Origin of the sequence: Legionella maioricensis, from assembly GCF_023618015.1 — a bacterium.
Lineage (GTDB): Bacteria > Pseudomonadota > Gammaproteobacteria > Legionellales > Legionellaceae > Legionella > Legionella maioricensis.
Genome location: NZ_JAJKBJ010000001.1, coordinates 461,371 through 509,898, shown reverse-complemented (window position 1 = coordinate 509,898; position 48,528 = coordinate 461,371). Strand labels below are relative to the sequence as shown.

Genomic DNA, 48,528 nt, shown 5'->3' with positions numbered 1-48,528 from the left:
GTAAGTGAATTAATTCAAATTGCGCACGATAGCTGGATGCATCGTAGGATTCACGGTTTTGGATGTAACGCGCAATGTCGCTTCGGACTTGGTCTTGATTCATCGGCGTATGCTTGTTGGCTACCGCATCCACTGTTAGTACCCCATTATCATAATGGTGTACTAACAGCGGTATTAAGGTTTGGTACTGAGATAATACGGCCACCACGATTAATGCCATGACATTCAAGCTCATCGAGGCTAGAAAAGCGACTTGATAACGCTTACGCGATTGCTCTATTCGTCCAAACGTATCATCAGCCCAGGATCTTGCGTGGTTAAAATAGCGTGTTAACGATGGGTGTTGGTTCATGAAGCACCTCTTCTTAAGTTTTTATGGAGTTGTTTGAATAAATGGGTAGCTGCATTTTTTGTATGCTGCCCGCCGCGAGCAAGTGAGGAAGCGCTTGAACCCAATCCTTTACTCGTGTTACTCATGGTCTTTTGGGTAAGGCGACCTGTGCTTAGACTACCGGCGATGAATCCTCCGACCATCGCAGCACCAGAGGAAGTACATACCGAGCCGCCAATACTTTTACCTATATTGACCGCTTGAAGAATACCCATCACACACAGGCAGGCCACAATGAAAATAGGTATCCAAATGGCTGCGGTTACCGGATTATCATTACTTGTAAACGATGAAGTGACCCAATGCAGTAAGTGAATGCAGAGGCCAACCACACTGGACACAAGGATAAGTACAAAGGAAAAACCGGCCAGTACTCCAAGCCAGCGTTCAAAAAAGGATTTAGTTTGTTCAAAGAGGGTGAATAAAATGAACAATGGTGCGGTACACAAAAGAACCGCCAACATAAGTTTTGCAATAATAATTTCAATAAAGGCCAAGCCAACCGTCAAACTCCCTGATAGAAACACCATCATTCCGGCAAAGTAGGGTGTGAGTTTCCTTAAAGAGCCTGCTTCAAATAAATCGCAACCTAGCATTGATATTTCATCAAGGACATTTTGCAGCCCTTGGTTGATGGAGTTCCCTAAGCCGTGTTTATGTAGGGCAAGCATCAGTTTGGTTGCAATCGTTTCACTGCCGCCAATGAATAAATCGCAGACATGAGATGAAAAAAAACTCCAATTCATAGCGAACAAGTAAATTAATCCTACTCGAATGCAGAAGCGAAGCAGTTCATGCTGGGGCTGCTCAATTAGGCCGCGTGTTATAGCATATCCTTTGAGCACGATGTAGAGCACAATCATAGAGGCCAAAGGGGCTTGCAGTATAGACGACACCGCACTATAGCCATCAAAAACAAACGTACGGGTTATTGCATCCAGTTCACTGGCTAATTGAATCATGAAGTTATTGTACGTTGTGGTACTCATGATTTGTTCTCACTTAGGATGTGTGGTTCATGAGTGGCTGCATATTCGGCATAATCCTCAGCGAGCGATGCAAATACACTGGAATCAGTGACATCTTTTACGCTTAAATGTTCAAAGCCTGTATGCTGTTCTTTAGCAAAGGAAACCATCTCTTTATACAAAGCGTCACAAGATATCTCAGGGCTAGTCTTACCATCCATGCACTCCAAATAGGCATAACCATAAGAATCTTTTTGTGTCGGAATATGAAGGCGTTTTTCAGAATTAGCTGATGCATTCAGCAAAAATCTGAACGTGTCTTGCTTGGAATGAGTTGTTAATGGGTTTTGATGATGACAAGCGCATAAAGCAATAATTCCTAATAACACCACGCTACTTTTCAGTAAATTCTTCATTATTTACCCTCCTGTAAAGGTGCTTCATTAATAGGATATTGCGGGCAATAACGGCCAAATTGAGCACAAGGAGCATCTAAATCAGGTGGTGTTGACGAACAGCCAGTCAGCAGACCTAGAAGCAACACACTAAAAATCCATTTCATAGTCATCATTCCTCCTTATTTATTGGGTAATCGGTTAAAACGCGCGATCTCAGCTCTATCTTGGAGATCTGCCAAGCTGTCTTGTGCTACTTGTTGGCTCATCAATGTTTGCAGGCGTAAGCTCATGAGTTGAATAAAACCAATTTCAGTTAACAGTCGGGAATTTAAATCAATAGCGCCTTTGGTATTGGATGAGTGCTCAATCTGTTTGGAAAGCTTATGAAGCGCTTCCATGTGTTTATTGATTTCGTTGTAGCTTTCTGTGGTTTGCACTAAGACCGCACGATTGACGGCTTTATCTTCCTTAAAACGTGCTGCTTGAGCAGGGGAGGTATTGGTCTTAAAGCTCGTCTCATCTAGGGCAGGGTGGTTTTTTTCATAAGCTGCAACCAATTCTTTATATCGAGAAGAATTACCGCCAGATAGATTTTGTAATGCATCCTGCCACGTGCTGACCGGCGATTGCCAACTTTGTAAGCTATCTAAACCGTTATTAAGATCACCAAAACCATAATGTCCTGAATTCATGGACTTGAGTTGATTTAAGTTCTCCACTTGGGCTTGAGTACTTTCGTAGGTATCACGCAAGATGCGGTATTGTTCTTGCAGTTCATTGAGTTGCTTTAATGAAAGTGCAATCATTTGTGCATCTTCTACCCCTAATAAATCGGCGTGGCTTATCGGTGATAATGCTAAGAGCATTGAGAATAAGAGGGCTTTTTTATTCATAGGCACTCCGTTCAAAAAAAGAGGGCAACCATGCTTGGGGTTCTGTGCCTAACTCCTTCATTAATTCATCAAGCAATGTCACTGAACGGGTGTTTCCTGAAAGCACTCGAATGAAGTCACTTAATTCACTTAAATCAAGACGACATAACATGGATTCATGTTCTTGCTTGTAAAGAAATAGTCGGGACTCTGGTGTGCTTTCTTTGATTGCTTCAAATTCGGATTCAGTCAGTTTTAATGCATCAATGTAGGTTTCTTTTTCCGCACGAGGATTCGGAAATACAATCAAGGTTGCCAAGTTATCTAATACGATATGCCGAATAGGCGAGTTGATAATGCTTTGTGGCGATTGGGTATCAAAAATAAAATGCCCGTTCTTTTTCCGAATAGTGGGCAACCACTCACGCAGCGTTTTCTCCCAAAAAGGAGAGGCGAGTAACTGCCATGCTTCAGCCAGTACAAACGAGGTGAGCCGACCATCAAGGCATTGGCGCATACGGTGTAATAAATACAAGTACACAGGTGTTGCGATTAATTGCGGGGTGCTATCCATGAGGAAGGTGACATCAAAGCCAACCTTATCAAACTCAAGATTTAAGGCATCGGACTCATTATCAAATAACCAGTGATACTCTCCATCAATTCGTGCGGTGTCTTGTTTCAGCCAACGCTTAAGGTGTGACCAACGAGGGAAATCAACAGGTAAGTATTGACTGACAATGCTTAATGTTCTGTATTCGGGAGCTAATTGCTCGTATGCATAGTCAATGCACTCATTAATCGTTTCACCAATGTGGCTTGGAATCATTTGTTCATGCTCTTCTAAAAGTAGGGTGGCGAACCATGACTTTAAAAAGGATCGATTCTCCGGCGTATCGGGTAGCTGTAATGGATTCATCGATACAGGATTCGATGGCGCGATTTTAAGGTAGCGGCTGTTCCCTGAGGCTAAGATGTAAATCTTGGAGGATTCATCCCTATCCAGAAAAAAGCTGCGACCACCAAAACGCCCCATTTGGGCATCTAAAAAATTAACCAGCGTTGTTTTGCCTGCATTGTTACCGCCAAAGACTGCCGCATGGCCTTTAGATGGATTGGTGCGTGAACCCCGCGCATGATAATTAAAATACACCGGTGTTTTCGATGGAGATTCAAGCAGGGTGACTGCACTGCCTAAAAAGTTGTCATGGGAATAGCCTGATTGGGTATTGTGAAGCGAACAAAACCCTGCAAAGTTTTCCGAGGTAATGAGTGATGCTCGAGCAATAAAATGGGGGTTGCACGGAATTTGGCTCCAAAAGGCAGGCTCTTGGCCTAAGGTTTCTTTCACAACCACAATGCCACTGCTGGCATAACGCTTGGTTGCTTCTAGTATTAAGTCGTCTAAGTGTTCTTTATTGGGTGCAAGAAGCATTAAGGTATGATGATGGGCGCCTAATAATAGGGTTTCACTGGCAATACCATCTTCTAATTCAGTTAATGCATTCATTTGGCTGAGTGCTTTGTCTTCGGCATTAATTAACTTGGAACGCTTTTTAGTAATTTTATCTAAGGCACTATCACGTCCAATTGGGGCAAACGTATGGGTGGAAATAAATTCACAATCTAGGGACAGTAAATTATCTAATAAAATGCTCACCGTATCGGTAGGGTATTTCTTTAAGGATAATAGCGCGCCAAAGGTACACTCACTTAGGGTATTACCTTGAAATTGTACGTACTCGCCAAACAACAGTTGGTAACGGCTTAAATATTGTCCGAGATGGCCTTCTGGATAGATCGCCTCTTTCTTAAATGCACTGGAAATGGTATTGGCTATTGGTGGATTATACTGTGGTTGTTGATAGGGGAGCGTTTGACCCGCATTGACCACCAAGCTCAGAAACTCTAATAGCTCGCTAAACCCTTTATCTTTATCCTTATCACCCAAACGGTGTGCTCCGAATGAGGATAAATTAGCTTGTAATTGACTCACTGCATTACTGAGGGTGGCACCATCTTTTTCTCGCTGGATGTGTTTGAGTTCAGAACTGACATGACCAATGCCTTTCAACCATTCAATCCACGAGCCTGTTTTACTTGAGTCATCCCCTTTTAATACCACGGTGAGATACAAGGTATTTTCATAGGTTTTGTTATGGGCAAAGCGTTGGTGGTAGCGTTGATTGAGTGCTTGAGCAAACTCGGATTTAAAATCACCCTTGAGTACACGCGATGCTTTATGTCTGTGGGTCGTGACATAGACGATAAAACGTGAGTCCAAACCGACTAGCGCTTGATGTAGTAAAAAGAGTTGGTGATTTAATATTTCTGTCTCTGCCACCTCAAAAGAAATCCCCTCTACCCGTAATACCGAGCCAATTAAACCGGATTGAGACTCAAAAATACTGGGTGAATTTAAATGGGTGACAGGGAAATTATCTGAAACCTTGGCTTCAAGTGTTACGGGTTTTACTATCTTAAAACGGTTCATAAGCGCGCACCTTCCAAAGAGTTTTATTTGGGGCGTGAGGCAATAAATAGCATTTGGCACAAATCGTAAAAAAATGAATGTCGTAGCGACACACCAACCAGCCAAAAACGTGAAGGGGTATAAAAATAAGACCGTACAGTGGAGATAGGCCTATAAATGCGCACATCGAAACCATCAAGTTTAGGATGTGGTATTCAAAGGTTACCCCTAGCGTCATTGCGGGTCTTGTTAATGCATTAAAAAGAGGACTACTTTTTAGAGTGTTCATGCGCCCCTCCTAGCCAATAAAAGTGTTGTACAAGGTAGAACCACCAAAAATGATGCCCAGACCCACAAGAATCATTGAGAAGTATTCTTTGGGAAACTTTTGTCGATACAAACATAAGTAACCCGCTACTATGATGCATAGAATCCCGATAGAGCGAGCAAGCCCTCCTTGCAAATAACGGACGGTTCTATCGATAATGCTTTCAATGCTCTTTGCATGTGTTGTTGCAGGAAGAAGTGAACAAATCATCGTCCAATATGCTAGCGATACTTTGTTTTGCACCTTTTGAAGTTTGTTCATCGTGTACCCCTTGTTAAAGAAGCTAATTTTTCTTGCGCCAAATTTTGAGAAAAGACCTCTTCTCGGGCGATATCAATGTGTAGAGGGGCATCGATACCAATGCTAATGACATCATCTTCTATTTTGATTACCTTCATCTGAATGCGCCCTTTATCCATAAAAATCTGCTGTCCTGCCTTTCTGGTTAATACCAACATGTTGCTCTCCTTTTTTAGGCTAAAAGTTCCATACAGCGTTTGACGTTCTTGTTGACTATGTCTTCCTGCGCTCGGGTATGAACAGGAACTGTTCGAAACTCCTTTCGTTTCTTTATTTGCTTACAAAAGCCAATCATTTGCGGTAATGATGGAGGCATCTCATATTGCTCCCGGCATCCGATGATGGCTTCATGCAGTACCACTTCAGAAAACTCCACTAAACCATCAAGCCATTCTTTCTTAGCAAATTTCAAAAACTGTTCATCCTTAAATTGGCTTCGCCAAATATGCCCATAGAAGGCTGCAAATTTTGAGAACAATAAATCAATCCGCTTTTGTTCCTTACTGGTATCGCTGGAATGAGATGACATTGTCTGCTCTTGATTCTTCTTCATCACAGGGAGGGCAGAACATGTCTGCTCCGGTGTTATTTGTCCTAGTATTTTTTTCATGCTTTGCATGAGGTTTCTCCTGTAATGCGTCCATAAATAATTCATCCTCCCAACTGCGTTTGCTTAACCAGTTTGCTGGATATTTCCAAGGTGGCACCCATGTGCCTTGTGCTTTAAGTTGGTTTCTGTGTTGAAGTTGCTGCTGTAAGGCATGCATGAGTTGCTGAAATAGCTCGGTATTAGGATTTAGCTGTTCAAATGCAGCTTGAGCATTGCTCTTGGATTTCTTCTCGGGATACAAAGACCAAAATTGTTCGAATTGCGCTAATAAATAAATATAATAATTATCTTTATATAGAGGTATGGCGGCTTTTGAAGGGTTCGCTATGTCGCTTTTCTCAACTTCAATCCTTGATAAGCCAGTGTTTAATTGATCTGTAACGGGTGGCTTTATGGTGGTTTTCTGTGGCGGGTTTATGGTGGCTTTATTTTGGGCAGAATAACCCCTCGTTGCTAATTCACATTTTAAAATTAAGTGCATATCTTCTGAGTGGACAACAATTGCACCAGCGCGTACCAAACCAGCAATGGCACGGCGAACCTGATCACGAGAAAAGCTTTGGCTTTTTATACCGGGACGAGGCTCAATGTAGAGTTGCTCAGAAATTGATTGATGACTAATACGTCTTTTAACACCTACTAGCCCTGTTTTAACGTCCATATATGGTCGTATCCCTCTAAAATAAGTAAGCTGCTGGATGTGAGGTAACCCACATAATGCGGCCAATTCATTTTGGTTAATTATGAAATCCAACATCCCGGCACTTCTCCATATGCAACGTCCAAAACCAATAAACTCTTTTTGAGTAAAATTACTCGAAATGAGCAATTAAGATTTAAAGTTAACACACATTGAGAATGAGTCAATATCTGTTATCATATTTTTAAGAATATTTTTTGTATGCCAACTGAATGAGTATTAAAGAGAAAATTGGATTAAGGATTAAACAAGAGCGCAAGAGCAAAAATCTCACTATGAAGGCGCTTGCTGAGCTAACAGATAACTTAAATATTTCTCGAATAAATAATTATGAGAGGGGAGAGCGAACTCCCGGACCAGAGGAAATTAAGCAGCTAGCAAAGGTTTTAGAAGTTTCTCCTTCATTTTTAATGTGTCTCTCTGATGATCGACAAGGGAGTTTTAAAACCCCCGGCTTAGGTGGTCTATTACCTATACTAGATTATAAAAGTGCTTGTGATCCTGCTTTAGCAATCGAAAGAATAAAAGATGAGTCTTATTCTGAAAAAATAGATTTAATTCCAATTAGTTCTACAGTTCAAAAACGCATAGGGAAAAACGCTTTTGCGCTTGCAGTTATAGATGAAAGTATGATTCCCGAGTTTAAATTTGATGATATTTTAATCGTTGATCCTGATACTCAGCCGAATCCCGGAGATTTTATTATTGTCAGATTAGAAAATGAGTCTGAGGCTATTATTCGTAAATTTAAACAGTTATCAGCATCCAAAGAAAAACCCGAGTTTGAATTGATTGCAATCAATAATGATTGGCCGGATGTTAAAATTTCAAAAGAATTTAAAGAAATTTTTATTGGTTCAGTTATTTCATTATTTAGAACAATTAAGAGGTAATTCGAGCTTTAGTATATAACTTAGATTTCCGGAAATTATAGTGATATCATCCTTTGCGTGTAAGGAAATATGTGAACTGACGTATCAGTGTATTTTGTAATTTAATGGAAAAAAAATGAATAAAAAAACTATTTTAGCTTTGTTTCTTTCTTCACTAACATCAGTTAGCAATGCGGCTTTATTTGATGTGCCGCTTGCAAAGAAATGCTATTTAATTTATGAGCGATTGATTGTTATTGGGGATACGCAAATTTTAGATAAATGTAGGGAAAAATTGCAATATGCTACATTCCAAACGGAGGAGGCTGCTTTAGCAATAGCTAATGATCAGTATTCTGCTATATATAATATTGATTATGCAATTCAAGCCTTAAGACATGCTCAAGTCTATAGTTGTGAGAAGGAAGATGAAATTGTTGAAGTAGAGAAAAATTTAACATCTATTAAAAATCAACTCGAATAATTTTTCAAATAAGAATAAGCTAGATTTAGCTTATTCTTATTTTCCTGTAATTGTTTGAAATTGCTTCCCTGCATTTTCAACCCTGCTTGATGCGAAATGTTTGTCAGCATCATCTTTCTCAAAATGGGAGCCTAAATTTGAATGAATGAATAGTTTATTCTCTAAAGTAATTTCGGTAATGCTCCATGGTAGAAACCCCAGCCGCTCACACCAAATTCCCTCTCTTTCACACATCACTAAAATTGAAGAGCTATTTTCCCCCTTTGCTACCTTTCGTACTATTAATTTGGGGGAATCATCGTTATAGGCAAATACCGCCCCAATTTTTAAATTCTTGAAATACGTTTCAAATGAATTTTTTCCAATTTCTTGAGGGCAAGATGGAAAATAATAATTAGCACTCCATCCTAACTGCATACAGTTTTTTGTAGAAGCCATTTCCATACGATTAAAATCAGGCATTTTAATATCTATCATTTCTTATCCTTTTCTTTTAGGGTTGAAAACTACAATGTAACGGGATATAAACATCAAATACGTTACATATTCAAGAGGGGATTTAAGTGGAAAAAGCGTTACATGACTATTTTTGTATTAATACAGGTGAGGGACTCGAGTTTTACGGAGCTAAAGAATCCTCTTTTTTAGTAGAAGCAGCAAATTTTCATATTGAAAGAGTGAATGGAAAGGATTGCCCAAATACCCTGCCTCAACTTGATGCTATCATTTATGAGTGCATGGAGGAGTATTATAAAAATGGCCTTACTGATAATTTAGTAAATAAACTAAATGAAATTCTTTGGAATGTAAGAATTCAATTCCTTGTAGGAAATAGAGAAAATAAACTCTCTGCCATTCATGTTGCTTACATGCCCAAGAATCCCTCTCCCTTAGTTTTCGGAGCTTACATGTTCTCCAATGTAACCTCGCTTGGTGGGCTTCAAGGGTTGAAAAGGTGCTGTAACAAAGATTGCCTTAAGTTTTTTATAGGTCGCTCAAATGCCAAATGGTGCTCAAGCTCTTGTGGTTCTAAATATAGGGTAAACAAAATGCGGAAAAGCAAGAAAGCAGCTTGTTCTGAATTATTTCTTTAAATTATATGGGGATTCCTGTTGAAAAATATAATCAACACTGTCTTATGAATGATAAAAAATATCACTCATATGCCTAAATCTTTATGGCTAATTCTGAAAGTCAGAAGCCTTAACTCTATAGTAAGCTCAATAGGATTGTCTCTTATTTTTCCAAGTGACCTGAAAATGAACTACAATTATTGAACAACTCTTGTTAATTATGGATAGAAAATGAGAGACTTTATTACTAATAATAATTTAGCAATAGTTTCAGCAACTTATAAACAGGAAGATAAGGGATGGACAAAAAGTTATTTTCTTTTAGACCAACTTGCACATATAGAGAAAGATAAATTTGCTTTTCTGATACCTAACTTTTCTAGCAGCGAAATTAGTCTTCAAGGGGCTTTAACTTGGGGGGATTCTGGGTTTAACTTTTTAATAAAATCCACTCTTGTTAACTCGGCCATACCTATCATTAAGGTGAAAGAACATTCTAATATTGATCATCTTCAAATGGATATTTTGCACGATATTATTGGAGTGATTTTAAAATTAGCCAATCATAAAATAACAACGGATAAAAATTTACATCCTAAGGAAATAGCTTCTTTTAGAGCTCCAACTCTAGCAGCCTATAAACGCCATACAAAATACACATCAAAACAACAAGAAAATATCGAAAGGCATATAGAGAACAAAGTATTTGATAGGAAGTTTGGCGAAATATTAATATCGAATTTAGATAAAGGGTTAAGATGTAGGGGTTAATCTAAAAAACCTACTATATTCTTATGTAATTGCATCCTAATTTTTTCATTTCGAGGAATACTTAAAATTTGCTTGCCAAGCCCACAAGAGCAGGCATCACTTTTTATACCAATGTAATTTTTGGCTACAAAAGGGACAATGTTAGTTAACTCTCTAGTGCAGTCGCAATATAATGGTAAAGAGGTTTCCAGACTAGGATATATTTTAAACCATCTTCTTAAACTTATTTTTGGTATCCACATATATTAATGATAAAAATAAAAAAGACATATTGTATATAATTAATTCACAAAGGTAAATGGAAAAATGTCTTTCTGATGATATTTGGGGTTTTATTAATTAAAGGCAATTGAGCCAAAAATTGAGGGATTATCAGCTATTATTCTATAGAATTGGATACCGTTAATTCTAATTGAATTTTTAGACTAATTAATTGGTCTTAATTTTGTAGGTTTCTGAATCAAATAGTAATATCCATTTGCAGTCTATACTTTCAAAATGGATTAAAAGGAAATGACAATCTGATGAGCAGACATAATTATTATAGAAGGCGATCTGTATCGAATGATTTCGAATATTATTCAGATATGCGAGTCTCTGTGCGTGCGGAAAAATATAAAAACTTTCAATTTACATCAGTTTTCAAACCTATGTTTTGCGAAAAGCATGCTTTGATTGGAGAAGGGCAGATTTACTTTAATGATTTACTATGCTTGTTATCTATTCCAAGCAGAATAGAATGTCCTTTCAACTGGAAGGAAGTGTTAAAAATTAGGCAATTTGAAGCTGTTCCACCTAAGATCGAAGGTTTGTTGACTGAGCCATTAAAACCTGAAGAGCCTGTCGAACCATATTACGATGATATAGCGTCAGGAATGTTGAAGATTTTCTCAAAACCTTCTTATATTAAACCCGATATCAAAATTCGATTTCTAAGAGATAGAAGTCCGAAGTTGGCCACAATATTTGAGAGCCTTTTCATATATGTTGGAAAAATTTGGCACAATCTAACATTATATGTGTGGCAGTGGCGATATAATATCGTTGAGAGACGAAAAAGAAGTAGTAAATACTATAAATCCTATGAGTTAAGCATGGATGCATACAATCAAAATTTGGCCAACTATAATAGAGCTCACTCTCACTGGATAGTTAAACGCACTCAGAGTGAGAAGATGCTCAAAGAGGCGTTATCGATTTGGTCAAATGAAAAGGACTCATTTGATCAATCTGCAATAACTGAAAATGAACAATTAATAAAGCTAAAGACTGGATATGAAAGCGGAGATAAAGCTGCTATAGAAAAATTCGTACAAATGATCCTTTTACAATCGCCATATCCTGATACATTTCCTCGACATTTTGAAACTAATTATGAGCCAGATTCAAAAATTATAATTATTGATTTTCAACTTCCCGATTTTGAAAGATATGAAATTCTGGAAGAGACAAAGCAATTTAAATTAAAACCCGTATCGAAAATTAAACGAAAATCAATCGTTGAATTCTCGCTACCAGCTATCGCCATTCGCACTTTATATGAGGTTGCGATAACAGATGAAATTAACGCGATTTCATCAATTGTTTTTAATGGTTGGGTTAATTTTATTGATAAGACGAATGGTCATGAAAGGTATGAGTGTATTTTATCCGTTCATGCAACTGTTGATAAGATTAAGAAACTTATAATTACCAATTTAGATCCCAAAGAATGCTTTAAGTCATTTAAAGGTGTGATAGCAAAAAATATTTTAGAATATATTCCAGTTGCACCAATTTTAGTAATAAATAAAAATGATAATCGTCTCATTGAGGGTAGAGAAATTATGGTGGGATTATCACCAGATCATAATTTAGCAGCAATGGATTGGAATGATTTTGAGCATCTAATTCGTGAGCTTTTTGAGAAAGAATTCTCTAAACATGGTGCGGAAGTAAGAATCACTCATGCAAGTCATGATCGGGGGGTCGATGCAATAATTTACGACCCAGATCCTATTAGAGGTGGTAAGTTTATCATTCAAGCCAAAAGATATACCAAGCTAGTTGATGTTTCTGCAGTGCGCGATCTATATGGTGCTATACAAAATGAAAGTGCAAATCGGGGGATTCTTGTTACAACGAGCCATTATGGTCCAGATGCTTATGAATTTGCAAAAGATAAAAATATTACATTATTAACAGGAGAAAACCTTTTGCATCTTTTAGAAAAGCATGGATACAAATTCAAAATTGATATTAAAGAAGCAAGAAAGATTTTGAATCTAAAATAATCTAATGAGAGCATCATTCATTTAATTACCAATAAAAATATAAAGCCAATCCATCATTTTTGAAGACACGGTTTCGGATAAATATTCTTTGTCATTGAGTACCTGATTTAAACAGAAGGGCGTGACCTCTAGTAACTCAGAGAGTTCTTTTAGATCATATTTGCTATAGGTTAATAAAAATTCCAAAATAATTTTTTGGGCAGATTTGTTGCAATTGAAACGAATATCAAACTCTGATTCCCAAACTTCTGCTAGACATCCCATGTCATAAACTCCAAAGCTTATTCATCCATAAAAGTGAAATATTAGTTAAGCACAGTGAGTCAGAGAATAAAATTATGTTTTTTTCTTGGAAAATGATAGGGGTAAAATGTAATTTTGTTTTAATCCTAAGCATAGGTAAAAAATTATTTCTATTGATGAAGTAATTCAGGGGATGCAGAATCATTCTTATCTGACGCTTCATTCATGAATAAACGTAATTTTCCTGCAATTAAATACAAGAATAGTGCGCCTGCTAATGCCCATACTGCTAACTCATTAAATACGTAATAATAATCTGAATTACTTAACAAAGGATTTGATGATTCAGATTTAATCATTGAGTTGGAAAAATAATGGGATAAGGATGCAGATACACCAGAAACAAGCATCCAGCTTCCCATTAGAAGTCCTTGTAAATGGCTTGGAGCTATACGCCCAATCATTGCATAGCCCACAGGGCCTATAAATAATTCCGCTATTGCTTGTGTTACAAAATGCAAAACAATCCAGTTAAAAGCGGTATAACCGGTTTCATTAGCAAAATGAATTCCACAGGATAAAGAAATGAAGGACACTGTTAGGAGAAAAAATGCCCAAATAAACTGGGTAGAAACAGAAAACGTGTAACCTTTGTTCTGTAGTTTGCTAATTAATAAAGCGAGTAATGGGCTGCCAATAATAATAACAAATGAGTTAATATTTAGAATCCATTGTGTAGGAATATCAAATCCTAAAAGTTGTTTATCGACATTATTCTTAATAAACAAAGTAACACCCATTGGACCCGTATAATAAATCATCCAAAACACAGTGGATGTAATAGTTAAAATTAAAAAGGCCGTAATTTTTTGTCTGTTTGCGAGTATTTTTTGATTGTTTCTGATAAATAAAATAACGAAGAACATTAGCATACTAATCGTTATCACTAGACCATTACTAAAATCAGGTAACTTAAAGCAAATGTTCAAAACAGGTATAAGAAGTACTATAAATAAAACTCCTCCAATACCCTTTATTCTTTGTTTTTGCGCAGAGTTTAATGCTAGGTTGGTATTTATGTCATTGATGTTTTTCCAGCAATAGGTAACTAATAATGTGGTAATTATGTTAGTTGCTATGCAAGCGTAGAAAATTTCTTCGTAGTGATTTGAGGCATCATAAAAGCCACTACAAATAAAACCAGCCCAAAAGCCTATATTCATAGTCGAATAGCTTATAAAAAAAGCTTTATCTCGTCTTGGATCGGAAGATGAAAAACGTTGGGTGAGAATCGTGTTATAACAAGTTGTATTTAATCCGCAACCAATTAAAAACAAACTTAAGCCGAGGTAAAGTGAGGTAGTTTCTGGAAACACTAAGCATAGTATGCCGAAGGTTTGCAAAATAGTAGTTAATAGGAATAGAAACCGGTTACTTAACCAATTGCCACCGATTAGTCCACCAAATAGATGCAACACAAAATTAAATGCTAAAAATAAACCTACTATGCTGTTAGATAAGTGGTTTGATAAACCTAGCTGGTTAGTGATATATAAAGACAATGAAGAATAAAGCACTGCAAATGAGAATGTGGAAAACATTTGTATTAAATAAAGAAACATTATCCCTTTAGGCATTCTTTGCTCTACAGTACTCATTTGACCTCCTATCCGTGAGCCGTGACTCTAACATTAGAATTAGTTAAGATTAAGTGTTTTTTTAATTTTTGATGTAATACTGTTCACGAGTGGAACAAGTTGTCGGGTGTTTATGGAATGAACAAGATAGAAAGAACTTCATGGGACGAGATAAAGCAGGCTGTTTTTGCAGTAAACCCTGCACTGTATGAAGTGATTGAAAAAATCTCACCAAATAAAAATATCCCCTTTTTTCTAGCTCACTATTCCTTTGGTTCTCATTTTGGTATTAAAAATCATGCCTATTTGCCTACTCCAGAGGGAACTTTAGAAAAAATTGATAGTAAGCATACCGCCAACGAGCTATTCGAGCACTTAGGATATGGGAAAAATAGCCTGCCGTTAGGTATGATTTTAAACAAATTTTGTGAGTGGCATCACTTCGGTTCTGATGATCATATTTTTCCTGACTGTGTTCAAGGGCCTGGAGCCATATTCAACATGCAGGTGGTATTTGATGAAGATCAAACGGTAGATAATAATGTTTTGTCCGTCTCATCAGGAGCCTTGTCATCATTCTTATTACCTAATATAGGTTGTACAAGAAGGCACTCTCGCATTCAAAAATATTTTAATGTGAATGTACCCGCACCTAAATCGCCTTATGAACATCATCTGATTTTTAAAGAAATTTTGCAGGATAAAACACTCCGTTCTGATTGGAGTAGTCAAATTTTATATTTCTCTCAAGAGTTTATTAATGAAGTTAAAACGAATGATAATTGGTTGAAATTAAAGCTTTATTTCTCTGAATCCTTAAGAAAAAAATTAACTCAAAATGCCTATGATGCATCTTGCAATGAGCTATTTTTGAGAGCCAAAAAAATTAATAGATTCAGACCTACACCATTCATTATAGATACAGCTAAATACATATATAACATTTGTATGGGTTCTGGTATTGGAGTAAAACCAGCAATAGATGATCAATATTTTCCTGTCACAGCCATACAAAAAATATATGATGAGTGTTACCAGTTAGAGCATACGCCAACAGTAATGGTGCCTGCTCCTTTGTTTGAAAAGAATGATAGTGTTTATTATCCCTTGCAATGCCCATTTTCTAAAATTAATACATTTAAAACAAATCAGAGTAATAGCACAATAAATGAGTTGGAAACTTTAAGAAACGTTCTTCTTGCCTATCAAGAAGAGTTTATCGGTGTAGATGGGGATGCTTATGGAAGCCCTCTGTATCATATGAGTAAACAAATAAAGTTTAACTTCTATCATTATAAAGCAACGGGTAGTGGTGTTATTAGTAATTCTGCTAGTTTATTGAATACTGATAAACGATTTTCTTTTATGTTTGATAATTCAAATAAAAGTTTTGCTAGTGATGCCAAATTATTTAGGGGCTGCGTGAGTCTCAGTAGATAATTTAAAATTGTCTAAATCAATCTCTAGGAGCTCGATGTATTTTGTGCTCAGTTTTGTGGTAGGAGAGGGGGGAATATAAAGCGAGGAGATAGGGTTTATTTCCACCTCCTCTAAACTAGATAATTTGAGCCATTCAATTCTAGGTTTTTGAGTTGGATAGAGGGCTGCTTCATATAAGCAAATTTGTTGTTCGTTTGAATAATAATTACTAAGATAGTCCTTCAACACATTTAGCTTTATTGTTTTTTGTCTATTAAACATTCCTAGATTTGCAATTTGCCATAGGATTGCATGGGATTGGATGTCTAATTTACGCTCATAAATTAGTAGCTCAGTAGCATCAATGCTAAAACATCCTTGCGCTCCGGGATCTATTTGTAAATCTGAAAACAAGCAATCCATAGACGATATGGCGGGTAATACGATGGCATTGCCTTTTTCTGCTTGGATTATTTTAACCGCTTGTAAAGCCGATTCGGCGAAAACTGTGGGGTGCCCGTAAAAGACAACGCAGAGATTAGTATATTGATAATAACTTCTAACTATTTCTGACGTTATATTAGTGTAAGCGTCTATTCGCTTGGTTGAATTAAAATAAATTGGTTCCAATGATTCCGCACTTTTCGACTCTCTTACAATCCATTGTTTTAATAGTTCTTCATTAACCAAATACAGTACTTTATCTGAGTTTTGAATGATTCTTTTAGTTTCTTCAGTCAAGTGTGCTACAGACTTGATACCGGAACCAACAACAATCAATTTATGCATTTTGATTATTGAATGAGTGCAATTTTATTTGCGTGGGGCTGTTCGATTTGAGTAACTTCAGGGGTTATCTCCAGTGCTGTAGATTCATTTTCAATTAAAAATTCAATACCGATCAATGCTTCTAAGTCATTAAGTAAGTTCATCCTATCACCTTAATTTAATAGATTTTAGCGATCATTGTATAAACAAATGGAATAAAGGTATAGCGAGATTTATAGATCTTTAAAAACTCTAAAAAGGAATTGCGTCGAAAAACTCGTTATGTTTAAATAATTACTCGAATCGAGTAATTTGTAAATCTAAGGACAGTAATGAACGAATTCATGAATGGACAACTAAGTAATTCTCCAGTCTCTCACTTCAATACAATGAATATTGATCAAGCCTCAAGATTTCTAGGTGCTCATAAAGAAACAATCCGCCGATTAGCAGCAGAGGGAACATTGCCTGCTGTTAAAATTGGCCGTGGTTGGTGTTTTATTGAACAGGATCTTGTTTTGTATATGCGTTCTCAGTATTCTGCACGTGTTACATCGCAAGGCGCTACAAAACGGAGTAAGCAACAATGGCGCTTTACAAAAGAAATGAAACTTGGTGGGTTAGCTTCACACACAAGGGACAAAGAATACAACGAAGCACTGGGACTGAGAACAAAGTAGCAGCTCAAGAATATCATGATAAATTGAAGGCTGAATTATGGGGTATGGAAAGATTAGCCCATAAACCAGTTTATTCTTGGCAAGATGCTGTAGTGCGATGGTTGCAAGAAAATAGTGCTAAAAGAAGTATTGAAACAGATAAGTTTCATTTGCGTTGGTTAGATAAGCATTTAGCAAACTTGAGTTTAAATGAAATTAATCGTGATATTCTCGAAGATGTAGCGCTACAGAAGGAAACAGAGGACGTTACTTTAACTACTGTTAATCGAGTAATGGAAGTGGTTCGCGCAATTCTTACAAAAGCCCACAAGGAGTGGGAGTGGATTGATAAAGTTCCTGCTATTCGTATGCGGCAGGTTGAGAAAAATAGAATTCGCTGGTTAATTCCAGATGAGGCTAATCGATTACTTAATGAATTGCCCTCACATCTTCGAGATATGGCTGCTTTTTCATTAGCAACTGGATTACGCGCTGGTAATGTAACCGGGCTTAAATGGTCTAATCTCGACTTAAACAAGCGACATGCTTGGATACATCCTGATGAAGCTAAAACTAAGAAAGCTATTCCAGTGCCTTTAAATGATGATGCAATAGCTATTTTAGTAAGTCGGCAGGGTATTCATAAAGAATTTGTTTTTACCTATAAAAATAATCAAATTCAGAAATGTAGTACTCGTGCTTGGAGCAAAGCCTTGGAAAGAGCAGGGATTGAAAATTTTAGATGGCATGATCTGAGGCATACTTGGGCTAGTTGGCATGTTCAAAATGGCACTAGCTTACAAGAGCTTCAACAGTTGGGTGGATGGTCTAGTTTTGATATGGTATTGCGTTATGCTCACCTTTCAGGCGATCATTTAAGTAATGCTGCAAACAGAATCAGCAGTTTGGGAGTGGGTACAGGTAGTAAGGCTTAGGTTTCAAGGATGTAGTAAAAAGTGTTACAAATTTGCTACATCTACTTTCTTGAAATTGGAAAAATGAACGTAAGTATTTGATTAAATGGTGCGCTCGGAGGGACTCGAACCCCCGACACCTTGGTTCGAAGCCTGATACTCAATAATATAAAACATTATAAATCAACAGCTTACGATGCATCAAATCATCGAATTCCTGCCTAGAACTGCCACAAACACACTACAAACGGCCATAGTTACGGCACGTTTTCGTCACTGTTGTGTCAGGCAGCGCTAGGCAGTCCCAATCAATATTTCCCTGTGTGACACATAGCCACATTAGAATCTTGTGTCGATTATTAGTATTTTGATTAGACTGACTCTGAGTGGTATAATCACTTATTACCTGAATTAATAAAAATACAAAACGCGTATTTGAATTTGAGAGTGGTTGCGCTATAATATGAATTAACCATGCCCGTCACGCCTCTCAACGATGCGCACCACGACGGGTTATTTTTTTATGGTTGAAAAGAGTTACACGAAACCTGCACTTACTGTTAGTCAACAGCTAGAGTTTTTAATTTCTCAGGGTTTGCATATTGAGGATCAAAAACATGCTGTTCGTGCATTAGAAACAGTAAGCTATTATCGCTTATCATCCTATCTTTTGCCTTTTAAGCAATCGCACAACGCAAATAGCCCTCGCCAATTTAAAGAAAACGCCACATTTGAACAAGTTTGGCAGCTTTATCAATTTGACAGAGAGTTAAGGTTACTTGTTGCTGATGCAATTGAAAAAATAGAGGTGGCATTTCGAGCGGCATTAACCAATGTGACAAGTATCCGATTTAATCCTTTTTGGTATGTAGAGCGAAATCACTTTAAGGCTAAAGCTGGTGCAAATAAAGAAAGAGATTTTTTTGATGATTATCTAAAAACAATTAAAACGATTAGTACCAATAAGCAGGAACTATTTATTCAACATTATCATAAAAATTATGATAAGCCATATTTTCCACCAATTTGGATGATGGTTGAGGCACTCTCCTTTGGTGTCTGTTCTAAGATGTTTAATAATATCCAGTCGAAAGATGTGCGTAATGAAATTGCTTCTTTTTTAGGTCAGCATACAACTGTAATTGAATCCTGGATAAAAAGTTTAACCTATACAAGGAACCTATGTGCTCATCATTCAAGATTATGGAATAGATGGCTCGTTATTCCTCCGCTAATTCCTAAGAATGCTCCTATTAAAACCCATATTGATGGTAACTATCGTTTTCAATTAATCGCTTTTGTCATAGATCAATTATTAGAAAAAATTGCACCTGAATCTAATTGGAAAATAAAGCTCTTTGAGCTATTTGAAAGAAATGAGCAGTTTCCAGGAGTCGAAATGGGATTTATAAATAATTGGCGAGATGACCCAATATGGTCAGTGTAAATTAAAGACCGACATTGACTCAAACCAGTTGATTAGTGATATTAAAATCGAAGCCATTGCTCTAGAAGGAGTAGTTCTAAACGATCCATCTTGGCTTGTGTGACGATTACCTGATGAGAGAGACAATCGTCTTCAATCTTGATTATAAAGGGTTTTAATTCATGTCCAGCCTTTTAAGGTATTTAAAATCATCATTGGAAGTCTTGGTAGTGTTTTTTGGTTGTCCTTCGAACTGATTCTTGAATGATTCGAATGGTTTGATAACAGTACAAGCATGCCCATCATTTTATTGGTGAATAGTCTGACCTTCAACAATAAAAGGCTGATAGCCGTAGCCATAAAAGAGGGATTTCAATTCTTTATTGCTCATTCGGCCAAAAAGGGTTGGGCCAGAGATTTTGTATCCATTTAGGTGAAGAATAGGAAGAACGGCACCATTAGTCGCAGGATCAATGAATTTATTCAAATGCCAGGCTGTGGCTGTTGGTCCTGTTTCAGCTTCACCGTCGCCAATAATACAAGCGACAATAAGATTAGGATTATCAGGTGCAGCACCATAAGCTGTAGCGAGTGAATAACCCAATTCACCTCCTTCCAAAATAACACCAGGAGTTCCAGGGTTACTATGGCTTGGAAAACCATAAGGCCAGCAAAAATTTTTAATAAGGTAAGCTATTCCTTGTTCGGTATGTGTTGCTTCTGGATAGTATTTTTTTAGAGTCCCCTCAATAAAAAGATTGGCTTGTAGTGCTGCATAACCATGACCTGGACCAAGCACAAAAGGATGGATGATTTGTGTTTTTTAATAAGATAATTAAGATGAGCATAGATGAAATTAATGCCTGGGCAAGTACCCCAGTGACCCAATAAGCGTGGTTTGATGTCTGCAAAGGTAAGTGGTTGTTCCAGTAAGCAATTGTTCATTAAATAAATTTGCGCGGCAGAGAGGTAATTGGCCGCTCGCATATACTGTTTTATGGATTCAATGGCGTCCTCCATCTTATCTCCTTAAGTCTTAAATAAATCATCCATTGCTTCAATCATCAAATCCGTTACATCAATTGCATTCGAGGCATGCGCAATGGTATTGCAGGTGATGATTTGCTTGACTCCTGATTTTTGTAAGTCCTCATAGGCGTTTCCTGCAAACAGCGCATGTACTCCAATACAAATAGGAGGCTTCATATGGAGTGCTTTTAAATGATTGACCGTTTTAATCAGGGTGGCTGCGGTTGAAATAATATCATCGACTAAGATGGGTGTATGGTTTTGATATAAGTCAATTTGTGGAATGGATATTTCAACGAGATTATCGCCTTTTCTTTGTTTTTCCAGAATTAAAAAGGGTGCTTTAATTCTTTGAGCAATATCTGAAACCCATTGCGCGCTTTCAGCATCGGGTCCAATAAGCAATGCATCAGGTACATTAGCTTTAATCCAAGCTGCAATGGGCTTCGTTGCATGCAGTGCAATTGCTGGGATGGAATAAATATCATTTAAAGCATGCCAACGATGAAGATGAGGGTCAATGGTCATCAGCCCATCAAAATAATTCGAAATCAATGTTGCAAAATAATGAGAGGTAATACTGTCTCCGGGTTGAAAGCGTTTATCCTGGCGCATATAAACAAGATAAGGTGCGATGAGACCTATTTTCTTTGCTCCTAATTCTTTGGCTGTTTCAGCAGCGAAGAGAAGAGGCAGTATTTTGCTATTGGGATGGGTTAAATCAGCAATCATGATGACGTCTTTGTCGTTCACTGAAGATTTGATGTTAATCACGGTTTCATCGTCGGGAAATTGGTGCAGTGTGATATTGCCCATGTCATACCCCAGTTGCTGCTGCATTGCCTTGGCAAAATGGTCGCTGTCAAACAGGGAAAAGAGGATTGGTGTTGGCTTCATGTGGATTCCTCAATATGGATAACAGGATGCCCTTGTTGATGAAACGCCAAGGCATAATCAAGCTCACCTTGAGTTTCTGCATGAACAATGAGTAAGGGTTGGCCTTTTTCTACCTCCGTGTTTAAAGGCGCTAAGAGTTCAACTCCCGCTGCTTTTGATTTGGGTGCCCCGGCTAGTTTTGCAAGACGGGCAATTAAGCGATTATCAATGCTCATAACCTTGCCTGTTTGTGTGGATTCAATGGTTTGGGTGTACGGTGCAGAAGGAATATTAAAAAATCCACCTTGGGCTTGGCAAATTGCTTCGAATTTTGTTAATGCTTTTCCGCTATTCAATAGGGATTCTGCCAGTTGTTTGCCCGTACCGGATACAACTTCGGGAGAAAATTCGAGTAGGTGTCCTGCCAGGGTTAAGGCACGGTCTCGTAAATCTTGAGGTGCTGAGGGGTGACAAGAAAGCACAGAAAATACATCCCTTGCTTCAAGAGCAGGCCCGATGCCACGACCAACGGGTTGGGTTCCATCTGTAAAAACACTATTGAGTTGGATGGAAAATTCTTTGGCGATACGCTCTAAGGTATTTTTTAACGCTGTTGCTTGTTCCATCGTCCTTACTTTTGCAGTAGGACCAATGGGAATGTCAATGACAATGTGGGTTGAACCTGCGGCAATTTTTTTAGAGAGAATGGAAGCCACCATTTGTCCTTCGCTGTCTAAATCGATGGAACGTTCAATGCGAATGAGTAAATCATCCGCAGGGCTTAAAGCAACGGCACCACCCCAAGCAATGCACCCATGTTCTTGCTCCACTACTTTTTGCATGGTTTTGATGTCTAAATTAACGGGCGCAAAAACCTCCATGGTGTCGGCTGTTCCTGCGGGTGAGGTTATGGCTCTGGAGGAGGTTTTAGGCATCATGAGTCCAAAGGCTGCAACTATAGGAACTACAATTAAGGTAGTGCGATTGCCGGGTAAGCCACCAACACAGTGCTTATCCACAATAAACGGTGAGGGCCAGTGCAATTTCTTTCCGGTTTGCACCATGGCATTCGTTAAATCAAGGATTTCATTGGTGTTCAATCGACTTCCCGCACTTCCTGCAAGAAACATAGCAATCTGAACATCGGAGAGTTGTCCTGTCACGACATCAGCCACAATGTGGTTAATTTCTTCTGTTTTTAATTCATTCCCATAAAGTTTGGAGCGAATAGAGCTTAATGAGTCAAGTGGCTTTGGGTGGGCAATAGAAATTTTATCGCCTATCTTTGCTGAGAGCAAATCCCAAGCATAGCTCGAGAGGCTTGCTTCGCCGGGTTTGAGTAAATTGGATGTCACCTCAGTGGTATTGATGGTGGCGATGATGGTTTGGTTATTGAGTGTGACTTCTACGCGGGCCTCGGCCACAAACCCTTCTGAGCGACAGATGTGACAGTCTTCGCGCATGTAAATAATCGCCATTTTTGACGAGTTAATCCCTATATGGGTGAGTGTTAATGCTGCATGAGTGGTGTTCACGTGAGCGTCTCGGTTTGTTGGTAGTGAGGAACCACACAGGTCCAGCCAAATTGCTGTTCTATTTTCGCCTTTAATGAAGTTGCCGCTTGGGGTTCGCCATGGGTAATAAAAACTTTTTTAGGCGGTTTACGAAAATGGCTTAACCAGTGCAGGAGCTCTTCATAATCTGCATGGGCCGAGAGGTTACTTAAGGATTCAACCTGTGCTTTAACAGGAACCATCTGCCCGTGTATTTTAATTTCCGTCTCACCTTGAATCATACGGGCACCACGCGTTCCACCTGCTTGGTAGCCGGCAAAAAGGATGGTGTTCTCATGGTGAGGGGCATAGGCTTTTAAATGAAATAAAATACGACCTCCTGTTGCCATGCCGCTGGCCGAAATGATGATTTTGGGAAATTGATTGCTATCGAGTTGTTTGGATTCCTCAGGGGTCCTGATGTAGGTTGCCGTGTTACACAGGTTTTTACATTCCTGTTCCGACAGACGGTGGTCTTCTTGATGGTGACACAGAATATGGGTTGCATTGATGGCCATGGGGCTATCGAGATATACAGGAATATCCGGGATGGATTGCTCTTGTTTTAATAGTGCGATGTAATGGAGTATGCTTTGGGCGCGCGCCACGGCAAAGGCTGGAATAATGATGGAACCCCCTCGTCGCACGGTTTTATTAATGATGTTTTTTAAAAGCTCTGTAGGAGGAGTCTTGTCGTGGAGGCGATTCCCATAGGTTGATTCAATCACCAGATAATCAATGTCTTCAATGAGGCTTGGCGCTTGCATGACACAATCATGAGGCCTTCCCATGTCGCCAGTAAATAAAAGGGACGTATTATGGTTCTTCATGCGAACAAAGGATGAGCCAATAATATGACCCGCACGGATGAATTGAACCTCCATGTCTTTAAAAGGATCAAAAAAGGTATTGTAGAGTTTGGTTCGGAATTGTTTTAACGCCGTTTCTGCATCCTGGATTGTATAAAGAGGTAGGGCCGGATGATGTTTGGAATAGCCGTACTTGTTGGCATTTTTGGCCTCTTCTTCTTGCAAATGACCACTATCGGGTAAAAGGATGGCACATAAATCTTTGGTACCGGGTGTGCAGTAAATAGGACCAGAGAAGCCATTTTTTACTAATAAGGGTAAATAACCGGAGTGATCGATGTGTGCATGAGTAAGAAGTACTGCATTAATGGATGAGGGGTTAATAGGTAGTGGCGCCCAATTGCGAAGGCGAAGCTCCTTATACCCTTGAAATAACCCAGAATCCACTAAGATTTTATTATGGTCTGCCTCAACTAAGTACTTAGAGCCCGTTACGGTTTCTGTGGCGCCTAGGAACGTTAATTTCATCATGATGAGTCCTTTTTTATTGAGTATAGTGCAAGTTACAAGCGCATGCTGGATAAACTATTATCGAAACAAAGGGTTATTCATTATACCCCCCAGGGTATGACTTGACAGAGATTGGGTGAAGCGATACATAATGGGAACTATTTAGAATTCTTAATAGTGCATCCATTCACTCAATCGGCCATATGATTCATGCTTGGATACTCCTGTTTAGCGAATGTTTCGGTGGGAATTATTAAAGGATATTAAGCTATGCCAGACCATTCCTCACATACCAAAGAGCGTTCTCGCATCAACCGTGCTGTGGGCCAGCTGCAAGGGATTAAGCGCATGATTGAAAAAGAACAGTATTGCGTTGATATTCTGTCTCAGTTACGTGCTGTTCGTAATGCCATTAAATCCATAGAGCTTAGTGTACTCAAAACCCATATCATGGGGTGCATTGCCGATGGTTTTTGCAGTCAGGATGAAGCACGCAAGGTGGAACGCATCCACGAAATCATGGAACTACTCAAAAAATACGAATAGGTGAACTATGCCACACGAACAGGATAATGCAAAACCCACTGAAGGCGCAAAGAAGCATACGGGGTGTCATTCCAAGCAAGACACGCATCAAGGAAAGCCTGCTGCTTCCAAAGAAGGTGAAGCGGTGATGTACACATGTCCTATGCACCCAGAGATTCGTCAATCTCATCCGGGAAACTGCCCAATTTGCGGCATGACCCTAGAGCCAGTTACTGCGACAATCATGGAGGAGGTTAGTCCTGAATATCGAGATATGCGCCGTCGTTTTTGGGTCTCCCTCATTTTGACACTGCCCGTTTTTATTCTAGAAATGAGTGGGCATGGAAGAATATCTCACCTCTCTACAAGCCAATCCACGTGGATGCAGATGGTGCTGGCAACTCCTGTTGTTTTGTGGGGAGGTTGGCCTTTCTTTGAGAGGGCATTTCAATCGCTAAAGACGCGTCTGAACATGTTTACCTTGATTGCCATGGGTATCGGTGTAGCTTGGGTTTACAGCTTAGTGGCCACCTTATTCCCACAACTATTCCCAGCAGTCTTTCGTAAAGAAGGCGTGGTGGCCGTTTACTTTGAAGCAGCCGCAGTGATTACTACTTTGGTTTTGTTAGGACAAGTGTTGGAGCTCAAAGCGCGCGAACAAACGGGTAGTGCAATTCGTGCCTTACTGAAACTAGCCCCTGAGAGTGCACATCGTTTGAGGGAAGACGGCAGCGAAGAGGAAGTATCACTTGATGCAGTCCATGAAGGGGATTTGCTGCGCGTACGGCCTGGTGAGAAAATACCTGTTGATGGTGAAGTACACGAAGGTCATAGTCATGTAGATGAATCGATGGTTACTGGTGAACCTATGCCTGTAGCTAAGGATGTGGGTAGCAAAGTCATTGGTGCGACTATAAATCAGACCGGTAGTTTTGTCATGAAAGCCTTGCATATTGGCAGTGACACGATGCTGGCACGCATTGTACAGATGGTGAGTGAGGCACAACGAAGTCGTGCCCCAATCCAGCGTTTGGCAGATACCGTGTCTTCCTGGTTTGTGCCTATTGTTATTTTGATTGCAGTGGCGTCCTTTAGTGTCTGGGTACTCTATGGCCCGCAACCCGCATTCAGCTACGGTCTCATTGCGGCAGTTTCGGTGCTTATTATTGCCTGTCCTTGTGCCTTAGGCCTTGCCACACCGATGTCGATTATGGTCGGAGTTGGACTTGGTGCGAGAAATGGAGTACTGATAAAAAATGCAGAAGCGCTGGAGCACATGGAGAAAGTTAATACTTTAGTGGTTGATAAAACGGGTACATTAACTGAAGGACATCCAAAGCTGACACAAATTATCACGGCCGATGAGTTTGAAGAAGATGAGGCATTGGCTTGGGCTGCGGCATTAGAAAGCAACAGTGAGCATCCGCTGGCCAATGCCATTGTGGCTGCAGCAAAAGAGAAAAAGCTGACTTTATCTCATGTTTCAGAGTTTAATGCGCCGACGGGCAAAGGGGTGACAGGAATAATCGAGGGACGTTCCATTGGCATCGGTAATACCAAGTTGATGCAAGAGCTTGGTGTTCACAGTAATCTGTTAGTGGCAAAAGCCGATAAACTACGGGCCGAAGGGGCTACGGTGATGTTCATGGCGGTGGACGGTAAAGCGGCTGCGATTTTGGCTGTCGAAGACCCGATTAAAGCCACAACACCCGATGCCATTCGTGAACTTCAGGAGGATGGAATTGAAATTTTTATGCTGACTGGGGACAGTAAAAAAACCGGTGAAGCAGTTGCCGCTAAATTGGGCATAAAGCACGTGATGGCTGAAGTCATGCCTGAAGATAAAAGTCGTATTGTGGGTGAATTGAAGGCTAAAGGTCGTATTGTTGCTATGGCAGGAGACGGGGTCAATGATGCGCCAGCACTTGCCAAAGCCGACATTGGTATTGCCATGGGAACGGGCACGGATGTGGCGATAGAAAGTGCAGGGGTTACCTTATTGCGTGGTGATTTAAATGGCATTTTAAAGGCCAGGCGTTTATCGCAAGCGACGATGCGCAATATCCGCCAAAATCTGTTTTTTGCATTTATTTACAATGCACTAGGTGTGCCCATTGCTGCAGGGGTCTTATATCCTATGACTGGGATGCTTTTAAGCCCAATTATTGCTGCTGCTGCCATGTCATTGAGCTCGGTATCCGTCATTGGGAATGCGCTTCGCCTACGGTGGTTACACGTATGAACTATTCTTGGGGTTATCAACGCATACCGGCCTGTTCCTTACCCCTAAAAAGAATTTTTTTAGGGCAAGCGAAGCATTTAATCAGGGTGAATGAGCGTTGTTTACTCATTTTAATACTTGTGTTTTGCTCTTTTGTTGTGAGCGCTCAGCCTGCTGTAAGCCTTAAGGAATTAACCCAACTGGCTATAGACCATAACAAAGATTTAAGGGCAGCGCGTTTCAATGTCTCTATTGCCGCGGGTCGATTAGTGCAAGCAGGGCTTTGGTCAAACCCCAATTTTAATGTGTCGAATAACGACGACAGACTGTTTAATAATGAAGGCGAATATTCTCGAAGCGCGGCCTTTACCCAAGCGTTTCCTATTTCTGGGCGTATTGCCAAACAAAAAACGGTAGCCCGTATTGATGTAGAACGCGCCAGGGCTGAAATTCGAGAAGCGGAACGTCAGTTAAGCGCTAAAGTAGCTATTGCCTTTTATGCACTTGTGGTTACTGAGAAGCGCTTGCAACAAGCCAATTATTTACTGCGTATTAATCGGGAGCTGGTGAATGTGATTCATGATCGTTATCATGCTGCTGAAATTTCCAAGCTCGATGATAATTCGGCGCGTATTGAATACCAGCGCATTGAGCAAGACAAGCATCTTTTGCACAGCCTTCGCATCAGTCAATATGCTACCTTGAATCAATTACTCGGTCGGAAAGCCAATCAACCGTTGAGGATCCAATTAGAGACACCAATCCACCTCAAACTCCTTAAACTTCAAACGTTGCAGTCCTTTGCTTTACAGCATCGCCCTGACCGACAAAGTCTTTGGTTGGCGGTGGGTAGAGCCAATGCCGACAGGCGTCTTGCGAAAGCCCAGCGCTTTGCAGATTGGACTTTGGGTCTTGGCGTTCAACAAGATAAGATTGTTGTAGAAAATGGACCGCCACAGTCAGCCGATCGCACTTTAGGGGTCACTCTTTCCATTCCCCTGCCTTTGTTAAATACCAATCAGGGGCGAATCCTTGAGGCAGCCGCCACAGGAACCCAAGCCCTCATGGCGCTACGCGCTTTAAATCTTGCGATTGAAACGGAAGTAGCCAGCAATTACGCGCAGCTTAAAGCCTTGCACGCCAGTCTTGTGCAGGCCAAAAACACCTCCCTTCGTTTAAGTATTGAGAATATAAAATTGGCACAAGATGCCTATCAGAATGGTCAAATTTCACTGTTAAATGTATTGCAAATTCAGCGCCAACAAAATGATTTACAGAATGCTTATTTAAATACGTTAGAGAAATATTTTCAGGTGTATGTTGCATTATGTACTGCAATGGGTACAGATCAACCCAAGGGACTGTGTTCGTATTTAGCCTACCAGAGGAATGACAATGGTTATGACTTGGCAACAAAAGATTAAAACAGGACTGAGTGCAGCAATTGTTTTGTGCCTCTTCTTAAATGCACCTTCAGTAAGTGCACATGGGGATGAAATTGAGGTCAATGAGGGGGGAAAAGCGGGACCTGTACAATTGACCAAGGAGCAAACTCAAATGTTGGGTATTGAGGTGGCTGATGCGACCCCTCGTCCTATGGCAGAATTGCTGACTCTTAATGGCCAAATTCAGTTGTTGCCCGATGCTCAAGCCGATGTCAGTGTACGAATCAGTGGTGCTGTGACGGCCATTAATGCCAATTTAGGCGATAAAGTAGTCAAAGACCAGGCTTTGGCTACGGTGCAATCGCGTTTAATTGGCAATCCACCGCCTAGTGTGGCGGTGAAATCCCCGATTGATGGGGTTATTGATGCACGTAATGTTAATTTGGGACAGGCAGTGGAGCCTAATACCGTTTTGTTTCATGTCAGTAATCGGAACCAGTTGCTTGTTGTGGCGCAAGTATATGAAGAAGACTTAAGCCGCGTTAAAGTAGGGCAGAAGGTTAATGTTCATGCATTAAGTTATCCCAAGCAGATTTTTCCAGGCAAAGTGACACTCATTGAGCCCAATTTGGATGCTTTAACGCGTACCGTTAATGTCCAAATCCGCTTGGATAATCAAGACAACGTATTAAAGCCAGGTATGTTTGTGCGGGCTAATCTTGTTTTACGCTATGCCAATGCGGCACTGACTGTACCAAGTAACGCGATTCTTAATGTGGATAATGTCTCGTTTGTCTTTGTACGCACAGGCAATAACTATGAGCGGGTGAATGTGAGCGTTGGTGCCAGTGACGATACGTACACGGAAATTAAAGACGGCCTTGTTCCTGGTGATACGGTGGTCATTCAAGGCAATCGAGAACTGTATACCTTGTCATTAAGTAGCGGTAGCAAAAAACCTCATTCAGGTAACGAGGAGAAACCTTAATGTTTAATCGTCTCATTGCCTGGTCACTGCATAATCGCCCCTTAATTTTGGCATTAACGCTCATTCTTTGTTTGTTGGGTGGTTATACTTTAAAGCAAATGCCGGTGGATGTGTTCCCTGAGTTTGCGCCACCGCAAGTGGTGGTGCAAACTCAAGCTCCTGGCATGACCACTCAAGATGTAGAATCCTTAATTACCTATCCTCTAGAAAGTGCGATTAATGGCACGCCAGGGGTGGCTAGTGTACGCTCCAAAACTTCCGTTGGACTTTCTACTATTACTATTGTGTTTGATGATAAAACAGACATCTACCGTAATCGCCAGTTGGTCAATGAACGCATTCAGCAGGTGGCTAATCGACTGCCTCCGGGCATTAATCCACCGGTGATGTTGCCTGTCATCTCGGCAGTCGGCTGGTTAGTGAAATACGCTTTAGTCAGCCCTACAGCCAGTCCAGAAACTTTACGCACCATTTCAGACTGGACTATTCGTCCACGGATTCTGGCGCTGGGTGGTGTGGCCTCAGTGGTTTCTCTTGGTGGTGAAGTCAAGCAATATCAGGTCAGGCTTTTGCCAGAGCGGATGTTGGCTTATCGCATCAGCGTGGAAGACGTGCGCCAAGCCCTAATCTCCACCAATCAAAACGTGCCAGGAGCGTTTTTGCATCAGGCAGGTACCGAGTTGGTGGTGGGCACCATGGGACGTATTCAATCGCTCGATGACATTAAAAAAACATTGATTGTTGTTCGAAATGGCGTGCCCATTACCATTAATAACATCGCACACGTTGCTTTTGGTGGTGAGATTAAACGAGGCGATAGTGCGTATAACACTGATTATGCAGTGATTGGTACGATTTCAAAAGCTTATGGGGCCGATACAGTTACCACAACGGCTAAAGTAGAAAAGGCACTGGTCGAAATTAAAAGGACACTGCCTGCTGATGTGACTTTAATTACCAATGTTTTTCGTCAAGCCAATTTTATTGAATCTGCCATTCAAAATTTAACAAGGGCCTTGCTTGAAGGGGCAGTGATTGTTATTGCGATTCTTTTTGTCTTTTTGATGAACTGGAGAGCTTCCTTTATTACGTTTTTGTCTATGCCGGTTTCGTTCGTAGTCGGTATTTTAGTTCTTCATTATTTTGGCATTGGCATTAATTCCATGACCTTAGGAGGTATGGCGATTGCCATTGGAGAGGTGGTTGATGACGGCATCATTACGGTTGAAAACGTAGTGCATCGCTTACGGATTAATCGTCAGGAAGCCAATCCCTTGCCCACCATTGAAGTGGTTTTTGATGCGGTGCTTGAAATTCGAAGCTCAGTAGTGTATGCCACCATTATCATTAGTCTCGTATTTTTACCCATCTTCTTTTTGTCAGGTATTGCAGAGCGTATTTTTAGTCCTTTAGCCATTGCCTACATCGCCTCCGTCTTAGGTTCTCTGGTGGTTTCCATCACGATGGTGCCCGCCCTGTGCTACCTGTTATTGGTACGTAATAAAGAAAAGCAGCAAGATGCCGAAGTCAGTCTACATGCCTTATCGCAAAAGGAGAGGCATTATACAGTTGAGCGCAAAAGCGACCGCGAGGCTGAACCCGAAACTCGTTTTGTCTTGTGGCTTAAACATCATTTTTTAACTGCACTCCAATGGTCCGTATCGCACTGCAAAACGGTGCTCGCCCTGGCCCTATCTGCTTTTATTTTTGCCATGGGGCTGCTTCCTTTTTTCGGGACTTCTTTTTTACCGGAATTTCATGAGGGTAATTTTATTGTGGCGATGAGCACGTTGCCTGGAACCTCCTTAGATGAAACGATGCGTTTAGGCAAACAAGTGCGTAAAGCCTTGTTACATTACCCCCAGGTAATTTCTATTGCCCAGCGAGCTGGTCGTAGTGATCTTGATGAAGATGCGATGCCGCCTAATGTCAGTGAGTTTGATGTGCGTCTTGATTTTGATAAGGATAAATCCATGCCCCCGGATGAATTACTGCGACGCATCCGTGCGGATTTGGCCAATGTCCCAGGAGCTGTATTTAACGTCGGCCAATTCATCGCCCATCGCATGGATGAGGTGCTTTCAGGAGTCAGGGCGCAAGTAGCCGTAAAACTATTTGGCGATAATTTATCAACGCTCAATGAGTTAGGGCAGTCGATGGAAACCCTTTTAAAATCAGTACCAGGAGTGGTGGATGTTAATAAAGAACAACAAATCAAAGTATCCCAGTTAGTGATTAAGCTTGATCGTGAAAAGGCAGCACGTTATGGCGTGAATGTTGGGCAGATTTCGGAAGACGTGCAGGTGCTGCTTAATGGAGTCAGTGTATCGAGTGTTTTAGAAGGACAACGAACGTTTGATTTATTTCTTAGAATGGATAAATCTGGGCGTGATAGCGCCAGAGCCATTCAAAACATGCTCATTGATGCCCATGGTGTGGGTGCGCTCAGCAATGCGCAAATACTCCTGCGAGCAGTGGCTGAGATTGACTTGGAGCCGCAGCCTTTTGCAATCAATCGTGAGAATGTGCAACGCTTGTTAGTGATTGGCTTTAATGTGCAGGGCCGCGATTTAGGCAGTGTGATTGCAGAAGTCCAACAGCAAGTACAACAAAAAATTAAACTCCCCACCGGTTATTTTATTCAATACGGTGGCCAGTTTGAAAGCCAGCAACAAGCGTCCAAAGTTATTTTGGCCTTTGGTGGATTGGTGATTTTTATCATGCTGATTTTACTGCATAAAGCCTTTGGCACCTTTAGAGAAGCGTTATTGGTGATGTTTAATTTGCCTTTAGCACTCATTGGTGGGATCATCTCCCTGTTTTTGGTCAGTGGTGAGATGAGTGTGGCGGCCATGATTGGCTTTATTACTCTGTTTGGTATTGCGGCGAGAAATGGAATTATTTTGGTAAGCCACTACAATCAATTACGATTGCAGGGAAAAACTCGGGAGGAAGTGGTTATTGATGGCACCTTAGACCGATTGGTGCCAGTATTAATGACTGCTGCAACCGCGGCACTGGGTTTGTTTCCGCTATTATGGGGCTCGCCGGCAGGTAAGGAGTTGGAACGTCCTTTGGCTCAGGTGCTTTTAGGTGGATTATTTACATCAACGGTCTTAAATATGTTTGTAGTGCCTACCGTGTATAACGCCATCGAAGTGTGGCGAGAAAAACGTACTGCTTTTAATGAAACTACTCAAGGAGAAAAAACATGATGCACAGTACTTTGAAACAAAAAAAACACTTTTGGTTGGGGCTTATAGTCAGTGTTTTGATGGTTTGTGGCTACTCCAAGGTATTTGCTAACCCGACTGAAGAGCAAACTGAAGTCATTCCTAAAACCATTCCAGCCATTTGGCAGGCTGTAGATAAGCATGCTGCGTCCATCGAGAAAGCAATAACCGACAATCAGCTGACCTCTATACACGAACATGCTTTTGCCATTCGTGATTTAGTCAACGCGTTACCTGCATTAAGCAAGGACTTATCGGAGGAGCAGAAAAAAACACTGCAAAACAACTTAAGCTATGTTGACCAATTGGCCACTCGTCTTGACAAAACAGGCGATAACAAGGATAAAGAAGGCACACAAACCAATTGGCAAAAATTACAAAAGGTGTTAGTGCAGCTACGCGCGCTGTATACTCCTGTTGCCCCTAATTAATCCAGGAAGCTGTTATGATGTTAGTTGTTCGCGGTTTATTGTTCATTGTTTTAGTTTTAAATAACCTAATTGCAGGCGCTAATGCGCCTGTGTCGAAACCTGCGAAACCCACCGTACTCCTTATCAAAAAATACACGACCACCATCAATGGTAAAGCAAGTGAACTGTTTAAAATAGAACAGCCCGATGGGACTTGGGGTTTTCATGGAGTAAAGGGACAGATGTTTGACGCTATTGTAAAAAACCAGACGGATAAACCTACGGCGGTTCATTGGCATGGCTTGATTGTTCCTAATGATCAAGATGGCGTGCCTTACATCACTCAGGCTCCTATTCCGCCAGGTGGTGAATACCATTATCATTTTCCTTTAAAACAATCTGGGACTTATTGGATGCATTCGCATCATGACTTGCAAGTCCAACAGTTTTTATCGGCTCCATTCATTATATCCGATCCTGATGAAGTCCAAAGCTCTAAGGACGTCACGTTATTCATTGGTGATTTTAGTTATAAAAAACCGGAACTCATTTTTGCCAAATTAAAACACGGCGAAATGGCGCACATGCACCATGGCGGTGGAATGGCTTCTGTGGATGGCAAGCAGGCAACGCTTGATTTAAATGATGTGGCCTATGATGCCTTTCTTACTAATTACCGCACCCTTAAAAATCCTGAAATCGTCTCTGTTCGTCCTGGCGATACCGTACGCTTGCGCTTTATAGCGGGCTCTGCGATGACCAATTTTTTTCTCAACACGGGACAGTTACAGGGTGAGGCCATTGCCATTGCCATTGATGGTCAGCCGATTAAGCCTGTGAAATCCAATCAGTTTCAATTACCAGTAGGACAACGCCTGGATGTACTGGTTAAAATTCCTGTCGGTGAAAAGGCTTATCCTATCCTTGCACAAGGTGAGGGCACGTCCATGCAAACGGGCCTTATTCTTGCCACACCAAAAGCAACTATTCCTGTCCTTAAAGAGCAAGTGGATTCAACAGCGGGTGCACTCAATTACGACCAGGAACTCAAGCTCAAGGCAGTAAATCCCTTAAAACCACAAAGTCCTGGGCAAACGCTGGTTGTCAATCTGGAGGGTGATATGATGGGTTATTCGTGGTCCATTAATAAACAAGTTTGGCCTCATATAAAACCTTTGCAAGTCACTTCCAATAAACGGGTAGAGATGGTGTTTCACAATCAGACCACTATGGCTCATCCCATGCATTTACATGGTCATGTGTTTGAAGTGACTGAAATTGATGGAAAAGCCATTAAAAACGGCGCCATCCAAGATACCGTGCTGGTTTTGCCTCATTCCACGGTGAAGGTGCAATTTGATACGGATAATCCGGGTAATTGGATGATGCATTGTCATATGCTGTATCATCAAGAAGGTGGGATGATGACCCTGGTTCATTATAAAGGAGTTGCTATGCCTCCTTTAACCATGACGCATGAGATGCATTCATGATTTATGATTAGCTGAGTAGGTTTTAGCGAGCGTGCACCTAGAGTATGATTCATTTATTAAATGGCATTGACTCATTTTAAATTAAAAGAGAATAAAGAATAACAAGGAGCATTAAATGAGAAAAAAGACGAGCTACTGTCTATTAGTTACGCTCTTAGTTGGGCTTTCAAGTTGTAGTAAAAATGTAGCGCTCACTTCAGAAGGAGCTCAAATCAAAGTAGTCAAAGCAGGTAAGCTCAGCCGAAGTTGTCAGTATTTGGACAAAATATCTGCTTACGATGTGAATGGAGTTTCACAATCGTATCAATCCCATGAGCATTTGTATCAAGATGAACTCAATATTTTAAAAAATAAGTCGGCTCTTTTAGGAGCAAATACCCTCATGATTACCCAGCATCAGTCAACATTTACAGGTAATCCCAAAAATCACCTGGTTGATCAGCATGGGTTGGAAGGCAAGGCCTATCACTGCAAACAATAAAATGATTTTTACATGACGGAGCTCTCTTTGGTATATATGGACTATAATAGACCAATATAGCGTCTTAGAAGTGTTGGGACCGAAATTTTAACTATTAATAGGGAAATTATGATGGCTCATGAACAATATCAAACGTGTATCGAAGCCTGTTTGGCTTGTGCTACTCAATGCGGACATTGCGAGACATCGTGTATCAATGAGGATAAAGACAAGGACATGGTGGGTACTTTTGAGCGTGACAGGAAGGATTGTGCTCAACTGTGTACTCTGGCTGCTGAAATGATGACCAGAGAGTCGAAATACGCTCAAGCAATCTGTTCACTTTGTGCTAAAGCCTGCAGAGATCGTGCTCACCACATGGAACATTGTACCTGGTGTGCTGAGGCGTGCACTCGTTGTGCCATAGAATGTGAAAAAATAGGTGTTTAATCGCGTGATAACACCTTGATCCTGCTCGATTAAGTCAAGACTCTTTAGCTTCTCACAGAGCCGCACGTGAATCTCTCGATTCATGCGGCTCTTATACCGCTATCATTTCGCTGTATTCCGATGCACAAATAACTCGGTTGTGTCTCTCATCAAGAAAGCAGAAAAAAGTGTAAGTAATCGTTGAGCGCTTTTATTTCTGCCCTCCTTAATTAAAGTAACCAGACAAGACCAAATGTTACGGTGTCTTGGGTCGCTGACTCTCCATTAGTGACTTGAATGGTTTTAAATGCTCCATAACTATGCTCATGTTCGTATTCAACAAATAGGTCTAGGCCTGGCATTACGCGGTAATAAGGCCGTACAATATAGCGCATTTGGTTCAATCCACTGCCGATATCTGCTTGGATTACTGTTTTTGAAGCGAGGATACTTCGCACTCCTGCTCTGATAAGAAAATTATTGGTGATTTGCGTATCGCGTGATAATTCAAGATCTAATTTCGCGCTACCCTTGTAGTAATAACCTCTGAGATTGGTATCAATAAAATAAGGCATTATCCCTTCAAGACCAATACCCGGTTGCCAATAAGGCGTATTCGCCGGTTGATTGGTGTAATTTGCGCCGGCTTTAATCGCCCAAAATTGACTGATTAAATGCCAGTAAAAAACATCGATGTCCGCATTTTCAAGCCTTCCCTTATACAGTTCGGCATCATTGACGAATAATTCCAGTTTATTGTAATCCGGTCCATATAAGCCTTTATAGTTAAGGCGTTGCGCATTATGAAAGGGGTCGGCTCCTACATCTATAAATGAAGCCCGCCATAATCCTGCAGGATGAACCATGGGATGTTTCGCCAGTGAGAGGTCAATGGGCATTGCTTCATCCACTCTCACAATGGGGCGATTATAATAGGGGGTTTGTTTCACAATATCTTGTGGTTTCCTTTCCCCTTTGGTTATTTCGATTAACGTTGAATACTGAAATATTCGTGACATCCCGGTTATCATATGATAGAGAAAATGACAATGAAAAAACCATTGACCGCTGGCATCCGTGTCAACATCTGCAGTCATAGTAGCTCCAGGAGGAACATCAATCGTATGCAGTAAGGGATCATAGGCATCATTTCCCGTGCGTAAAATAAACCAATGGCCATGAATGTGCATGGGATGATGCATCATGGACGTATTAGTGAAAACAAAACGATAGCGTTTATTGGGTTCTAAAATGATGGGGTGTGCTTTGTAAGCGGGTACACCATTGATGAACCAAATGAATTGATCCATATAGCCAAACAACTCCATATTGATCACATGAGCTACAGGTTTGTTGGGATCGTTGGTTTTAATGGCCGCAATCATCGGTTGATATTTTGTTCCTATCGAGGTTTTATAGGAGGAGTTGGGAGGAGACAGCTTGTCTCCTATAATGGATGGTTCAGTGGGCATACTCATATTCATTGACTGAGCGTGATCCATCTTCATGCCTGAATCCATCTTCATGCCTGAATCCATCTTCATGCCTGAATCCATCTTCGTGTCTGATTTCATCTTCATGTCTGAATTCATCTTCGTGTCTGATTTCATCTTCGTGTCTGATTTCATCTTCGTGTCTGATTTCATCTTCATGTCTGAATCCATCTTCGTGTCTGATTTCATCTTCATGTCTGAATTCATCTTCATGCCTGAATCCATCTTCGTGTCTGATTTCATCTTCGTGTCTGATTTCATCTTCGTGTCTGATTTCATCTTCATGTCTGAATTTGTCTTCATGTCTGAATTCGTCTTCATGCCTGAATCCATCTTCATGTTTGAATCCATCTTCATGTTTGAATCCGTCTTCATGTTTGAATCCGTCTTCATGCCTGAATCCGTCTTCATGCCTGAATCCATCTTCATGCCTGAATCCATCTTCATGCCTGAATCCATCTTCATGTTTGAATCCGTCTTCATGTTTGAATCCGTCTTCATGTTTGAATCCGTCTTCATGCCTGAATCCATCTTCATGTTTGAATTCATCTTCATGTTTGAATCCGTCTTCATGCCTGAATCCATCTTCATGCCTGAATCCATCTTCATGTTTGAATTCATCTTCATAGCATGAGTATGATGTGCTGTTTTTGTCATACCCGATGGTTTCATTGTCCTAGGTAATGAGCCTTGGTTCATCTTGCCCATCATCAATGCCATCATCTCTCTGGTGACAGGTAATGGTTCAGGAAAGCGAGTTACCGCATCATAATTAACAAATTGATTAGGTGATGTGATTAACGCACCGTAAGCTGCGCCTACAGTATCTGATGATTCAGCGTAAATAATATAGGGTGCATTTTTTTGAATTTTGACCAATACGTCATAGGTTTCACCAGGGGCTACTGTAAAATCTTCGATCGTATAAGGTCGCACATCATTACCTTGTACATGCATCATCTGCATGGTCGCGCCAGGAATTTTCACATGAAAAATAGTGCCGCCGCCTGCGCCAATAAAACGTAACCGTACGATATCTCCTTTTTTAACGAGTGCAGTCCAAGGCTTGGACTTAGGTTGGCCATTGAGTAAAAAAGCATCATAGGCCACGTCACTGATGTCATAAATACTCATGCGCATTTGTTGCATCATTTTGTAATCAGCGATTAAACGTTGTCGTTCTTGAGCCGATCCTTTTTTATAATCATGAATAAATTTGGCAAGCGAAGGTTGGAGGGGGAAGCGAGGCGCATAGTAATCTCCTGCTTTTTTAAGATTCGCCAAAATTTGTTCTGGTTTTGTATTACTCCAGTCGGATAAGACAACAACAAAATCTTTAGTATAATGATAATTGGGTGCTTTAGGAGGATCGATGAGAAAGGCGCCATATAAACCTTGTTGTTCTTGTAGGCCTTCATGCGCGTGATACCAATAAGTTCCAGCTTGTTCCAGTACGAACTTGTAATGAAAAACACCACCAGGGGGGATGGATTTCTGGCTTAAGTCTTCTACGCCATCCATTTGCCAAGGGACTAAAACACCATGCCAGTGGATTGATGTTCCTTTATCGAGATGATTAGTCACGTTGATGGTGACCTGATCCCCTTCTTTAAAATGCAAGGTGGGTGCTGGAATTTGATTATTCACCGCAATGGCCTTTCGGGGTTTCCCGGCAAAATAAACCGTTTTATAGTCAACGACTAAATTGACGACGCGCTCTGCAGCAAACACATTGAATACAAATAATAAGCTAAAAAGTAAGGTAATTATTTTTTTCATTAAATCCATTCTCCCGTATTATGTAGCGCGTATCGTTCTATTTTGTGGAAGGGGTATTAAGAGGGTTCTCAATCGTTTTTATGATGTTACCGCTCTCATGATGATGCTGCTTTTCTCCCTCTGCTTGGGGCAACGACATGACACCCAATCCATGACGATAAACAAGCTCGCCGCCACGCCTTGCCGTAGAAAGCAATAAGCCTTGCACAAGAAGCATGGCTATTAGAAAAGTGAAGGTCATTTTTTTCTGCTTAGCGTATCGCCATATTGACCAAAAGGCAACTAACCACATAGCAAAAGCAGTCGATAAGGCCCAATTACGATGGTTCGTCATTGCAATGTGTGCTGCTTCATCATGTTTGACTGTATTATAAGCATAAAGACCTGCTATGATAGTAAATACTGTAACTAAAGCCGCACACCATAAACACCAACGCCCCACAATTTCAAATTCTAAAGCCAGCTTCGCTGGAATGATTCGTAAATAAGTAGACAGATAAGCGAGCAGCAAGAAACCAAAAGCCGTGGTAAATAAAGCCACGGTAAAGTGAACAAAGATAGGATGCCAATTGGGTAGGATTTCTATCATGGTTCAATCTCTCTATTATTGATCATGGAGGTTGTAGGCGTAATACCTCCTCGTTTCCTTCTAATCATCTATTGTCTCTTAAACACAACGAACCATCAATGGGGCGAGATACTCGAATTCAGTGCATCTTAAACCAGCCAACACCCTTGATATCATTAAAGGAGTCTGTTTGGTGGCATCGATAACATTGGTCAATACGTGCCTCCTTTTCCCCAGTAACCGACTGATCCACCATCCCAAAGTGCTCCATGCGATGACTGGGTGGCGCTTTATGGCACTCGGAACAATTAGTGGATGTTGGGCTTGGATGTAAATAGCCGGGAATCTTCCAGCTTTTTTCTGAATGGCAGGTAGCGCAGTCTTTGCCGAAATATTCCTGGTGTTTATCCTGAAAGGCATGGCAAGAATGGCAGTCTAATCGGACAGGATGATGGGACTCAGTCTGCGCCGAATCTTCTGTTTCCAATACATACCGGAGCGAAATGTTCACAAGACTTCCGTGTTCCATATGGATAGGACGTATTTTGCTTCCTTGATGCTCAACATGACAGCCGCGACAATCCTTTAGATGCGCATGGAATGACGTGACTGGATTCATCAACAATTCCGGTGATGCAGCGTGGCATGTAATGCATTTCTCCGCCACAATCCCTCGGTTAGGGGCATGGCAGCTTTCGCATTTGTTGCTTAGAAATGCATGTGCTGCTGAAAGCGGACCAGGATTAACGGCGGCATCCCACAGGGGTAGCTTGTCACCATTGGATTGGCCAGAGGGGGTAACAGTAGTAAATATGATTATTAGGACCACAATAAGCAATCCTGCCAGGGCTAGAGACTTCATTGCAGCCACCGTAAGCCATAATAGATTGAACTCCAAATATGAAAGGCTAACGCTGCATAAAGAGTAATTGCGGTGGCAATATGTACCACAAGCCAACGTCCAAACGCTTTCCTCAGCAGTTCTTGGGCAGTGATGGAAAACTCGAGATCAGAGAGTGCGCCAATTAAGTGGCTCAAGGAGAGCCCAGATGGGTCAACGACGGCTTGATTTTCTAAGTTGCTTGCAGCCCGCACGAGGCTATCATAACGGTCACGCAAGAGTGTGAGTTTCTTTTGTTTCTCGCTTAACTCAAGCCCAATCTGGGCTAGGTAATATCGTCCCACAAATCCAGTGGCAACCACCGTGAGCATCAGAACAATTAGCGTAATACCCAGTGGGCTTTGGAATTTATGTCCCGAATGAATAAGGCCAAGGAGGGCTCCAATCGTCCCTGCATAAACATGAAACGATAGGACAGTACTCAGCGGAAGAAATGCCTTCAAGCGCTCTCTAATCCAGGGTTGCCTTTTGATGAGGGAATAAAGCAAGAGTAAAACGAATAATGCAGTTGCAGTAAACCCGAATAGAAACCCTGTAAAACTTCCCGGAAACTGCGGTGCTACGTGAAAAAGAAACACCGGAACCATCAGTGCTAATGCGCTTAAAAGACCGCCTACGATGACTTTCTCAGCTTCGGTAGCCATGATTAAGCCTCCACTACCAGATCGCTGGGTGATTTCGCTTGGCAGGCAAGAATAACGCCAGCCGCTTTTTCATCTGCGGACAATGCATCGTCCACCTCCATGTTCACTGAGCCCTCTAAAAGGTGCACTTTACATCGCCCGCAAATGCCAGTTCGGCATTCAGAATCGATAAAGACACCGATCGCCTCAGCCGCCTCAAGCACCGACTGATTGGGCGCGAGTGGGCCTGATTTGTTTGACTTTGAAAAATTGATGGTTGCATGCGCTGAAGGGGGCATCATCGGTGAGACGTCCGTTGGTGCTTCTGGTGTTTTTGCGGTAGAGGAAAAAATAGGTGGCTCAGTAGTAAATACAGGACCCCCTTTTGGTGGTGCGAAGTGCTCTGTCTTCACTTGTTCAGATGGAATTTTAAGTTGCAGAAGGGCTGCTTTGACTGCATCCATCATCGGCACGGGGCCGCAAAGATGGATCCGGTGATGGACGATGTCTGGAATCGCCTTTTCGATAAAATCGGGCGTGATGAAGCCCACTGGACCTGTCCAGTCAGCGCCATCGGTGGTTTGCACAATCACATCTACACTGACATTCGGGTGGTGACGTGCAATATGGGTGCATTCTTCACGAAAGATGATATCAGAGGGTGTGTTCACAGCATAGAGCAGATGAATGTCCTTGGGATAGGAGCGATCGGTAAGATAGCGCAAAACACTCATCATGGGCGTGATGCCCACCCCTCCGGCGATGAGCACGATGCCGTTGGCTTCTTTGCCGGTGAAGAAAAACTCACCGGCCGGTGCAGAGACCTCGAGCAAATCACCTGTGTTGATGTGATCGTGAAGATGGCGCGATTCCACCCCATACTGCTCCCGTTTCACGGTAAGCTCTATATAATCGTGTTGCGTTGGTGATGAAGAGATGGTATAGCAGCGACGTATTTTTTGGCCATTAATGACTGAAGTAATGGCGGCGTACTGTCCGGGCAAAAATGTAAACGGTATTTGGCCAAGATTGGGCTCCATCAGCCGGAAGGTTTTAACGTTTGGGGTCTCATCGAAGATTGCCGTGGTGCGTAAGATACCTGACCACCGTATGGGCGCAGGGGGCTCTGTTTTTGGAGGAGATGCTTCCAACTCAGGTGGTTTAGGACTGTTACTCGTACTAGGCTTTACTGGTTCACTGCCAGGTGTTAGGCGTTGAATCAGGGAGTTAATCCGACGATGTCGTGCCCGCTGAACGAGAAGGGCCATCATCAGCGCAGCCACTAAGAGGAGCATAACTATCCAATGAAGCCAAGAGAGATCACGAAAACCGCCGTTCATCTCATTACCCGTGTTATCCTCAATATTCATTTCACGCTTAAACCAAGTGAGCGCGATTTGAGGTGGTGGTTGCGTTTCATTTAAGGCCTGTAGCGCACTGGCCCCACTGGCAGCAAATGATAGGCCCTCGCGCACTTGTTTTAGAGCAGTTTGCGCGGCCGCAGGATCATTGGTTGATAAGGCACGATGAAGCTCAGTTTGTATTGCGGTGATGATTTGCACGCCTAAACCGAGACGGGCTACGGCCTCATTTCTGATGTATTTGCGCGCTTCATCAGTGAGTTCTGGAAAATCCATCAGCGAAGCATAAAAGGGCTTTCCGCCAGTTGCCATCTCCCCACAACAGCCAGCAGGCCCTGGCTTGGCGGAAGACGGAGCCATCATATTTCCGCCAGCACCACCTTTATGATGCGCTGCATGCTCTGAGGGTTGCGTCGTTGCGTTTGTTGGAGTCGGAGTTGTTGAAATGGGAGGTAATGTGGACGTGGTGTTATTATTACTGCCCTGATGGTGTGCTGCGTGTTCTGCTGGTGACATTTGGGCGAATACAGGCGATGAGGGCGTTATCCCCACGAGCATCACCATCATGAATGACGTGATCTTCATTGTTATCCGACAACCGAATGTACTTGGGCTATGCAAGGGCTTGTGCAATCGATTTGACTCAAGTACACCACGTTCTTCACCTCGAGACATCGATGTGGGCAAACCCTTTTCGTTTGGCATCCGTTTCATTTTATAATATCCGTCGCGCTCCATCATTGGGCATCATCTCATTACTCGTAACCTGATTGCTTGCAGGGGAGTTCAGAGGATCGTTATCATCGATTTATCTTCCTGGCCTAATCATTGTCTTGAGTGATACCCGAAGAGAAGTCATACATCAGTATAATATAACTCTGAATTTTTATAATTGCTATGTTTTTGCCTAATCTGAATGAACCAATGCCTTGAAAAATGGTATATACTTTCGAACGTAACGTATGGTTACTTTCTAAAATAACAAGGAGGTTGTATGTTGAAACTTAATGCACTCATTATCTTGACTACTTTGAGCGTGGTGACTCCAACCCTCTATGCAGAGGACGATATGATGAATACTACGTCTGGCAATACGATGCAAAATAACGATCAGCAATCCGCGCCAATGCAACAAATGCAAGAAGAAATGAAAAAATTGCAGGAGATGCACGATCAACTGATGAATGCTAAGACACCAGAAGAAAAGAAAGCATTACTGAAAACTCAAATGCCAGAGATACAACATGGCATGGACATCATGCAAAAGATGGGTGGTGAGACGGCAACCAATCCGGAAATGATGGGAAAACGCATGAAGATGATGCAAACGATGATGCAAATGATGATGGATAGGCAAAAAATGATGATAGACAATGGAATGATGGGATGCTCGATGATGAAAGGGGAATAAATTCTCTATTAAGATTAAAGAGCATTGGATGTATTTAAAAATAGAATTAGAGGCCTACGGGTGAGGCAATGAGACGCTCACCCTGGTTTTGCTTTTTCTGATGCATCCCTTTTTCATTTTTCTTTAATGAATAGTGCATAAAGTCCACAATCGTTGCCAATTTAATCAGAGAATCAGTAAAAGGAATGGTGATGAATACTCAGGTGAGGGATTCTTTGAAACAGAATGAACGTGAAGAAAAAACAAAGAGAGATGACGTTTATCTTGATGAAGCGAATCCACGTGAAGCCATTCATCGAGACAATAATCATGATTTAGATGATGAATTTGATGTGATACGCTCAATTAATTAACTTTCTATAGGTTAATCGTGGTCCTTATACAGCGTGTCAAATAAGCTAATCATGAACTCATTACGCATTGTTCTGGCCGATTCCAACGAATCCCTTATCGTTTCAGCCATTTCATGTTCTATTTTTTTAAAATAATTGCTCTCTGGGATTATTTGGCGATTTGCTTTAATGGATTGCCCCAATAATTCTATAGGCTTCATGAGTGGATTTATTTTTTCAGAAAAAACGTAGCGACTTAATCGCATGGGATGGGTTTTCTCAAGCCACCAGGATAAAAAGGGATTGCTGGTGCTTCGCACAAGGGGTTGCATCACCGACTGATACAGCAAATCATTGGCTTCAGACACTTGCCGAACCTTTTCAAAAGGCTCTGTTGGACTACTCGTGCACAGCTCGGTAATATCACGTTCCTCAAAACGCACATGATATTGCTCTTTGCTGCAATCCGGGTCGCCCGTTGGATTCACAATCACCATTTCATAGAGTCCAGGCTTTAATTGTTCAATAGCAGTACCGTGTTCTAAGATGGCGCGATGGTGCAGGCGCACGACTTTGGCGGATACAAAAATCCCTAAATGCCCAACTGATGGATGAAGGAGGTAAACAATGCGCTGTTTTGCTTTCTTCAAGGCTTGAGTTGAGGGGTAAATCGTTCTTATCCAATGTAAGGCCTGTCGTGGTGGCGTGATTTGATCGCCTTGAGAAGCAAAGACAACAATGGGGCTTTGAATGCGTTTTAAGTCGTAAACACATCCTGGATGAATCAGCATTTCGCCACGCTCCAATTGATCGCCAACAAACAGATTGTTCACGGTGGCTGTAATTTCTTCTTGGCTAAATTGATAAAAACCATTCCACCAGCGCTCAAATTCTAAAAATCGCTCCTGCTCTACATCCATTTGATCAAATAAACTATAATACTTATCCCAGATTGCTGTGGTCGGATTTAAAGTCTCGAAATTGGAAACCAACCAGGCCCCATCAAAGGTTCCATCCTTTAAATCAGAGAGAAAGCGCGCACTCCATACGCCTCCTAAGAGTCCACCTAAGAGTTGCATGGGATTAGCTTCTTCTTCATTGTTTGCCCAATAAGAAACAGGGGAACCATTCATGACCGTCAAACCAACCGAGCCCACACAATCTGAGGCTAATAAAGCAAGCATCCAACCTGCTTGACAATTACCATAAAGAATAGGGGATTTATCTTCATGCAAGGCTTGCACTTTTTCGACAAAATGGCGCAGGGTGGTCAAGACATCGGCGAGCTTTTGGTGAGGAATGGGCTCAGGATAAAAAATAACGAAATACACGGCATGGCCACTGTGCATGGCAATGCCCACTTCCGAGTCACGTTTGAAGCCGCCAATACCTGGCCCATGACCTGCTCTGGGATCAACGATAATCACTGGCGACAAAGTAGGATCGAAACATTTTTCAAAACACACGTCACCTACTTCGAGGATTTTAATTAACGCATAATTGGTTTTGGGGTCCAGTGTTCTCCCATCCATGACTAATTCATATTTAAAATTTAACAGCGGCCGTAATCCTTGTTTTTCATGTTCCATCATGTTGTTGGCCCGTTCACGCAAAGTATCAAAAAACAAAACAGAGCGTTGCCAATAATCTATTGGGTAAGAAAAAAGATCATGCCAGATTTGATCTGGGACTTCGGTATCATGCTTATCCATGCTTCACCCGGCTTTGAATGATTCAATAGTTTCTATTGTGGACCAGGAAGAGTATTTTTACAAAAATAAATAATCGTCGCTCCATGGCTAACCGCATGCATTTTGCACGGTCATGTGGAAGCTACTGGGATTGATATCGAGAGTGGGGTTGATGAAGGTGTTTGACTTACATCGAATTATGGCGGTACTAGACTTGGTATAAAAGAAGGCCTAATGCCATACACAGATAGATTTGATAATAACTCAACTTGACAGTATCATGCTTAGTAAATCTTTTTGAGCTATACTAAGTTAAATCATTTTTTTACTTATAAATTTAATGAGAGTACTGGTTAATTTGAAGTCTGTTCATTAAAGATTATTAACATGGAAGCTAATGATCATGATTAAATTATTCAAAGCAGTTATTGCAGTTTGTTGTCTCTTTGGAGCTACGCTATTGGCAAACTCTTGTTCAGAAACTAAAAATCCTAATATTCATGATCTTAATGTTCATAATAAAAGACCTGGCGGGACCGGCGGGCGTTAAACATTCCAAACAGCTTTTCAAACAGGGATAATCCTCTCAAAGGGATATTAATTCATAATCAAAGAATCAAAAAACACTAACAAGCCATCTACAGAGCACTTGTGCTGTCATTAAAAACAAACCCCGGACAAACAACAGGATATATTTGCTGCGAATAATCCGGGAATTGGATGATGCACCATTATAAGCTGGATCATTTGGAAAAGCGGTACAAAAACTGGTATTAAAAAAGCAAGAGTTCTTCATTTACATCGTGTTATCCGCGTTCTAAGGTCGTATCAGTATCAATACGGGTGTTTTAAACAGTTGGGATAAGTCTCAAATATATGATAGAGTTTTAAAAGCATCGCTAGATGTACTGCATTTTCTATAATTTGGAGTCATTAATGAAAAATACAAGGATGGTTGTACTTCTTTTCGTTATGTTAGCCAGCCTATCTGCGCTACTTAGCGCATGCCACAAAACCCAACAAAATTCTGCGACAACCGAAGAAGGTTATGGTGGCACCAGTGGAGGGCATGGAGGACACGGTGGGCATGGAGGTGGGGGCCACTAGAGATGGCTTTTTAAATCTAAGCCATCGTCTTCAAAAGTAATTATTTTTAAAGTCTCTTATGTAAAGTATTTTTTGTTTCATGGAATTGCATTAGGGAAAAGGTTTGATGTTTAACATGGTGCGACACGAACTAAAGTGAAAAATTATGGATAATACTGCAGTTGCCAAAGACAATGAAAACCCCGTAGGCACTATTGTCGAAGTCAATGGACCTGTTGTAAAAATATTTTGTGATGTGTTACCCCCATTATATCAGTCGCTCAAAACCTACACTGATACGGACAGTTATGTACTTGAGGTGTGTCAGCATCTGGACCAACATCATGCCAGGGCCATTACCTTACATCGTGCCACAGGACTACAACGGGGATTAGCTGTTTATGATCAAGGCACCCCGTTGCAGATTCCGGTTTCTCCTAATTGTCTTGGGCGACTCTTAAATATTTTTGGCGAACCTTTGGATGGGGCTTTGCCCTTAGAAACTAAGGAATATCGTGACATTCTCAACAAGCCCACCTCAATTGACATGACAACGACCCAGGAAGGTATTCTTGAGACGGGAATTAAGGTTATCGATTTACTTTGTCCTTTCGTTAGGGGTAGTAAAACAGGGTTGTTTGGTGGTGCCGGGGTTGGAAAAACCATCCTGCTGATGGAATTGATGCATGCCATCATTCAATTGCACCAAGGAACGTCTGTTTTTGCAGGGGTTGGCGAGCGGATTCGTGAAGGTCATGAATTGTGGCACGAAATGCAAGCCGCAGGTGTCATGGATAAGACCTTAATGATATTTGGGCAAATGGATGAGTCACCCGGTGTACGCTTTCGCACGGGATTAGCGGCATTAACGTATGCTGAATATCTTCGCGATACGCTATCTCATGAAGTGCTTTTTCTCATTGATAATGTTTATCGTTTTGTGCAAGCAGGCAGTGAAATTTCAGGACTTTTAGGCAGAATGTCGGCGAGTGTCGGCTATCAACCGACCTTAATGACGGAGATTGCCGAACTCGAAGAACGGATTACCTCAACCCCGAAAGGTGCTGTTACTTCCGTGCAAGCCGTTTATGTTCCGGCCGATGACATGAGTGACCCCGCTGTGACCGGCATCGTGACCCATTTGGATTCGATTGTGGTGCTCTCACGCGCACAAGCAGGTAAAGGCATTTATCCTGCCATCGATGCACTTGCTTCCAAAAGTAAATTTATGGATAAAATGATTTTAGGCGAGCGCCATTATGCAATTGCGCAAGCCGTACGCGAACATTTGGCACGTTATCAAGAACTTGAAGACATCATTTCCATGATGGGAATTGAAGAGCTTTCATCTCAAGACCGCAATATTGTGTTAAGAGCGCGCAAATTGCAACGCTACCTGACGCAACCTTTTCATGTAACCAAACAACAAACCGGTATTGAAGGGCAATCGGTTGCATTAGAGCAAACCTTAACTGATTGCGAAGCGTTCATCAAAGGCGATTACGATGCATTTTCAGAAGAGGAGTGTTACATGAAGGGGGCTATGAATAAGGGTGCTCATAACTGAAATGGAGCCGTTTACAATTCATCTTCAAAGTGCAACCCAATATGAACAAATCGATACGGTGGTTAGTTTTGTGGGTGAGGATGCTTCGGGGCAGTTTGGGATTTTAGCCAATCATGCCCGCATGATGACCTGCTTAAAATTTGGTTTGGCTTGGTTTCGTGATGAACATAACGAAACGGACTATTTAGCTGTACCCGGCGCGGTGGTTTATTTTAA

The 48,528-nt window shown here is 41.2% G+C and carries 49 protein-coding genes and 1 pseudogene (1 of these 50 only partly in view); 24 read left to right on the top strand and 26 right to left on the bottom strand.

Translation table 11 applies throughout. The annotated features are described in order from the left end of the window. The 11 genes from LOX96_RS02295 to LOX96_RS02245 all read right to left on the bottom strand — a co-directional run. Positions 1–352, bottom strand: a 352-nt coding sequence (locus LOX96_RS02295; protein ID WP_250456343.1) for a VirB8/TrbF family protein, incomplete at its 3' end; no start/stop codon positions are given. After that, the gene (locus LOX96_RS02290; protein ID WP_250420677.1) at positions 349–1,380 is read right to left on the bottom strand and encodes a TrbL/VirB6 family protein; all 1,032 of its coding nucleotides are present in this window, start codon (positions 1,378–1,380) and stop codon (positions 349–351) included. The genes LOX96_RS02290 and LOX96_RS02295, both read right to left, overlap by 4 nt. Further along, positions 1,377–1,775 (bottom strand): T4SS-associated protein LvrD, encoded by a 399-nt coding sequence (gene lvrD / locus LOX96_RS02285; RefSeq protein ID WP_250420679.1) that lies wholly within the window; start codon positions 1,773–1,775, stop codon positions 1,377–1,379. The genes LOX96_RS02290 and lvrD overlap by 4 nt, the downstream gene beginning before the upstream one ends. Further along, positions 1,775–1,927: a T4SS-associated protein LvhB7 gene (gene lvhB7, locus LOX96_RS02280; protein WP_250456342.1), complete on the bottom strand. Its 153-nt coding sequence runs from the start codon at positions 1,925–1,927 to the stop codon at positions 1,775–1,777. The genes lvrD and lvhB7 overlap by 1 nt, the downstream gene beginning before the upstream one ends. Positions 1,928–1,936: 9 nt before the next feature. Continuing rightward, positions 1,937–2,650, bottom strand: coding sequence for a type IV secretion system protein (locus LOX96_RS02275; protein WP_250420683.1), 714 nt, complete (start codon positions 2,648–2,650; stop codon positions 1,937–1,939). After that, positions 2,643–5,123, bottom strand: coding sequence for a VirB4 family type IV secretion/conjugal transfer ATPase (locus LOX96_RS02270; protein WP_250420686.1), 2,481 nt, complete (start codon positions 5,121–5,123; stop codon positions 2,643–2,645). Before LOX96_RS02270 ends, LOX96_RS02275 begins: the two co-directional genes overlap by 8 nt. Continuing rightward, positions 5,110–5,391: a VirB3 family type IV secretion system protein gene (locus tag LOX96_RS02265; RefSeq protein ID WP_250420690.1), complete on the bottom strand. Its 282-nt coding sequence runs from the start codon at positions 5,389–5,391 to the stop codon at positions 5,110–5,112. The genes LOX96_RS02270 and LOX96_RS02265 overlap by 14 nt, the downstream gene beginning before the upstream one ends. A 9-nt stretch (positions 5,392–5,400) precedes the next feature. Continuing rightward, complete coding sequence (locus LOX96_RS02260; RefSeq protein ID WP_250420691.1) at positions 5,401–5,691, bottom strand: TrbC/VirB2 family protein; 291 nt, start codon at positions 5,689–5,691, stop codon at positions 5,401–5,403. Further along, positions 5,688–5,888: a carbon storage regulator gene (locus LOX96_RS02255; RefSeq protein WP_250420693.1), complete on the bottom strand. Its 201-nt coding sequence runs from the start codon at positions 5,886–5,888 to the stop codon at positions 5,688–5,690. The genes LOX96_RS02260 and LOX96_RS02255 overlap by 4 nt, the downstream gene beginning before the upstream one ends. Before the next feature lie 14 nt (positions 5,889–5,902). Further along, entirely contained in the window at positions 5,903–6,259 is a 357-nt protein-coding gene (locus LOX96_RS02250) for a Vir protein (RefSeq protein WP_250420695.1), read from the bottom strand. Beyond that, positions 6,231–7,097 carry a hypothetical protein gene (locus tag LOX96_RS02245; protein ID WP_250420696.1) on the bottom strand — a complete coding sequence of 289 codons (867 nt, stop codon included), beginning with the start codon at positions 7,095–7,097 and terminating at the stop codon, positions 6,231–6,233. The genes LOX96_RS02250 and LOX96_RS02245 overlap by 29 nt, the downstream gene beginning before the upstream one ends. Positions 7,098–7,252: 155 nt before the next feature. Between LOX96_RS02245 and LOX96_RS02240 the strand changes: the two genes are divergently transcribed. Both LOX96_RS02240 and LOX96_RS02235 read left to right on the top strand, forming a co-directional pair. Next, positions 7,253–7,933: a helix-turn-helix domain-containing protein gene (locus LOX96_RS02240; protein WP_250420698.1), complete on the top strand. Its 681-nt coding sequence runs from the start codon at positions 7,253–7,255 to the stop codon at positions 7,931–7,933. 115 nt (positions 7,934–8,048) lie between these two features. Beyond that, positions 8,049–8,396 (top strand): hypothetical protein, encoded by a 348-nt coding sequence (locus tag LOX96_RS02235; RefSeq protein WP_250420700.1) that lies wholly within the window; start codon positions 8,049–8,051, stop codon positions 8,394–8,396. Between the two features lie 36 nt (positions 8,397–8,432). On the opposite strand, the gene LOX96_RS02230 is transcribed toward LOX96_RS02235, so the two are convergent. Then, complete coding sequence (locus LOX96_RS02230; protein WP_250420702.1) at positions 8,433–8,873, bottom strand: hypothetical protein; 441 nt, start codon at positions 8,871–8,873, stop codon at positions 8,433–8,435. A gap of 86 nt (positions 8,874–8,959) precedes the next feature. Between LOX96_RS02230 and LOX96_RS02225 the strand changes: the two genes are divergently transcribed. The 3 genes from LOX96_RS02225 to LOX96_RS02215 all read left to right on the top strand — a co-directional run bounded on the left by LOX96_RS02225 (position 8,960) and on the right by LOX96_RS02215 (position 12,513). Continuing rightward, positions 8,960–9,490, top strand: coding sequence for a CGNR zinc finger domain-containing protein (locus tag LOX96_RS02225; RefSeq protein ID WP_250420705.1), 531 nt, complete (start codon positions 8,960–8,962; stop codon positions 9,488–9,490). Positions 9,491–9,700: 210 nt separating this feature from the next. Beyond that, positions 9,701–10,240 (top strand): hypothetical protein, encoded by a 540-nt coding sequence (locus LOX96_RS02220; protein WP_250420707.1) that lies wholly within the window; start codon positions 9,701–9,703, stop codon positions 10,238–10,240. A 524-nt stretch (positions 10,241–10,764) separates the two neighbouring features. Then, on the top strand, positions 10,765–12,513 hold the full coding sequence (locus tag LOX96_RS02215; protein ID WP_250420710.1) for a restriction endonuclease: 1,749 nt from the start codon (positions 10,765–10,767) through the stop codon (positions 12,511–12,513). 21 nt (positions 12,514–12,534) lie between these two features. On the opposite strand, the gene LOX96_RS02210 is transcribed toward LOX96_RS02215, so the two are convergent. Together LOX96_RS02210 and LOX96_RS02205 are read right to left on the bottom strand one after the other, a co-directional pair. Further along, positions 12,535–12,777 carry a hypothetical protein gene (locus LOX96_RS02210; protein WP_250420712.1) on the bottom strand — a complete coding sequence of 81 codons (243 nt, stop codon included), beginning with the start codon at positions 12,775–12,777 and terminating at the stop codon, positions 12,535–12,537. 149 nt (positions 12,778–12,926) lie between these two features. Continuing rightward, entirely contained in the window at positions 12,927–14,414 is a 1,488-nt protein-coding gene (locus LOX96_RS02205) for a peptide MFS transporter (RefSeq protein WP_250420713.1), read from the bottom strand. Between the two features lie 117 nt (positions 14,415–14,531). On the opposite strand from LOX96_RS02205, the gene LOX96_RS02200 reads away from it, so the two are divergent. Then, on the top strand, positions 14,532–15,833 hold the full coding sequence (locus tag LOX96_RS02200; RefSeq protein ID WP_250420714.1) for a hypothetical protein: 1,302 nt from the start codon (positions 14,532–14,534) through the stop codon (positions 15,831–15,833). Here the strand turns inward: LOX96_RS02200 and LOX96_RS02195 are convergent. Together LOX96_RS02195 and LOX96_RS02190 are read right to left on the bottom strand one after the other, a co-directional pair. After that, positions 15,801–16,601 carry an SAM-dependent methyltransferase gene (locus LOX96_RS02195; protein ID WP_250420715.1) on the bottom strand — a complete coding sequence of 267 codons (801 nt, stop codon included), beginning with the start codon at positions 16,599–16,601 and terminating at the stop codon, positions 15,801–15,803. The two genes, LOX96_RS02200 and LOX96_RS02195, sit on opposite strands and share 33 nt — an antisense overlap. A 5-nt stretch (positions 16,602–16,606) precedes the next feature. After that, the gene (locus LOX96_RS02190) at positions 16,607–16,744 is read right to left on the bottom strand and encodes a hypothetical protein (protein WP_250420716.1); all 138 of its coding nucleotides are present in this window, start codon (positions 16,742–16,744) and stop codon (positions 16,607–16,609) included. A gap of 168 nt (positions 16,745–16,912) precedes the next feature. Between LOX96_RS02190 and LOX96_RS02185 the strand changes: the two genes are divergently transcribed. The 3 genes from LOX96_RS02185 to LOX96_RS02175 all read left to right on the top strand — a co-directional run bounded on the left by LOX96_RS02185 (position 16,913) and on the right by LOX96_RS02175 (position 19,600). After that, entirely contained in the window at positions 16,913–17,260 is a 348-nt protein-coding gene (locus LOX96_RS02185) for a helix-turn-helix domain-containing protein (RefSeq protein WP_250420717.1), read from the top strand. Continuing rightward, on the top strand, positions 17,167–18,174 hold the full coding sequence (locus LOX96_RS02180) for a tyrosine-type recombinase/integrase (protein WP_250420718.1): 1,008 nt from the start codon (positions 17,167–17,169) through the stop codon (positions 18,172–18,174). Before LOX96_RS02185 ends, LOX96_RS02180 begins: the two co-directional genes overlap by 94 nt. A 502-nt stretch (positions 18,175–18,676) precedes the next feature. Next, positions 18,677–19,600: an Abi family protein gene (locus LOX96_RS02175; RefSeq protein ID WP_058388290.1), complete on the top strand. Its 924-nt coding sequence runs from the start codon at positions 18,677–18,679 to the stop codon at positions 19,598–19,600. Between the two features lie 286 nt (positions 19,601–19,886). Here the strand turns inward: LOX96_RS02175 and LOX96_RS02170 are convergent. The 4 genes and pseudogenes from LOX96_RS02170 to LOX96_RS02155 form a co-directional block, all read right to left on the bottom strand. After that, positions 19,887–20,566, bottom strand: a pseudogene (locus LOX96_RS02170) (phosphoketolase family protein). 42 nt (positions 20,567–20,608) lie between these two features. Further along, a complete protein-coding gene (locus LOX96_RS02165) occupies positions 20,609–21,505 on the bottom strand; it encodes a ribose-phosphate pyrophosphokinase (RefSeq protein ID WP_250420719.1) in 897 nt (298 codons plus the stop codon). Next, positions 21,502–23,019: a thymidine phosphorylase family protein gene (locus LOX96_RS02160; protein WP_348645823.1), complete on the bottom strand. Its 1,518-nt coding sequence runs from the start codon at positions 23,017–23,019 to the stop codon at positions 21,502–21,504. The genes LOX96_RS02165 and LOX96_RS02160 overlap by 4 nt, the downstream gene beginning before the upstream one ends. After that, positions 23,016–24,374, bottom strand: coding sequence for an MBL fold metallo-hydrolase RNA specificity domain-containing protein (locus LOX96_RS02155; protein ID WP_250420811.1), 1,359 nt, complete (start codon positions 24,372–24,374; stop codon positions 23,016–23,018). The genes LOX96_RS02160 and LOX96_RS02155 overlap by 4 nt, the downstream gene beginning before the upstream one ends. 252 nt (positions 24,375–24,626) lie before the next feature. On the opposite strand from LOX96_RS02155, the gene LOX96_RS02150 reads away from it, so the two are divergent. The 9 genes from LOX96_RS02150 (at position 24,627) to LOX96_RS02110 (ending at position 35,521) form a co-directional block, all read left to right on the top strand. Beyond that, positions 24,627–24,902 (top strand): metal-sensitive transcriptional regulator, encoded by a 276-nt coding sequence (locus LOX96_RS02150; protein WP_250420721.1) that lies wholly within the window; start codon positions 24,627–24,629, stop codon positions 24,900–24,902. A gap of 7 nt (positions 24,903–24,909) precedes the next feature. Continuing rightward, the gene (copA, locus tag LOX96_RS02145) at positions 24,910–27,123 is read left to right on the top strand and encodes a copper-transporting P-type ATPase (protein ID WP_250420723.1); all 2,214 of its coding nucleotides are present in this window, start codon (positions 24,910–24,912) and stop codon (positions 27,121–27,123) included. Next, a complete protein-coding gene (locus tag LOX96_RS02140) occupies positions 27,120–28,526 on the top strand; it encodes a TolC family protein (protein ID WP_250420724.1) in 1,407 nt (468 codons plus the stop codon). The genes copA and LOX96_RS02140 overlap by 4 nt, the downstream gene beginning before the upstream one ends. Then, the gene (locus LOX96_RS02135) at positions 28,504–29,475 is read left to right on the top strand and encodes an efflux RND transporter periplasmic adaptor subunit (protein ID WP_431606628.1); all 972 of its coding nucleotides are present in this window, start codon (positions 28,504–28,506) and stop codon (positions 29,473–29,475) included. Before LOX96_RS02140 ends, LOX96_RS02135 begins: the two co-directional genes overlap by 23 nt. Beyond that, on the top strand, positions 29,475–32,690 hold the full coding sequence (locus LOX96_RS02130; protein WP_250420726.1) for an efflux RND transporter permease subunit: 3,216 nt from the start codon (positions 29,475–29,477) through the stop codon (positions 32,688–32,690). Before LOX96_RS02135 ends, LOX96_RS02130 begins: the two co-directional genes overlap by 1 nt. Continuing rightward, entirely contained in the window at positions 32,687–33,139 is a 453-nt protein-coding gene (locus LOX96_RS02125; protein WP_250420727.1) for a transporter, read from the top strand. The genes LOX96_RS02130 and LOX96_RS02125 overlap by 4 nt, the downstream gene beginning before the upstream one ends. A gap of 14 nt (positions 33,140–33,153) precedes the next feature. Beyond that, positions 33,154–34,611, top strand: coding sequence for a multicopper oxidase family protein (locus LOX96_RS02120; RefSeq protein ID WP_250420728.1), 1,458 nt, complete (start codon positions 33,154–33,156; stop codon positions 34,609–34,611). Between the two features lie 115 nt (positions 34,612–34,726). After that, positions 34,727–35,092 (top strand): DUF4156 domain-containing protein, encoded by a 366-nt coding sequence (locus LOX96_RS02115; RefSeq protein ID WP_250420729.1) that lies wholly within the window; start codon positions 34,727–34,729, stop codon positions 35,090–35,092. Between the two features lie 108 nt (positions 35,093–35,200). Then, positions 35,201–35,521 (top strand): four-helix bundle copper-binding protein, encoded by a 321-nt coding sequence (locus LOX96_RS02110; protein ID WP_250420730.1) that lies wholly within the window; start codon positions 35,201–35,203, stop codon positions 35,519–35,521. Positions 35,522–35,730: 209 nt separating this feature from the next. On the opposite strand, the gene LOX96_RS02105 is transcribed toward LOX96_RS02110, so the two are convergent. From LOX96_RS02105 to LOX96_RS02085, 5 genes are all read right to left on the bottom strand, one after another. Further along, positions 35,731–38,772, bottom strand: a complete 3,042-nt coding sequence (locus LOX96_RS02105) for a multicopper oxidase domain-containing protein (RefSeq protein ID WP_250420731.1) — start codon at positions 38,770–38,772, stop codon at positions 35,731–35,733. Positions 38,773–38,809: 37 nt separating this feature from the next. Further along, positions 38,810–39,361 carry a DUF2231 domain-containing protein gene (locus tag LOX96_RS02100; RefSeq protein WP_250420733.1) on the bottom strand — a complete coding sequence of 184 codons (552 nt, stop codon included), beginning with the start codon at positions 39,359–39,361 and terminating at the stop codon, positions 38,810–38,812. A 118-nt stretch (positions 39,362–39,479) separates the two neighbouring features. Then, a complete protein-coding gene (locus tag LOX96_RS02095) occupies positions 39,480–40,202 on the bottom strand; it encodes a class III cytochrome C family protein (protein ID WP_250420735.1) in 723 nt (240 codons plus the stop codon). Beyond that, positions 40,199–40,885: an iron reductase gene (locus tag LOX96_RS02090; RefSeq protein ID WP_250420737.1), complete on the bottom strand. Its 687-nt coding sequence runs from the start codon at positions 40,883–40,885 to the stop codon at positions 40,199–40,201. Before LOX96_RS02090 ends, LOX96_RS02095 begins: the two co-directional genes overlap by 4 nt. A 2-nt stretch (positions 40,886–40,887) precedes the next feature. Beyond that, entirely contained in the window at positions 40,888–42,810 is a 1,923-nt protein-coding gene (locus LOX96_RS02085) for a 2Fe-2S iron-sulfur cluster-binding protein (protein ID WP_250420739.1), read from the bottom strand. 409 nt (positions 42,811–43,219) lie between these two features. On the opposite strand from LOX96_RS02085, the gene LOX96_RS02080 reads away from it, so the two are divergent. Continuing rightward, positions 43,220–43,636 carry a type IV secretion protein Dot gene (locus LOX96_RS02080; protein WP_250420740.1) on the top strand — a complete coding sequence of 139 codons (417 nt, stop codon included), beginning with the start codon at positions 43,220–43,222 and terminating at the stop codon, positions 43,634–43,636. A gap of 191 nt (positions 43,637–43,827) precedes the next feature. Next, complete coding sequence (locus tag LOX96_RS02075) at positions 43,828–43,989, top strand: hypothetical protein (RefSeq protein ID WP_250420741.1); 162 nt, start codon at positions 43,828–43,830, stop codon at positions 43,987–43,989. A gap of 11 nt (positions 43,990–44,000) precedes the next feature. Here the strand turns inward: LOX96_RS02075 and LOX96_RS02070 are convergent, their stop codons facing one another. Further along, a complete protein-coding gene (locus LOX96_RS02070; protein ID WP_250420742.1) occupies positions 44,001–45,680 on the bottom strand; it encodes a DUF3141 domain-containing protein in 1,680 nt (559 codons plus the stop codon). A gap of 376 nt (positions 45,681–46,056) precedes the next feature. Here LOX96_RS02070 and LOX96_RS02065 point away from each other — a divergent pair, with 376 nt between their 5' ends. From LOX96_RS02065 to LOX96_RS02050, 4 genes are all read left to right on the top strand, one after another. Continuing rightward, a complete protein-coding gene (locus tag LOX96_RS02065; protein ID WP_250456341.1) occupies positions 46,057–46,209 on the top strand; it encodes a hypothetical protein in 153 nt (50 codons plus the stop codon). Between the two features lie 386 nt (positions 46,210–46,595). Continuing rightward, positions 46,596–46,766: a hypothetical protein gene (locus tag LOX96_RS02060; RefSeq protein ID WP_157010454.1), complete on the top strand. Its 171-nt coding sequence runs from the start codon at positions 46,596–46,598 to the stop codon at positions 46,764–46,766. 145 nt (positions 46,767–46,911) lie between these two features. Next, positions 46,912–48,312 carry a F0F1 ATP synthase subunit beta gene (atpD, locus tag LOX96_RS02055; RefSeq protein ID WP_250420744.1) on the top strand — a complete coding sequence of 467 codons (1,401 nt, stop codon included), beginning with the start codon at positions 46,912–46,914 and terminating at the stop codon, positions 48,310–48,312. A 1-nt stretch (position 48,313) separates the two neighbouring features. Next, positions 48,314–48,528, top strand: the 5' portion of a protein-coding gene (locus LOX96_RS02050) for a F0F1 ATP synthase subunit delta/epsilon (protein WP_250420745.1). 196 nt of this gene lie beyond the right edge of the window; 215 of the gene's 411 nt are visible here — the first part of the coding sequence; the start codon lies at positions 48,314–48,316; the stop codon falls past the right edge of the window.

Coding starts and splice junctions, on each gene's coding strand:
- lvhB7 (WP_250456342.1), bottom strand. CDS start 1,927: ATGACTATGAAATGGATTTTTAGTGTGTTGCTTCTAGGTCTGCTGACT.
- LOX96_RS02275 (WP_250420683.1), bottom strand. CDS start 2,650: ATGAATAAAAAAGCCCTCTTATTCTCAATGCTCTTAGCATTATCACCG.
- LOX96_RS02060 (WP_157010454.1), top strand. CDS start 46,596: ATGAAAAATACAAGGATGGTTGTACTTCTTTTCGTTATGTTAGCCAGC.
- LOX96_RS02085 (WP_250420739.1), bottom strand. CDS start 42,810: ATGAAGATCACGTCATTCATGATGGTGATGCTCGTGGGGATAACGCCC.
- LOX96_RS02155 (WP_250420811.1), bottom strand. CDS start 24,374: ATGAAATTAACGTTCCTAGGCGCCACAGAAACCGTAACGGGCTCTAAG.
- LOX96_RS02215 (WP_250420710.1), top strand. CDS start 10,765: ATGAGCAGACATAATTATTATAGAAGGCGATCTGTATCGAATGATTTC.
- LOX96_RS02290 (WP_250420677.1), bottom strand. CDS start 1,380: ATGAGTACCACAACGTACAATAACTTCATGATTCAATTAGCCAGTGAA.
- LOX96_RS02120 (WP_250420728.1), top strand. CDS start 33,154: ATGATGTTAGTTGTTCGCGGTTTATTGTTCATTGTTTTAGTTTTAAAT.
- LOX96_RS02210 (WP_250420712.1), bottom strand. CDS start 12,777: ATGGGATGTCTAGCAGAAGTTTGGGAATCAGAGTTTGATATTCGTTTC.
- LOX96_RS02185 (WP_250420717.1), top strand. CDS start 16,913: ATGAACGAATTCATGAATGGACAACTAAGTAATTCTCCAGTCTCTCAC.
- LOX96_RS02260 (WP_250420691.1), bottom strand. CDS start 5,691: ATGAACAAACTTCAAAAGGTGCAAAACAAAGTATCGCTAGCATATTGG.
- LOX96_RS02230 (WP_250420702.1), bottom strand. CDS start 8,873: ATGATAGATATTAAAATGCCTGATTTTAATCGTATGGAAATGGCTTCT.
- LOX96_RS02090 (WP_250420737.1), bottom strand. CDS start 40,885: ATGGCTACCGAAGCTGAGAAAGTCATCGTAGGCGGTCTTTTAAGCGCA.
- LOX96_RS02115 (WP_250420729.1), top strand. CDS start 34,727: ATGAGAAAAAAGACGAGCTACTGTCTATTAGTTACGCTCTTAGTTGGG.
- LOX96_RS02130 (WP_250420726.1), top strand. CDS start 29,475: ATGTTTAATCGTCTCATTGCCTGGTCACTGCATAATCGCCCCTTAATT.
- LOX96_RS02195 (WP_250420715.1), bottom strand. CDS start 16,601: ATGCATAAATTGATTGTTGTTGGTTCCGGTATCAAGTCTGTAGCACAC.
- atpD (WP_250420744.1), top strand. CDS start 46,912: ATGGATAATACTGCAGTTGCCAAAGACAATGAAAACCCCGTAGGCACT.
- LOX96_RS02270 (WP_250420686.1), bottom strand. CDS start 5,123: ATGAACCGTTTTAAGATAGTAAAACCCGTAACACTTGAAGCCAAGGTT.
- LOX96_RS02180 (WP_250420718.1), top strand. CDS start 17,167: ATGGCGCTTTACAAAAGAAATGAAACTTGGTGGGTTAGCTTCACACAC.
- LOX96_RS02190 (WP_250420716.1), bottom strand. CDS start 16,744: ATGAACTTACTTAATGACTTAGAAGCATTGATCGGTATTGAATTTTTA.
- LOX96_RS02075 (WP_250420741.1), top strand. CDS start 43,828: ATGAATACTCAGGTGAGGGATTCTTTGAAACAGAATGAACGTGAAGAA.
- LOX96_RS02095 (WP_250420735.1), bottom strand. CDS start 40,202: ATGAAGTCTCTAGCCCTGGCAGGATTGCTTATTGTGGTCCTAATAATC.
- LOX96_RS02220 (WP_250420707.1), top strand. CDS start 9,701: ATGAGAGACTTTATTACTAATAATAATTTAGCAATAGTTTCAGCAACT.
- lvrD (WP_250420679.1), bottom strand. CDS start 1,775: ATGAAGAATTTACTGAAAAGTAGCGTGGTGTTATTAGGAATTATTGCT.
- LOX96_RS02070 (WP_250420742.1), bottom strand. CDS start 45,680: ATGGATAAGCATGATACCGAAGTCCCAGATCAAATCTGGCATGATCTT.
- LOX96_RS02205 (WP_250420713.1), bottom strand. CDS start 14,414: ATGAGTACTGTAGAGCAAAGAATGCCTAAAGGGATAATGTTTCTTTAT.
- LOX96_RS02105 (WP_250420731.1), bottom strand. CDS start 38,772: ATGAAAAAAATAATTACCTTACTTTTTAGCTTATTATTTGTATTCAAT.
- LOX96_RS02200 (WP_250420714.1), top strand. CDS start 14,532: ATGAACAAGATAGAAAGAACTTCATGGGACGAGATAAAGCAGGCTGTT.
- LOX96_RS02165 (WP_250420719.1), bottom strand. CDS start 21,505: ATGAAGCCAACACCAATCCTCTTTTCCCTGTTTGACAGCGACCATTTT.
- LOX96_RS02080 (WP_250420740.1), top strand. CDS start 43,220: ATGTTGAAACTTAATGCACTCATTATCTTGACTACTTTGAGCGTGGTG.
- LOX96_RS02135 (WP_431606628.1), top strand. CDS start 28,504: ATGACTTGGCAACAAAAGATTAAAACAGGACTGAGTGCAGCAATTGTT.
- LOX96_RS02110 (WP_250420730.1), top strand. CDS start 35,201: ATGATGGCTCATGAACAATATCAAACGTGTATCGAAGCCTGTTTGGCT.
- LOX96_RS02250 (WP_250420695.1), bottom strand. CDS start 6,259: ATGTCATCTCATTCCAGCGATACCAGTAAGGAACAAAAGCGGATTGAT.
- LOX96_RS02125 (WP_250420727.1), top strand. CDS start 32,687: ATGATGCACAGTACTTTGAAACAAAAAAAACACTTTTGGTTGGGGCTT.
- LOX96_RS02245 (WP_250420696.1), bottom strand. CDS start 7,097: ATGTTGGATTTCATAATTAACCAAAATGAATTGGCCGCATTATGTGGG.
- LOX96_RS02065 (WP_250456341.1), top strand. CDS start 46,057: ATGATCATGATTAAATTATTCAAAGCAGTTATTGCAGTTTGTTGTCTC.
- copA (WP_250420723.1), top strand. CDS start 24,910: ATGCCACACGAACAGGATAATGCAAAACCCACTGAAGGCGCAAAGAAG.
- LOX96_RS02175 (WP_058388290.1), top strand. CDS start 18,677: ATGGTTGAAAAGAGTTACACGAAACCTGCACTTACTGTTAGTCAACAG.
- LOX96_RS02265 (WP_250420690.1), bottom strand. CDS start 5,391: ATGAACACTCTAAAAAGTAGTCCTCTTTTTAATGCATTAACAAGACCC.
- LOX96_RS02235 (WP_250420700.1), top strand. CDS start 8,049: ATGAATAAAAAAACTATTTTAGCTTTGTTTCTTTCTTCACTAACATCA.
- LOX96_RS02240 (WP_250420698.1), top strand. CDS start 7,253: ATGAGTATTAAAGAGAAAATTGGATTAAGGATTAAACAAGAGCGCAAG.
- LOX96_RS02140 (WP_250420724.1), top strand. CDS start 27,120: ATGAACTATTCTTGGGGTTATCAACGCATACCGGCCTGTTCCTTACCC.
- LOX96_RS02255 (WP_250420693.1), bottom strand. CDS start 5,888: ATGTTGGTATTAACCAGAAAGGCAGGACAGCAGATTTTTATGGATAAA.
- LOX96_RS02100 (WP_250420733.1), bottom strand. CDS start 39,361: ATGATAGAAATCCTACCCAATTGGCATCCTATCTTTGTTCACTTTACC.
- LOX96_RS02150 (WP_250420721.1), top strand. CDS start 24,627: ATGCCAGACCATTCCTCACATACCAAAGAGCGTTCTCGCATCAACCGT.